The 57,671-nt window shown below is 64.6% G+C and carries 47 protein-coding genes, 1 tRNA gene and 1 riboswitch (2 of these 49 cut by a window edge); of the genes, 19 read left to right on the top strand and 29 right to left on the bottom strand.

Annotated elements, in window-relative coordinates; all coding sequences use genetic code 11:
- The 3 genes from ACBR42_RS00490 to ACBR42_RS00480 form a co-directional block, all read left to right on the top strand.
- Positions 1 to 643, top strand: the 3' portion of a protein-coding gene (locus ACBR42_RS00490) for a class I SAM-dependent methyltransferase (protein ID WP_132305585.1). It extends 2 nt beyond the left edge of the window; only the last 643 of its 645 coding nucleotides appear in the window; only part of the start codon is in view: it crosses the left edge, with 1 base visible at position 1; it ends in the stop codon at positions 641 to 643.
- 164 nt (positions 644 to 807) lie between these two features.
- Positions 808 to 2,667 (top strand): hypothetical protein, encoded by a 1,860-nt coding sequence (locus tag ACBR42_RS00485; protein WP_371207031.1) that lies wholly within the window; start codon positions 808 to 810, stop codon positions 2,665 to 2,667.
- A gap of 137 nt (positions 2,668 to 2,804) precedes the next feature.
- Positions 2,805 to 3,125, top strand: a complete 321-nt coding sequence (locus tag ACBR42_RS00480) for a hypothetical protein (protein ID WP_110546983.1) — start codon at positions 2,805 to 2,807, stop codon at positions 3,123 to 3,125.
- A gap of 30 nt (positions 3,126 to 3,155) precedes the next feature.
- On the opposite strand, the gene ACBR42_RS00475 is transcribed toward ACBR42_RS00480, so the two are convergent.
- The 6 genes from ACBR42_RS00475 to gcvT form a co-directional block, all read right to left on the bottom strand.
- The gene (locus ACBR42_RS00475; RefSeq protein ID WP_371207030.1) at positions 3,156 to 3,902 is read right to left on the bottom strand and encodes an ABC transporter ATP-binding protein; all 747 of its coding nucleotides are present in this window, start codon (positions 3,900 to 3,902) and stop codon (positions 3,156 to 3,158) included.
- The gene (locus tag ACBR42_RS00470; protein WP_371207029.1) at positions 3,899 to 4,915 is read right to left on the bottom strand and encodes a FecCD family ABC transporter permease; all 1,017 of its coding nucleotides are present in this window, start codon (positions 4,913 to 4,915) and stop codon (positions 3,899 to 3,901) included. The genes ACBR42_RS00475 and ACBR42_RS00470 overlap by 4 nt, the downstream gene beginning before the upstream one ends.
- A gap of 8 nt (positions 4,916 to 4,923) precedes the next feature.
- Positions 4,924 to 5,976, bottom strand: coding sequence for an ABC transporter substrate-binding protein (locus tag ACBR42_RS00465; RefSeq protein ID WP_371207028.1), 1,053 nt, complete (start codon positions 5,974 to 5,976; stop codon positions 4,924 to 4,926).
- A gap of 73 nt (positions 5,977 to 6,049) precedes the next feature.
- Positions 6,050 to 8,944, bottom strand: coding sequence for an aminomethyl-transferring glycine dehydrogenase (gene gcvP / locus ACBR42_RS00460; RefSeq protein WP_371207027.1), 2,895 nt, complete (start codon positions 8,942 to 8,944; stop codon positions 6,050 to 6,052).
- 27 nt (positions 8,945 to 8,971) lie between these two features.
- A complete protein-coding gene (gene gcvH / locus ACBR42_RS00455) occupies positions 8,972 to 9,337 on the bottom strand; it encodes a glycine cleavage system protein GcvH (RefSeq protein ID WP_102324702.1) in 366 nt (121 codons plus the stop codon).
- A 48-nt stretch (positions 9,338 to 9,385) separates the two neighbouring features.
- Positions 9,386 to 10,519: a glycine cleavage system aminomethyltransferase GcvT gene (gcvT, locus tag ACBR42_RS00450; protein ID WP_371207026.1), complete on the bottom strand. Its 1,134-nt coding sequence runs from the start codon at positions 10,517 to 10,519 to the stop codon at positions 9,386 to 9,388.
- A 258-nt stretch (positions 10,520 to 10,777) separates the two neighbouring features.
- A riboswitch (glycine riboswitch) is annotated at positions 10,778 to 10,865 on the bottom strand.
- A 104-nt stretch (positions 10,866 to 10,969) separates the two neighbouring features.
- Here gcvT and ACBR42_RS00445 point away from each other — a divergent pair.
- Complete coding sequence (locus ACBR42_RS00445) at positions 10,970 to 11,281, top strand: putative quinol monooxygenase (RefSeq protein ID WP_371207025.1); 312 nt, start codon at positions 10,970 to 10,972, stop codon at positions 11,279 to 11,281.
- Between the two features lie 82 nt (positions 11,282 to 11,363).
- Here ACBR42_RS00445 and speE read toward each other — a convergent pair whose 3' ends face one another.
- The 3 genes from speE to uvrA form a co-directional block, all read right to left on the bottom strand.
- Positions 11,364 to 12,227 carry a polyamine aminopropyltransferase gene (speE, locus tag ACBR42_RS00440; protein ID WP_102324705.1) on the bottom strand — a complete coding sequence of 288 codons (864 nt, stop codon included), beginning with the start codon at positions 12,225 to 12,227 and terminating at the stop codon, positions 11,364 to 11,366.
- Between the two features lie 125 nt (positions 12,228 to 12,352).
- On the bottom strand, positions 12,353 to 12,817 hold the full coding sequence (speD, locus tag ACBR42_RS00435) for an adenosylmethionine decarboxylase (protein ID WP_025437442.1): 465 nt from the start codon (positions 12,815 to 12,817) through the stop codon (positions 12,353 to 12,355).
- A 159-nt stretch (positions 12,818 to 12,976) separates the two neighbouring features.
- Positions 12,977 to 16,006 carry an excinuclease ABC subunit UvrA gene (gene uvrA, locus ACBR42_RS00430; RefSeq protein ID WP_371207024.1) on the bottom strand — a complete coding sequence of 1,010 codons (3,030 nt, stop codon included), beginning with the start codon at positions 16,004 to 16,006 and terminating at the stop codon, positions 12,977 to 12,979.
- A 314-nt stretch (positions 16,007 to 16,320) separates the two neighbouring features.
- Between uvrA and ssb the strand changes: the two genes are divergently transcribed.
- The 7 genes from ssb to eda all read left to right on the top strand — a co-directional run bounded on the left by ssb (position 16,321) and on the right by eda (position 24,405).
- Complete coding sequence (ssb, locus tag ACBR42_RS00425) at positions 16,321 to 16,881, top strand: single-stranded DNA-binding protein (RefSeq protein WP_102324706.1); 561 nt, start codon at positions 16,321 to 16,323, stop codon at positions 16,879 to 16,881.
- Positions 16,882 to 17,031: 150 nt separating this feature from the next.
- A complete protein-coding gene (gyrA, locus tag ACBR42_RS00420; RefSeq protein WP_102324707.1) occupies positions 17,032 to 19,824 on the top strand; it encodes a DNA gyrase subunit A in 2,793 nt (930 codons plus the stop codon).
- Complete coding sequence (gene coaD / locus ACBR42_RS00415; RefSeq protein ID WP_102324851.1) at positions 19,817 to 20,329, top strand: pantetheine-phosphate adenylyltransferase; 513 nt, start codon at positions 19,817 to 19,819, stop codon at positions 20,327 to 20,329. The genes gyrA and coaD overlap by 8 nt, the downstream gene beginning before the upstream one ends.
- A gap of 63 nt (positions 20,330 to 20,392) precedes the next feature.
- Complete coding sequence (locus ACBR42_RS00410) at positions 20,393 to 20,884, top strand: peptidylprolyl isomerase (RefSeq protein ID WP_102324852.1); 492 nt, start codon at positions 20,393 to 20,395, stop codon at positions 20,882 to 20,884.
- Positions 20,885 to 21,114: 230 nt separating this feature from the next.
- A tRNA-Lys gene (locus tag ACBR42_RS00405) sits at positions 21,115 to 21,190 on the top strand.
- 719 nt (positions 21,191 to 21,909) lie between these two features.
- Positions 21,910 to 23,748 (top strand): phosphogluconate dehydratase, encoded by a 1,839-nt coding sequence (gene edd, locus ACBR42_RS00400; protein ID WP_118962497.1) that lies wholly within the window; start codon positions 21,910 to 21,912, stop codon positions 23,746 to 23,748.
- Between the two features lie 42 nt (positions 23,749 to 23,790).
- Positions 23,791 to 24,405: a bifunctional 4-hydroxy-2-oxoglutarate aldolase/2-dehydro-3-deoxy-phosphogluconate aldolase gene (gene eda / locus ACBR42_RS00395; RefSeq protein ID WP_102324709.1), complete on the top strand. Its 615-nt coding sequence runs from the start codon at positions 23,791 to 23,793 to the stop codon at positions 24,403 to 24,405.
- A 47-nt stretch (positions 24,406 to 24,452) separates the two neighbouring features.
- On the opposite strand, the gene alkB is transcribed toward eda, so the two are convergent.
- Positions 24,453 to 25,109 (bottom strand): DNA oxidative demethylase AlkB, encoded by a 657-nt coding sequence (gene alkB, locus ACBR42_RS00390; RefSeq protein ID WP_371207023.1) that lies wholly within the window; start codon positions 25,107 to 25,109, stop codon positions 24,453 to 24,455.
- Between the two features lie 71 nt (positions 25,110 to 25,180).
- A complete protein-coding gene (locus ACBR42_RS00385; protein ID WP_371207022.1) occupies positions 25,181 to 25,930 on the bottom strand; it encodes a DUF2076 domain-containing protein in 750 nt (249 codons plus the stop codon).
- Positions 25,931 to 26,142: 212 nt separating this feature from the next.
- On the opposite strand from ACBR42_RS00385, the gene ACBR42_RS00380 reads away from it, so the two are divergent.
- Positions 26,143 to 27,033, top strand: a complete 891-nt coding sequence (locus tag ACBR42_RS00380; RefSeq protein ID WP_102324853.1) for a glycine--tRNA ligase subunit alpha — start codon at positions 26,143 to 26,145, stop codon at positions 27,031 to 27,033.
- Between the two features lie 7 nt (positions 27,034 to 27,040).
- The gene (gene glyS, locus ACBR42_RS00375) at positions 27,041 to 29,101 is read left to right on the top strand and encodes a glycine--tRNA ligase subunit beta (protein ID WP_371207021.1); all 2,061 of its coding nucleotides are present in this window, start codon (positions 27,041 to 27,043) and stop codon (positions 29,099 to 29,101) included.
- 30 nt (positions 29,102 to 29,131) lie between these two features.
- Here the strand turns inward: glyS and ACBR42_RS00370 are convergent, their stop codons facing one another.
- From ACBR42_RS00370 to ACBR42_RS00345, 6 genes are all read right to left on the bottom strand, one after another.
- The gene (locus tag ACBR42_RS00370) at positions 29,132 to 29,527 is read right to left on the bottom strand and encodes a DUF3293 domain-containing protein (RefSeq protein WP_371207020.1); all 396 of its coding nucleotides are present in this window, start codon (positions 29,525 to 29,527) and stop codon (positions 29,132 to 29,134) included.
- Positions 29,527 to 30,681 carry a rod shape-determining protein RodA gene (rodA, locus tag ACBR42_RS00365; RefSeq protein WP_132305562.1) on the bottom strand — a complete coding sequence of 385 codons (1,155 nt, stop codon included), beginning with the start codon at positions 30,679 to 30,681 and terminating at the stop codon, positions 29,527 to 29,529. The genes ACBR42_RS00370 and rodA overlap by 1 nt, the downstream gene beginning before the upstream one ends.
- A gap of 63 nt (positions 30,682 to 30,744) precedes the next feature.
- On the bottom strand, positions 30,745 to 32,664 hold the full coding sequence (gene mrdA / locus ACBR42_RS00360) for a penicillin-binding protein 2 (protein ID WP_102324714.1): 1,920 nt from the start codon (positions 32,662 to 32,664) through the stop codon (positions 30,745 to 30,747).
- 36 nt (positions 32,665 to 32,700) lie between these two features.
- Positions 32,701 to 33,267, bottom strand: a complete 567-nt coding sequence (locus ACBR42_RS00355) for a rod shape-determining protein (protein ID WP_102324715.1) — start codon at positions 33,265 to 33,267, stop codon at positions 32,701 to 32,703.
- Positions 33,264 to 34,178 (bottom strand): rod shape-determining protein MreC, encoded by a 915-nt coding sequence (gene mreC / locus ACBR42_RS00350; protein WP_102324716.1) that lies wholly within the window; start codon positions 34,176 to 34,178, stop codon positions 33,264 to 33,266. The genes ACBR42_RS00355 and mreC overlap by 4 nt, the downstream gene beginning before the upstream one ends.
- A gap of 143 nt (positions 34,179 to 34,321) precedes the next feature.
- Positions 34,322 to 35,368, bottom strand: a complete 1,047-nt coding sequence (locus tag ACBR42_RS00345; RefSeq protein ID WP_102324717.1) for a rod shape-determining protein — start codon at positions 35,366 to 35,368, stop codon at positions 34,322 to 34,324.
- 304 nt (positions 35,369 to 35,672) lie between these two features.
- Here ACBR42_RS00345 and ACBR42_RS00340 point away from each other — a divergent pair, with 304 nt between their 5' ends.
- On the top strand, positions 35,673 to 36,206 hold the full coding sequence (locus ACBR42_RS00340; protein ID WP_102324718.1) for a hypothetical protein: 534 nt from the start codon (positions 35,673 to 35,675) through the stop codon (positions 36,204 to 36,206).
- A gap of 86 nt (positions 36,207 to 36,292) precedes the next feature.
- On the opposite strand, the gene ACBR42_RS00335 is transcribed toward ACBR42_RS00340, so the two are convergent.
- The 3 genes from ACBR42_RS00335 to ACBR42_RS00325 all read right to left on the bottom strand — a co-directional run bounded on the left by ACBR42_RS00335 (position 36,293) and on the right by ACBR42_RS00325 (position 39,700).
- Positions 36,293 to 37,867, bottom strand: a complete 1,575-nt coding sequence (locus tag ACBR42_RS00335) for a 2-isopropylmalate synthase (protein WP_102324719.1) — start codon at positions 37,865 to 37,867, stop codon at positions 36,293 to 36,295.
- Between the two features lie 325 nt (positions 37,868 to 38,192).
- A complete protein-coding gene (locus tag ACBR42_RS00330; RefSeq protein WP_371207019.1) occupies positions 38,193 to 39,143 on the bottom strand; it encodes an N-acetylmuramoyl-L-alanine amidase in 951 nt (316 codons plus the stop codon).
- A gap of 374 nt (positions 39,144 to 39,517) precedes the next feature.
- Positions 39,518 to 39,700 carry a hypothetical protein gene (locus tag ACBR42_RS00325; RefSeq protein WP_162900392.1) on the bottom strand — a complete coding sequence of 61 codons (183 nt, stop codon included), beginning with the start codon at positions 39,698 to 39,700 and terminating at the stop codon, positions 39,518 to 39,520.
- A 101-nt stretch (positions 39,701 to 39,801) separates the two neighbouring features.
- On the opposite strand from ACBR42_RS00325, the gene ACBR42_RS00320 reads away from it, so the two are divergent.
- On the top strand, positions 39,802 to 42,738 hold the full coding sequence (locus tag ACBR42_RS00320) for an Rne/Rng family ribonuclease (RefSeq protein WP_371207018.1): 2,937 nt from the start codon (positions 39,802 to 39,804) through the stop codon (positions 42,736 to 42,738).
- 232 nt (positions 42,739 to 42,970) lie between these two features.
- Here ACBR42_RS00320 and ACBR42_RS00315 read toward each other — a convergent pair whose 3' ends face one another.
- The 4 genes from ACBR42_RS00315 to ACBR42_RS00300 are packed head-to-tail and all read right to left on the bottom strand — an operon-like array spanning position 42,971 to position 47,878.
- The gene (locus tag ACBR42_RS00315) at positions 42,971 to 44,476 is read right to left on the bottom strand and encodes a helicase HerA domain-containing protein (protein WP_371207017.1); all 1,506 of its coding nucleotides are present in this window, start codon (positions 44,474 to 44,476) and stop codon (positions 42,971 to 42,973) included.
- The gene (locus tag ACBR42_RS00310) at positions 44,473 to 45,729 is read right to left on the bottom strand and encodes a TIGR03862 family flavoprotein (protein WP_371207016.1); all 1,257 of its coding nucleotides are present in this window, start codon (positions 45,727 to 45,729) and stop codon (positions 44,473 to 44,475) included. The genes ACBR42_RS00315 and ACBR42_RS00310 overlap by 4 nt, the downstream gene beginning before the upstream one ends.
- On the bottom strand, positions 45,729 to 46,592 hold the full coding sequence (cysE, locus tag ACBR42_RS00305) for a serine O-acetyltransferase (RefSeq protein WP_102324726.1): 864 nt from the start codon (positions 46,590 to 46,592) through the stop codon (positions 45,729 to 45,731). The genes ACBR42_RS00310 and cysE overlap by 1 nt, the downstream gene beginning before the upstream one ends.
- Positions 46,593 to 46,645: 53 nt before the next feature.
- The gene (locus ACBR42_RS00300) at positions 46,646 to 47,878 is read right to left on the bottom strand and encodes a UbiH/UbiF/VisC/COQ6 family ubiquinone biosynthesis hydroxylase (protein WP_102324727.1); all 1,233 of its coding nucleotides are present in this window, start codon (positions 47,876 to 47,878) and stop codon (positions 46,646 to 46,648) included.
- 203 nt (positions 47,879 to 48,081) lie between these two features.
- On the opposite strand from ACBR42_RS00300, the gene ACBR42_RS00295 reads away from it, so the two are divergent.
- Together ACBR42_RS00295 and ACBR42_RS00290 are read left to right on the top strand one after the other, a co-directional pair.
- A complete protein-coding gene (locus ACBR42_RS00295) occupies positions 48,082 to 48,420 on the top strand; it encodes a P-II family nitrogen regulator (RefSeq protein WP_102324728.1) in 339 nt (112 codons plus the stop codon).
- 41 nt (positions 48,421 to 48,461) lie between these two features.
- Positions 48,462 to 48,950 (top strand): hypothetical protein, encoded by a 489-nt coding sequence (locus ACBR42_RS00290; protein WP_102324729.1) that lies wholly within the window; start codon positions 48,462 to 48,464, stop codon positions 48,948 to 48,950.
- Between the two features lie 25 nt (positions 48,951 to 48,975).
- On the opposite strand, the gene ACBR42_RS00285 is transcribed toward ACBR42_RS00290, so the two are convergent.
- The 3 genes from ACBR42_RS00285 to ACBR42_RS00275 are packed head-to-tail and all read right to left on the bottom strand — an operon-like array spanning position 48,976 to position 51,893.
- Complete coding sequence (locus ACBR42_RS00285) at positions 48,976 to 49,884, bottom strand: aspartyl protease family protein (RefSeq protein WP_110546988.1); 909 nt, start codon at positions 49,882 to 49,884, stop codon at positions 48,976 to 48,978.
- A gap of 50 nt (positions 49,885 to 49,934) precedes the next feature.
- Positions 49,935 to 50,891, bottom strand: a complete 957-nt coding sequence (gene pip / locus ACBR42_RS00280) for a prolyl aminopeptidase (RefSeq protein WP_371207015.1) — start codon at positions 50,889 to 50,891, stop codon at positions 49,935 to 49,937.
- A 12-nt stretch (positions 50,892 to 50,903) separates the two neighbouring features.
- Positions 50,904 to 51,893, bottom strand: coding sequence for a tyrosine recombinase XerC (locus ACBR42_RS00275; protein ID WP_162900516.1), 990 nt, complete (start codon positions 51,891 to 51,893; stop codon positions 50,904 to 50,906).
- Between the two features lie 145 nt (positions 51,894 to 52,038).
- Here ACBR42_RS00275 and ACBR42_RS00270 point away from each other — a divergent pair, with 145 nt between their 5' ends.
- Entirely contained in the window at positions 52,039 to 54,285 is a 2,247-nt protein-coding gene (locus ACBR42_RS00270) for a primosomal protein N' (RefSeq protein ID WP_371207014.1), read from the top strand.
- Between the two features lie 3 nt (positions 54,286 to 54,288).
- Here ACBR42_RS00270 and ACBR42_RS00265 read toward each other — a convergent pair whose 3' ends face one another.
- Both ACBR42_RS00265 and ACBR42_RS00260 read right to left on the bottom strand, forming a co-directional pair.
- A complete protein-coding gene (locus tag ACBR42_RS00265; protein WP_371207013.1) occupies positions 54,289 to 55,716 on the bottom strand; it encodes a DNA methyltransferase in 1,428 nt (475 codons plus the stop codon).
- 11 nt (positions 55,717 to 55,727) lie between these two features.
- A complete protein-coding gene (locus tag ACBR42_RS00260) occupies positions 55,728 to 57,413 on the bottom strand; it encodes an NAD(P)/FAD-dependent oxidoreductase (protein WP_132305546.1) in 1,686 nt (561 codons plus the stop codon).
- 152 nt (positions 57,414 to 57,565) lie between these two features.
- Here ACBR42_RS00260 and ACBR42_RS00255 point away from each other — a divergent pair, with 152 nt between their 5' ends.
- On the top strand, positions 57,566 to 57,671 hold the 5' end (the start) of the coding sequence (locus tag ACBR42_RS00255) for a cation diffusion facilitator family transporter (RefSeq protein WP_102324734.1). It continues 944 nt past the right edge of the window; the window shows 106 of its 1,050 coding nt (coding positions 1-106); the start codon lies at positions 57,566 to 57,568; its stop codon lies off the right edge, out of view.

The raw sequence follows: 57,671 nt of genomic DNA, 5'->3' as shown, positions 1-57,671 counted from the left end.
GAACGACCTGCACGGGTTCCACCCGCAATCCTTTACCGCTGCATCGGCTGAGTCCGACACGGTCTTCTATTCCCGCCGCCCCGCCGGTCCCATGCTGGACGCGGGCGCGCAGACGGCCATCACGGCGCTGTACCGCACCCTTCTGCCCGAAGACGGCAACATCCTTGACCTTATGGCCGGTCCCGACAGCCACCTGCCCACGGACATGGAATTCGACAGCGTGATCGGCATCGGCGTCAACGCGCAGGCGCTGGACAGCAATTCACGGCTGACCGACCGCGTGGTCAGCGACATCAACGAAACCCCCGACCTGCCCCTGGCCGATGAAAGCATGGACGCCGTCCTGCTGTGCGATGTGGTGCCTTACCTGCGCCAGCCGGTACAGGTCTTTCGTGAAGCCGCGCGCGTGCTGCAACCCGGTGGCCTGATCGTCATTACCTTCGGTACGCGTCTGATTCCGCAGAAGGCAACCGCCCTGTGGCAGGCGCTGGATGAAGGGGACCGCCGCCGCATGCTGACCGTCCTGCTCCAGCGCGCCGGATTCGGCCCGGTGGACAATGGCAACGTCACCCCCGCGCCCGAAGACATGTTCTGGCACGACGCCGTCCATGCCATGACCGCGCGTCGTCCTGACGTTGTGTAACATTACGTAAATAATGCCGTAGCAGACTGCCGCGTGCAGGGTGACCAAAACAGCACAGGCGATAAAATCCGTGTATATTAAAAGAAATTATCATTTACCTATGGAATGGGAAATGTTTTGACATAAAATAGAAGAACACCTGTTTGGGGGCCTCCTGACACTAAATGCGGATTCCGTTTTTTTCTACGAACCGGCATGGCCGTTTTGCCGGCATGCTGATGCTGTGTTCAGCACTGGGGCCCATTCCGCTGGCATGGGGTGATGAAGACCCCGAATCGCTGGATATCATGGAACGCCAGATGGAGCATCTGCAGCAGCAGCAGATGTCGCTCCAGAATGAACTCATGGCCATGCGCCAGCAGATCGCCCAGCATCGCGCCCATCTGGGCGGCACGTCGGGGGGAAGCGGCACGCATCCGCTACAGGTAACGGCGTCAGGTGGTCATGTCCACGGCGGCTGGACACCGGTTGAAGGGCGCGGCGCGGCAGCCCATGCCAACGGGGGCGAGCCGGTCGGTCGTCCCTATATCGGCGGGCATTCCGACCCGATGCCGATGCTTGATGACAAGCCGACATATGAATCCGTCGTGGCCCACCGCGAGGAAGACCTGATCGCCCACATGGCCAACAACAATGTCGGCCCTCACAACCGCGAAACGGTGGGCGCGCAGTCCGCAGGCGCGCTGGGTAGCAAGGTGTTCCACCTCGGTCCGGTTTCCATCATCCTCGGCGGTTTCTTCGATGCTGCGGCGCTGGTGGAAAACCGGCAGGTTTCATCAGGCATCTTCAACTACTGGAATGCCATTCCCTTCCGCAACAGCTCGAATTACCACACCACCAATTTCAATGGCGATGCGCGGTATTCGCGCTTCTCGCTCATGGCGCGGGGACAGCTTAACCCGCACCTGACGGTGGCGGGCTTCGTGGAAACGGATTTTGGCGCCAGCGCCGAAACCACCAATCCGTATGAAAGCAATTCCTACGTGCCACGCCTGCGGCAGGCTTACCTGACGCTGGACGATTCACGCGCCAACATGCACTTCCTGATCGGTCAGGCATGGACCATGCTGACACCAGACCGCGTGGGCATCGTCCCCCGACAGGAAAGCCTGCCCGAAACGATCGAATCCTCCATTCTCGCGGGGCAGACATGGTCGCGGCAGTGGCAGGTGCGCGCGGTCAAGGATTTCATGCAGCATCGCCTGTGGGCGGGCATCTCGATCGAAAACCCGGCGACGATCTACGATACGACCGGATTTTCCGCCGCGGATGACAATGGGGAATACACCCTTGCCAACGGTGGCTACGCCAAGGTCGGCTCCAATGGCGTGGGGCTGAGCAGCGCGACCACCAACTACTCCAACGAAATCGCGCCCGACGTGATCGGCAAGCTGGCATGGGACCCGAAATGGGGCCATTACGAAGTCGAGGGCGTCGTCCACTTCCCGCATGACCGCTCCGTCATCAATGGCGTGGGCGAGAACCATACCGCCATTGCGTGGGGCGCGGGTGGATCAATGATCCTGCCGGTCATCCCGCACCGGCTGGAAGTGCGGCTGACGGGGCTGGCGGGCCGGGGTATCGGCCGTTATGGCTCCGTTCTGCTGCCGGACGCCACATTGCAGCCCAATGGCGCGCCCGCCCTGCTGTCAAGCGCCCAGACCACGGCTGGCGTTATCGCGCACCCGAACAAGCTGATTGATGTTTACGGGTATTTCGGCATGCAGCGTTCGGGCCGCAGCTACTTTGATGAAGGCGGACAGGCTTATGGTTATGGCAACCCCATGTCGTCCAACATGGGCTGCTGGACCGAAGGCTCGACCGACTGTACCGCCAACATCCGCTCGGTGGAGGAGTTCACCATCGGTGCGTGGTACCGCTTCATCCATGGCCAGTATGGCACCGTGCAGGCAGGGACCCAGCTTGCCTATTCCCGCGTCAATACATGGGCGGGCATGGGGGGCGCGCCCACCACGAGCCTGAGCGAGATCTTCTTCGATTTCCGTTACCTTCCCTTCCAGTAATCCCGGCCCGCGCACCGGATATTGCGCCCCGCAGGGAAAAGGAGGATGGTGGGCCGCGATTGGGAATGATGGAGAGGTCGGCGCTTATGTCAGTCAGGTTACGTCACGTGATGCTGTCCGCGTGGCTTTGCGCCGCTATGGTACCAGGTGTAGCGCGGGCTGATGCCGGCCATGCCGATGCCGGTAACGAAGACCCCGGCGAGGCCTCGCAGCGCCAGTCAACCATGCACCAGCTTTCCAAACGCCCGCCGCTGCCGCGTCTGCATATGGATTACGGACAGTACCGCTATATTCCCAAGGGCGACGTCATCAAGGAACAGCCGGACCTGAACCGCCTGCTGTTCTGGACCAAATCCGGCGAACCGGACGGCTATGCCGAAAAACGCGGTAACGCCGTGCTGTATTACGACCGCACGGGCAAGGCCGTGCGGGTGGATATGAACCCGTCCAGCCGGTAAGGGGCGCTTTCCCAAAAGCAGAATCAGGGATTAAATCGCCGTCTGGCCGTGGGGCGCGTAAAGCCTGTCCACCATGTCGGCGCATAATACCGTTTCTGCCGGGCCATCGCCCACAATCCGGCCATCGCGCAGCAGCACGGCGCGGTCAAATACCCGTGCCGCCTGAAACGGGTCATGTGTTGTCGCCACCACGGCATGGCCCTGTTCCGCCAGCCTGCGCAGCAGAGCGTACAGGCGCTGTTTCTGCCCATGGTCCAGCCCGGTTTCCGGTTCATCCAGAATAAGGGTCCGCGCCCCCTGCGCCAGCGCACGCGCCAGCAGCACGGCCTGCCGTTCCCCGCCTGACAGATCGGTATAGGGCCGCCCGGCCAGCCGGGTTATGGCCAGTTCCGCCATGGCATGTTCGACCGCACTGCAATCTGTCGCCCGCAGCGATGGGGCAAACGGTGTTTCCGCCAGTCGGCCCATGCCGACAATATCACGCACGGTATAAGGAAAAAGCGGCACATGCCCCTGCGGCACATAGGCGATGCGCCGCGCGACCTCGCGCCGTGACCAGTCGGCCATGGGCCGTCCATCCAGCCAGACCTGCCCCGTGTCGGGCTGCACAAGGCCCAGCATCAGGCGTAGCAGCGTGGTCTTGCCGGCACCGTTCGGCCCCAGCAGCGCGGTCAGTTCACCCGCATGGATTGCAAAGGACAGGTCATGCAGCACCGTACGCCTGCCATGGCGGAACCTCACATGATCCAGACGCAGCACAGGCGTATCAATCTTCATGCCCGCCATCCACGCCGCAGCAGCGGCAGGACCGATACGAACACCACAACCCCCAGCAGATCGGCAATCAGGCCCACTGGTATTTCCTCCGCCGACAGGCTGCGCGCCAGATCATCGCATACCAGAAGGAAGATCGCCCCGATACACGCACTGACCGGCAGTACGCGCATATTGCATGGCCCCACCAGCAGCCGCGCCACATGCGGCACCACCAGCCCCACCCAGCCGATCATGCCCGCGACCGACACCGTCAGCGCCGCCAGCACCGTAGCCCCGCCGATCACCCCGTAACGCAGCGCCATGACGGGAATGCCAAGGGTACGGGCCTCCTCGTCCCCCATGGCCAGCCCGTCCAGCATCCGCCCGCAGGCCGACAGCAGCATGGTCCCCGCCAGCACCGGCAGCACCAGCACGGACAGCGCGCGCGGCGTCACCTGCGTCAGGCTGCCCAGCAGCCAGAATACGATATCGGGCAACTGGTTCTGCGGGTCCGCCACGTATTTGAGCAATGACAGCAATGCGGTGAACAGCGCCGAACTGATCAGCCCGCCAAAGACCAGCATCAGCATGGAAGCCGCATCGAACATATGCGCAACCCCCACCCCGAACGCCACGGCCGCCAGCCCCCCTACAAAGGACAGGCCCGCCACCCCCGCAGGCCCCGCACCCCATACGATCCCCAGTGCGGCACCGGTTCCGGACCCCGCCAGCACGCCCAGCAGACCGGGGGAGACCAGCGGGTTACGGAACACGGCCTGATACGCCGCCCCCGCCACCGACAGCGCCGCGCCCACACAGATCGCCCCCCCGATACGGGGCAGGCGCGCGCCGAACAGGATGGTATGCACCATGTCCGCATCCGGTGGCGGCGGGCCGGGATTCATGCCTGCCGCCGCAAGCATCGCGTGCAGCACCTGCCCCGCGTGCAGCGGAAAACGCCCCACGCAGGCTGATACCATCGCCACCACGATCAATCCCGCAAAACACAGGCATCCGACCACTGACGCACGCATGCGCAGGATCACCGGCTCCCGTCCGGGGCTGCCTGCGGGGGCTGGGCTGCGAGAATGCGCGCGGCATCCCCCGCATTCAGGTCGTAATGGAAATAGGTGCGGTAGAAATCACGTGTTACGGCCACCATGTCCACATCCGCGAAACGGTCAGGGTGAAGGGTTCTGGCCGCCCAGCGGATCTGTAGCGGCAGTTCGCTGCCGTAACGGTCCCATGGGAAAACACCCGATGGATTCTGGTAAACCCGTCCGGCCCGGACGGCGGTCATGCGCTGCCACACGCCACCATCGGCATTCTGGTCCAGCGTGCCACTATCGGGGCCAAGAATTATGACATCGGGATTCCATGCCGCCACCTGTTCGGCAGAAACCGGTTTCATGTTCCCGCTGATCCCCGTCGCCGCGTTCACGCCACCGGCAAGGGTAATCCATTCATCCACGATACTGTCCGTCCCATCCACCCGAAGCGGATGCAGCGACTGGATATGCACGACGCGCGGACGCGCCGTAGCGGGCAGGTCCGCAAGCCGGGTGCGGATACTGTCCACCGTATCGTGCATCATGGCACGGTAGGCCGCCGCCGTGGCGCGGGCGGTATCCGTGCCCAGCGCGGTGGCGGTCATATCCACGACACGCAGCAGTCCGTCGCTGTCATGGAAGGATGAGACAAGGACCGGCACCCCCACCGCGCGAAAGGCCGCGATGGTGGCGGAGGCTTCGGGCACGAATACAAGGTCCACCCTGTCACGCAGCAGGGTTTCGGCATTGACCTGTGGGCCGTTGACCGCATGGGCCTGATACAGAACGGGAAAGACCTGATACATCCATGGCCTTGCCTGCGGGCGGTCAACGGTCATGACGATCTGGGGCGCGCCACCCAGCATCAGCACCAGTTCATTATGGGCGAACCACAGATCGGCAATGCGGGCGGGATGATCCGGCACGGATGAGGGCGTGCCCGCCATGTCGGTAATGTCGCGCGCGCTGGCGGCAGGGGCGGCGGCGCCGGTCATCAGGCCCCATGCCAGCGCCCCCATGGCTACACTCCATCTGCCCCAGTTCATGGTAGTCCCCGCTCCGGTCGTGTTGTTATATCCTTGCAGATATATACACGAACCGGAGGGACGCAATCAGTTCCTAGCTGGCATAGGTGCTGATGTCGGGGCATGAACAGACAAGGTTGCGGTCCCCATATGCGTTATCCAGCCGGTTGACGGGCGACCAGTATTTGCTGGCGGCCACAACCGCGCCGGGCAGGCAGGCGGCGGCGCGGTCATATGCCCGCGTCCAGTCGGGATCGGTCAGGTCGCGCACCGTATGCGGGGCGTGCCGCAGGGGGCTCTGCTCCACCGTCAGATCCCCCTTCTCCACCGCGTTGATTTCCGCGCGGATGGCGATCATCGCATCACAGAAACGGTCCAGTTCGGCCCGGCTTTCGGATTCGGTCGGTTCGATCATGAACGTGCCCGCAACCGGAAAGCTGACCGTCGGTGCATGGAAGCCATGGTCGATCAGACGCTTGGCGATATCGTCCACCGTGACCCCGGTCTCGTCCTTGATGGGACGCAGGTCGATGATGCATTCATGCGCAACACGCCCGTTCGCACCCTGATACAGCACCGGATAATGCCCGGACAGGCGGGCCGCGATGTAGTTGGAGTTCAGGATCGCGACCTCGGTAGCCCGCTTCAGCCCCGCATCGCCCATCATGACCATGTACATCCACGAAATGGGCAGCACGTCCGCCGAACCGAACGGCGCGGACGAGATCGCATTCGCCCCGCCCTGCTGCGGCACGCCGGGCAGGTAGGGTGCCAGATGCGCCCCCACCCCGATCGGCCCCATGCCGGGACCACCGCCGCCATGGGGAATGCAGAAAGTCTTGTGCAGGTTGAAATGGCTGACATCGCCACCGTAGCGCCCCGGCTGCGCCAGCCCCACCTGCGCATTCAGGTTCGCGCCATCCACATAGACCTGTCCGCCTGCGGCATGCACCAGATCGCAGATCTCGCGCACGTTTTCCTCAAACACGCCATGGGTGGAAGGATAGGTGATCATGATGGCGGCAAGCTGGTCGGCATGTTTCGCGATCCGGGCTTTCAGATCGTCGATATCAACATTGCCCTGCGCATCACACGCCACCACCACGACCCGCATGCCCGCCATCTGCGCGGAAGCGGGGTTCGTGCCATGGGCGGAAGCCGGGATCAGGCATACGTCACGCCCCATATCCCCCCGCGCGCGATGATAGCCCCGAATGGCCATAAGCCCGGCGAATTCGCCCTGCGCGCCGGAATTGGGCTGGAGGGAGACGGCGTCATACCCGCTGATCTGGCACAGCATGCGCTGCAGGTCCATGAACAGGCGGGCATAGCCGCGCATCTGGTCAGCGGGCGCGAAGGGATGGATGTTGCAGAATTCCGGCCATGTGATCGGCAGCATTTCCGCCGTGGCGTTCAGCTTCATCGTGCATGACCCCAGCGGGATCATGGAACGGTCCAGCGCAAGGTCACGATCGGCCAGACGGCGCAGGTAGCGCAGCATGTCGGTTTCGGACCGGCAGGCGGAAAAGATCGGCTGCGTCAGCAGGTCGCCCCTGCGCGCAAGCTCCGCCGGGATGGAGGGGGCGATATCGCCAAGGCCGGATTCGATTTCAGAAACCGATACCCCTTCCCCACCGACACTGGCCCAGATGGCGTGCACGGTATCGGGGGTCGATGTCTCGTCAAGGCTTATGCCGATATGCGCATCATCAACACGACGCAGGTTCATGCCCGCATCCAGCGCGCGCGCCATGATCGCATCCGTCTGCGCGCCGGTTTGCAGTGTCAGCGTATCAAAGAACGCCTGCGTGACCACCGTGCCACCCAGCGCCCGCAGCCCTGCCGCAAGGATGGCTGTCAGGCGGTGGATGCGTCCGGCAATCGCCTTCAGCCCCTGCGGTCCATGATACAGCGCGTACATGGACGATACGATGGCGGGCAGCGCCTGCGCGGTGCAGATATTGGATGTCGCCTTTTCCCGGCGGATATGCTGCTCACGCGTCTGCAACGCCAGACGGTATGCCGGTTCCCCGCGCGAATCGATGGACACGCCGACAATACGCCCCGGAATGTTGCGCCGGAACGCATCGCGCACCGCCATATAGGCCGCATGCGGACCGCCAGCCCCCATCGGCATGCCATAACGCTGCATGGACCCCACGGCGATGTCGGCCCCCAGCGCACCGGGGCTTTCCACCAGCAGGAGCGCCAGCGGGTCCGCGCACATGCTGGCAATCGCGCCAGCCGCATGCAGCCCCTCAATCCATGCACGCGGATCACGCAGCGCGCCCGACGTGCCGGGATACTGGAACAGCGCGCCGAATACCGCCTGCGGGTCCAGATCGGTTGCCGGATCGCCCACCACCAGTTCCCAGCCCATCGGCTCGGCACGGGTGCGCAGGACCGCAATAGTCTGCGGATGGCAGTCGGAATCGACAAAAAAGGCCGTGGTTTTGTTTTTCGCCACACGGCGGGCCATGGCCATGGCTTCGGCCGCGGCCGTTCCCTCATCCAGCAGGGACGCATTGGCCACATCCAGCCCGGTCAGTTCCATGACGAGGGTCTGGAAATTGAGCAGTGCTTCAAGCCGCCCCTGGCTGATTTCAGGCTGGTACGGAGTATAGGCCGTGTACCATGCCGGGTTTTCCAGCACGTTGCGCTGGATCACGCCGGGCAGGATCGTATCGTAATATCCCTGCCCGATCAGTGATGTCAGGACGCGGTTTTCACCCGCGATCGCGCGCAGGCGCGCCAGCGCCACATGCTCGGGCACGCCCGCGCCCAGGCCCATCGCACCATCGAGGCGGATGCTGCCCGGCACGGTCTGCGCCATCAGGGCATCAAGCGTGTCGGCTCCCACCACACGCAGCATGCCCGCCACGTCATGTGCATCCGGCCCGACATGGCGGGCGCAGAACGCACCGGCATCATCACCCAGATCGTGCCACAGGGAAGAAGAACCGCAGGAGGAAGACGTCACGGCCAGCATACTCCGTAAGGGTAGGAAAGTGGAAAATCAGCCAACCAGCGCGGTATAGGTCGCGTGGTCCATCAGCCCCTCAAGCTGCGAGGCATCGGCCACGGTCATGCGCACGATCCAGCCTTCGCCTTCCGGGTCACGGTTAACCAGAGCCGCGTCATCGCCCAGCGCGTCGTTGAACGCCAGCACATCGCCCGTTACCGGCGCGTAGATGTCCGATGCCGCCTTGACCGATTCCACCACGGCCACGCTGTCGCCCTGCTCCACCGTGGTACCGGGGTCGCGTGCCTCGGCAAAGACCAGCTCGCCCAGTTCATTGGCCGCATGGGCGGTGATGCCGACAACCGCGACATCGCCTTCGACCCGCAGCCATTCATGTTCTTTTGTGTAATAGACGGTCATGTCCGTGCTCCATAAATTACAATGGTCTGTGAAAAATCCGCGGAGGGTTCAGCGGCGGAATGTCGGTGCGACGAAAGGCAGCGCCGCCACCTGAACCGGCAGGAACCGCCCGCGCACGCCAGCGAACAGCCGCGTGCCGAGGGTTGCAAGATGGGTGGGTACATAGCCCATGGCGACGGGACCGCCCGCGCTGGGCCCGAATGCGCCGGAGGTCACGCGCCCTGCCGGGATCTGGCCTGCTTCATCGGCAAACAGTTCGGCACCACCACGCACCGGCGCGCGCCCTTCCGCCCGCAGGCCCACCCGGCGGCGTGTCGCGCCATCCGCAAGCTGGTCCGCCACGATCCGGGCACCGGGATAGCCGCCTGCACGGGCGCCACCGGGCTTGCGGCTTTTCTGGATGGACCATTCCAGCGCGCCTTCGACGGGCGTTGTGGTCAGGTCGATATCGGAACCATACAGGCACAGACCGGCCTCAAGCCGCAGGCTGTCACGCGCGCCCAGACCGGCGGGGGTAACGCCCGGCTGCGCCAGCAGGGCGCGGGCAACGGTGGATGCGGCGGCATTATCCATGCCGATTTCATAACCGTCCTCACCCGTGTAGCCCGAGCGCGAAACGATGCAGGGCACACCGGCCAGATCAAGCCCGGCCACGTCCATGAAGCGCATCGCCGCCGCTTTCGGGTTCAGGCTGGCCACGGCTGCTTCCGCCGCCGGTCCCTGCACCGCGATCAGCGCGCGGTCAGACAGCATTTCCACCGTGCAGCTATCAGCCAGTGCGGCATTTACATGGGCGAAATCCGCATCCTTGCACGCCGCATTGACCACCAGCAGCAGCCAGTCGCCCATATTGGCCACCATCAGATCATCGCTGATGCCGCCATCTTCCGTGGTGAACAGGGCGTAACGCTGGCGGCCCGGCTTCAGGGCGACGATATCGGCGGGGACAAGCGCCTCAAGCGCGCGGGCGGCGTCGGCAACCTGTCCCGAACGGGCACGGACGCGCACCTGCCCCATATGGGACACGTCAAACAGCCCCGCGCTGGCGCGCGTATGCAGGTGTTCGGCCATGACGCCCGCAGGATACTGCACGGGCATGTCATAACCCGCGAACGGCACCATACGGGCGCCAAGTTCAAGGTGAAGGTCGTAAAGCGGGGTGCGCAGCAGGGGCTGGTTCATGCGGGCTGGGCCTTGTGCAGGTCCGCGTGCGCGCATGCGTTCGCGCACGCAGGGCATGCGGGTGCAGTGGCACGGTACGCGCCAGCGGAACAGGAAATGGGAAACGAAGAACAGACGGAAAAATAGGCAGGTAGCGTTGTGGACATGCGGCACTCCTGTCGAACCCGGATAGGTTCCAAGTGCCCCTTCTGTCGCATGTGCCTGAGATCGCTATCCCGTCGGCGGGCGCCCGTTGCCGGACGCCTCTTTCCAGAAGTCTTGGCCGACCGGTCCTTTGGCCTGAGAGTTTCCGGGGCGGTTGCTCCTTCGGCGCTGGCGCTGGGCCAGTCTCTCCCGTGTCGACAGGCCTGACTTGACATGACCGGATATGCCAAGTCAATCCATGAAAGGCGCTCAGTGTGACAGGTCGTTGCCCCGTGCGCCCGGAACAGAAATAAGGATCATCCAGCCATGACCACCGCCCCGCTGACCATCGTGGCCGAATTTCGCGTATCTGCCGAAAACCGGGCGCGTTTTCTTGAACTCTGCGCCTATGACAGCGAACGCTCGGTCGCGGATGAAAAAGGCTGCCAGCGCTTCGAGGCCGTAAGCCCGATCGACGATCCGCAGACCATCATCCTGGTGGAAGTGTATGACGATGAAGCCGCATTCGACACGCATCTCGCCACGCCGCACTTCAAGGTCTTTGCCGATGGGGTAAAGGAACTGGGGGTAAAGGAAATCAGTGTGCGCAAGACGGCCCGCCACGCGCCCAAGGCCTGATCCTGCCTGCGGTCCAGACGGCAAAAAGGCCGGGGAACTGCTGTTCCCCGGCCTTTTTCATACCCGCAGACCGTAGCGCCTGTCAGCGCGGCAGGTTCTTTGCGATATAGGGCGGCAGGACAAAGGACGCGCCATGGATTTCCGGCGTCCAGTACCGGCAGCCTTCGCCAATGCCCGCGCGCTGCGCGCGCTCGCGGATCACCTCAACGCTGTTGCGGCCCGGCACGCCACCCTTGGCGGCCACACCCAGCGTCATGAATCCGCCGACATAGGTCGGCACGGCGGCGACATAGGCCGAAACATGCGCGAAAAACTGCGCACGGCGCGCACTGGTGTCACGCAGTTCGTCCGCCTGCATGAACGGCACGCCACACTGGTTCACGATAATGCCGTTGGCGCTGAGAATACGCGCGCAGTGCCGGTAGAACGAATCGGTAAACAGCACTTCACCCACACCGATCGGGTCGGTGCTGTCCACGATGATGACATCGAACGAGCCATCGGCGGCATTGGACACGTATTCGATGCCGTCGCCCACGATCACGTCAGCGCGCGGGTCGTTCCATGCGTCACCGGCGATGGAGGGCAGGAATTTCTTGGACAGTTCGATGACCTCGCCATCGATCTCGACCATCACCGCCTTTTCCACCGTGCCGTGTTCCAGCACGCGCCGCAGCACACCGCCGTCGCCCGCGCCGATGATCAGCACGCGCTTCGCATCGCCATGCTCCAGCAGCGGCACATGGGTCAGCATTTCCTGATAGACGAATTCGTCCCGTTCGGTGATCTGGACCACGCCATCAAGCATCAGGACCCGGCCAAGATCGACATTCTCGAACACGGCGATATCCTGAAACGCGCTTTTGGTACGCGCCAGCATCCGGTCCACACGCAGTTCCTGCCGCCAGCCCTCGTACAGGCCTTCGCTGATCCACTCACGGGACATTGCGGTTCCCCTTCCGTCTAATCAATGCACATGAAAAAGCACGGGCCGGAAATCAATCCGGCCCGACACTTCGTTATTTAAGGAGGGCATGCCGGTCTGGTCATCACCAGCCCGGCGAAGGCAGGCTAGAGCTGCACGCGCCCGCGACGCTGTTCGTCCACTTCGATCCGGCCGGCCTGAAACAGGCGCTGCATGACCGGAATCGCAAGGTGCGGATCGCACGCGCCACACATGAAAATATCCACGGCGGCAAAATTCCGCTCGGGCCATGTGTGGATCGAGATATGGCTTTCAGCCAGCACGACCACACCCGACACGCCGCCATTGGGCGTGAAATGATGGAAATGGCTGTGCAGGATGGTGGCCCCGGCCGTCACTGCGGCTTCGCACAGGGTACGGTCGATCTGTTCCGGATCATCAAGATTCCGGGCATCCCAAAGATCGACGAGGAGATGCGTTCCCGCAAATTTCATTCCGTCTTTTTCGACGAAATAGTCCTTCCGGTCGTCCTCGGACGAAAACGGCGCTGAAGAGATCTGGTTATCGCTCGGGTGTTCCGAGACCATCCCCAGTTGAGCAAGTGCGTTCATCACGTACCCCAAAACCAGTAGATAGCCTGTTGGGCATTATTGCCCCCTTGGGCCAAGAGAGGCGCTGATAGGGCCTGCCGACGGTACGATGCAAGTATTTTCCGCATCACCACGCCAGTTTTTTTCAGGCCCCACCATCCGGCACCGGTGGCAGCGCGCCTATTTTACGCTTTTGCGACGGGTTTTTGCCGGTTTTTCCTGCTTTTTCACCACTTTCGGCTCCGCCGCCACTGTGGCTTTTTTGCCGCGCCCCTTTCGCCCCGCCACCGGCGCGGGCGCAGGCGGCACCAGCGGCTGCCTGTCCAGCAGGGGCTTGAGGAATCGCCCCGTATGGCTTTCGGCGCAGGCCGCGACCTGCTCGGGCGTGCCACAGGCGACGATCTGGCCACCGCCATCACCACCCTCCGGCCCCATGTCGATCACCCAGTCCGCCGTCTTGATGACTTCGAGGTTATGCTCGATCACCACCACGGTATTGCCCTGCTCCACCAGCGCATGCAGCACTTCGAGCAGCTTGCGCACGTCTTCGGTATGCAGTCCGGTGGTTGGCTCATCAAGGATATAGAGCGTGCGCCCCGTGGCCCTGCGCGCCAGTTCCTTGGACAGTTTCACGCGCTGCGCCTCGCCACCTGACAGCGTGGTCGCCTGCTGGCCAAGGGCGACATAGCCCAGCCCCACCTTCTGCAATATGGCCAGCCGGTCGCGGATGCGCGGCACGGCGGAGAAGTAGGGCAGCGCCTCATCCACCGACATGGCCAGCACATCGGCAATGGACTTGCCCCGGAACTTCACGTCCAGCGTCTCGCGGTTGTAACGCGCGCCCTTGCAGGTATCGCAGGTGACGAACACGTCGGGCAGGAAGTGCATCTCGATCTTGAGCACCCCGTCCCCCTGGCATGCCTCGCACCGGCCACCCTTCACATTGAAGGAAAAGCGCCCCGGCTTGTAGCCGCGCGCCTTGCTTTCGGGCAGTTCGGCAAACCAGTCACGGATGGGGCCGAACAGGTCGGTATAGGTGGCCGGGTTGGAACGCGGCGTGCGCCCGATGGGGGACTGGTCGATGTCGATGATCTTGTCGAGCTGATCCAGCCCATCGATGGCCGTATAGGGTGCCGGGTTCTGCCCCGATCCCATAAGCCTGCGCGACAGGGCCTTGTACAGCGTGTCGATCACCAGCGTAGACTTGCCGCCACCCGAAACCCCGGTAACACAGGTAAAGGTGCCCAGCGGGAATCTGGCCGTAACATCCTTCAGGTTGTTGCCCGTGGCCCCGCGCAGCACCAGCTCCCGTTTGGGATCGATTTTCCTGCGTTTCGCGGGGACAGGGATACATTTGCGCCCCGACAGGTAAGCGCCCGTCAGGCTGGCGGGATTTGCCGCGACCTCCGCCGGGGTGCCTGCGGCGACGATATTGCCGCCATTGATGCCCGCACCCGGCCCCATGTCGATCAGCCAGTCCGCGGCGCGGATGGCGTCCTCATCATGCTCGACCACGATCAGGGTATTGCCCAGCTTCTTGAGCCGGTCCAGCGTGCCCAGCAGGCGTTCGTTATCGCGCTGGTGCAACCCGATGGAGGGTTCATCCAGCACGTACAGCACGCCGGTCAGGCCGGAACCGATCTGGCTGGCCAGCCGGATACGCTGGCTTTCGCCCCCCGACAGGGTGGCCGAACCGCGCGAAAGCGTCAGGTAATCCAGTCCCACGTCATCCAGAAAGCGCAGGCGATCGAGGATTTCACGCAATATGCGTCGCGCAATCTCGGCGCGCTGGGGTGTCAGGGTTTCCTCCACCGTGCCGAACCAGTCCAGCGCCTTGCGGATGGGCATGTCGGATGCCTGCGCGATGTTCAGCCCCGCCACCTTGACCGACAGGGCCTCGGGCCGCAGCCGCGCGCCATCGCACACATGGCATGGCTTTTCGGACTGGTAGCGCGACAGTTCCTCGCGCACCCATACGCTGTCGGTTTCCGCCATGCGACGGCGCAGGTTCTTGACCACGCCCTCGAACGGCTTGGTCAGGCTGTAGCTGCGGCGGTCATCGCGGTATGTGAACTCGATCGGGTCTTTTCCCCCCTCAAGAATCACATCGCGCACGTTTTCGGGCAGGTCTTCCCATGGCGTATCCATCGATACGCCATAATGCTTCGCGATGGCGGCCAGCGTCTGGGTGTAATACGGGCTCTGGCTGTTGCGCCACGGGGCGATCGCCCCTGCCGCGAGCGAGAGCGAATCGTCCGGCACGATCAGGCGCGGATCGAAAAATGTTTCCTGACCAATCCCGTCACAGGCCGGACACGCACCCTGCGGCGCGTTGAAGGAGAACAGGCGGGGTTCGACCTCCTCCAGCGTAAAACCGCTGACCGGGCATGCGAAGCGTGAGGAAAAGACGGTGCGCGGGGCTTCCTCGCCTTCCGGGGCGTTCTTCACCACCTCTTCCGCATAGACCAGACCATCGGACAGGCCGAGCGCTGTCTCGAAACTGTCAGCCAGACGGCTTTCGATGCCTTCCTTGACCACGATGCGATCCACCACGGCCTCGACCGTATGGCGCAGGCGACGGTTGAGTTCCGGCACTTCGTCAATTGTATGGAGCGTGCCGTCCACCTTGGCGCGGGTGAAGCCCTTGCGCTGGAGTTCGGCCAGTTCCTTTTTACACTCACCCTTGCGGTCGCGCAGCACCGGGGCCAGCAGCATGAGGCGCGTGCCCTCGGGCATGGCCATCACGCGGTCAACCATCTGGCTGATCGTCTGCGCCTCGATCGGCAGGCCGGTGGCGGGCGAATAGGGCACGCCCGCGCGCGCCCACAGAAGACGCATGTAATCATGCACTTCCGTCACCGTGCCAACGGTGGAACGGGGGTTTTTGGATGTGGTTTTCTGTTCGATGGAAATGGCGGGCGACAGCCCTTCTATCGAATCGACATCCGGCTTTCCCATCAGTTCAAGGAACTGGCGCGCGTAGGCGGACAGACTTTCCACGTACCGGCGCTGGCCTTCGGCGTAGATGGTGTCGAACGCCAGTGACGACTTGCCTGAACCCGACAGGCCGGTCATGACCGTCAGCGCATCGCGCGGGACATCCACATCGACGTTCTTGAGATTATGCGCACGCGCCCCACGCACGCGAATGGACTGCTGGCTGACATGCTGTGCCGCCGGAACCTGTTCCGGACGCGAAGAAACGCTCATGAACTCTCCCTGTTCCGCTCCCGTGCGGGAAAGCGGATACCGGCCACCATTGCGGACCCACATCTAATCTGGGCCTGCCGGTCCATCACGACAAGGGCCGTGACTGACCGGCCACGACAGCGCCCGTTACATGCCTGCTGCCACGCCCCATGCCGGCGTTGATCGCGGTATCGTCCTCACACTCGCATTTTAAGGGACGATCCGGTAAGATCGCCGCATATATCCGCCACGGCCGCCATCGGGCTGCCTGTGGCGGCAGTCGGCAGCGGTTCAGCCACTGCCGGTCCCATACTCGAACTGCAGCAGGACAGCATATGGCGGGCAGCGTCAACAAGGTCATTCTCGTGGGCAATCTGGGCAAGGACCCGGAAGTACGGAACAGCCAGAGCGGGGCGAAAATCGTCTCGCTGACACTGGCGACAAGCGATACATGGAATGACCGCGCATCGGGCGAACGGCGCGAGCGGACGGAATGGCACCGGGTTGTCATTTTCAACGACCGGATAGCCGACGTGGCCGAGCGTTTCCTGCGCAAGGGCCGCAAGGTCTATCTGGAAGGCTCGCTCCAGACACGCAAATGGACCGACCAGAGCGGTCAGGACCGCTACACGACCGAAGTGGTGGTCGACCGCTTCCGTGGCGATCTGGTGCTGCTGGACAGCAATCGCGGTGGCGACAGCGGCGGTGACGACGCAGGCGGCGGTTATGGTGGCGGCTACGGTGGTGGCAGCGGCGGCGGTGGCTACAGCGCCCCGGCCCGCCAGCAGCCGCAGCGCAACGACCGCCCCGCCAGTGGCGGCGGTAGTGGCGGCAGCGGCGGCGGCTGGGACGCCCCGGCTGGCGGCAGCGATCTGGATGATGAAATCCCGTTCTGAACCCCGCTGGCGCTTCGCGCCGGGCCGCTGACCGTGCTATGGTACACATGGACCTGATGGCGGCCCCAACGCGCCATTCCTGCCTACCGTCCCGCCCCTGCGCCGTTATGGTCGCCCGGGGTGGGATAACCCTGACATGACGGAACTGCCTTGACCGAGATACCCGACGATCCCCTGCCCCCGTCCGACATGCTGCCGGTCACGATCGAGGAGGAAATGCGCTCCTCCTACCTGGCTTACGCCATGTCCGTCATTGTCAGCCGCGCCCTGCCGGACGTGCGTGACGGGCTGAAGCCGGTTCATCGCCGCATCCTGTATTCAATGCGCGAAAGCGGGTTCACCCACGACAAGCCCTATCGCAAATCGGCCCGTGCGGTCGGTGACGTGATGGGTAAATACCATCCGCATGGCGACTCCTCCATCTACGACGCCATGGTGCGCATGGCGCAGTCGTGGTCGATGCGGGTGAAGCTGATCGACGGGCAGGGCAATTTCGGGTCGGTCGATGGCGATTCCCCCGCCGCCATGCGTTATACCGAAGCCCGTCTGGCCAAGGCGGCTTCCTTCCTGCTGGACGACATCGACCGCGATACCGTCGATTTCCAGCCCAACTACGATGAAAGCGAGCAGGAACCCCAGATCCTGCCCGCCGCCTTCCCCAACCTGCTGATCAATGGCGCGTCCGGCATCGCCGTGGGCATGGCGACCAACATTCCCCCGCACAACCCCGGCGAGATAATCGACGCGACCCTGGCGCTGATCGAGCGCCCGGACATGACGCTCGATGACCTGCTGGAATACGTGCCGGGACCTGATTTCCCCACGGGCGGCACCATTCTGGGCCGTGCGGGCATCCGCAGCGCGTTCGAGACGGGACGTGGTTCGGTCATCATCCGCGCCAAGGCCGAGATCGAGGAAATCCGCAAGGACCGCAAGGCCATCATCGTGACCGAGATCCCCTATCAGGTGAACAAGGCCACGTTGCAGGAACGCATTGCCGATCTGGTGCGCACCAAGCAGGTCGAAGGCATTTCCGACATTCGGGACGAAAGCGACCGTTCGGGCATGCGCATCGTCATCGAGACCAAGCGCGAGGCGACGCCGGAAGTGGTGCTGAACCAGCTTTACCGCTTCACGCAGCTACAGACCTCGTTTGGCGTGAACATGCTGGCGCTGGATGGCGGGCAGCCGCGTCTCATGGGGCTCAAGGACGTGCTGGAAGCGTTCATCCGCTTCCGCGAGGACGTGATCCTGCGCCGCGCGCGCTTTGACCTGAACAAGGCGCGTGACCGGGCCCACCTGCTGGTCGGTCTGGTCATCGCGGTTGCCAATATCGACGCGGTCATCGCCCTGATCCGCGCAGCGCCCGATACGGGGGCCGCGCGTGCCGCGCTGATGGCGCAGGCATGGGATGCCGCCGATGTGGCGCCCCTGCTGCAACTGATCCATGACGAAGGCAATGTCATCGTCGATGGTCGGGTCCATCTGACGGAAGCACAGGCTCGCGGCATCCTTGAACTGCGCCTGCAGCGCCTGACCGGGCTGGAACGCGACAAGATCCAGCAGGAACTGTCCGAAGTGGCGGTGCGCATCAACAGCCTGCTGGAAATCATCGCCAGCCGGCCGCGCCGCATGGAGGTCATGCGTACCGAACTGGCCACCATCCGCGCCGAACTGGCTACCCCGCGCGCCACCGACATTGCCGATTACGCGGGCGACCAGACCGATGAAAGCCTGATCGAGCCGGGACAGATGGTTGTCACCATCACCCGCGAAGGCTTCATCAAGCGCACGCCGCTGGACGTATTCCGCGCCCAGAACCGTGGCGGCCGTGGCCGCACGGCGGCGGGACGCCGGGGCGACGACATCATCGTGCGTTCGTTCAACGCGCATACGCATCAGTGGGTTCTGTTCTTCTCCTCGGGCGGGAAGGCATACCGCGAAAAGGTCTGGCGTCTGCCCGAAGCCAGCCCCACCGCGAAGGGGCGCGCGCTGGTCAACCTGCTGCCCGATCTTGGCAGCGACACGATCACCGCCGTCCTGCCGCTGCCGCAGGATGAGGATCTGTGGGAAAACCTGCACCTTGTCTTCGCCACGGCATCGGGCAGCGTGCGCCGTAACCGGCTGAGCGATTTCCGCAACATCCGCTCATCCGGCCTGATCGCGATGAAGCTGGATGACGAGGACCGCCTGATCGGCGTCGCCACGTGCCGCGAAGGGCAGGATGTATTCCTTGGCACCCGCAACGCGCGGTGCATCCGCTTCCAGATCACGGACGACACGCTGCGTGTCTTTGCCGGGCGCGGCAGTTCGGGCGTGCGGGGCATCAAACTGGCTGAAGGCGACAGCGTGAACAGCCTGTGCGTGCTCAACCACGTCGAGGCCACGGTAGAGGAACGCGCCGCCTATCTGCGCATGGCCAATGCCCGCCGCCGCGCCGAAGCAGCGCAGGAAGGCGAGGAAGCGGAAGAAACCGTCGTAACGGACGATGCCGAAATCGTGGCAGACGACCTGCCACTGTCCCCCGAACGGTTCGCGGAACTGGAAGCGGCGGAAGAAGTGCTGCTGATCGTCAGCAATGCGGGTTTCGGCCGCCGTTCGTCGGCTTATGACTACCGCGTCAGCGGGCGTGGTGGACAGGGCATCAACAACATGACCTTCTCCGCCAACAAGCGCGGCAATGCGGTCGTGGCGACACTGCCGGTGCTGGAAGGCACGGATGTCATGCTGGTAACCGATGCGGGCCGCCTGATCCGCCTGCCGATCGGGCAGGTGCGCATCATGTCGCGTCAGGCCAGCGGCGTAACCCTGTTCCGCCTGAACGACACCGAGGAAGTGACCAGCGTGTTCCCCGTCATGGATGAAGATGACGACGGGGAAGAAGCCGAAATCGCCGATACGGAAGCCGATACCCCCGCCACCGATGCGGGGCAGGATGACTGAACCCGCCCCATCCCGTACCGGCTTCTATCCGGGCACGTTCGATCCCGTGACCAGCGGGCATATGGATATCATCGAACGTGCGGCGGGCGTGATGGACCGGCTGGTGATCGGCGTGGCCGAAAACCGGGACAAGCAGCCCCTTCTCCCGCTGGAGGAACGGCTGTTATGCCTGCGGACCGATATCGCCCCCCTGAATGAAGGGCGGGCGAACCCGATCACGGTCATCGGTTTTACGGGACTTGCGGTGCATGCGGCGCGTACGCATGGGGCGCATGCAATCATTCGCGGACTGCGGGCGGTTGCAGATTTCGAATACGAGAACCAGATGTTTGGTATGAACCAGCATCTGGCGCCCGACATTGACACCCTGTTCCTTATGGCACGGGAAGGGCACCAGTACATTTCTTCCCGGCTGGTAAAGGAAATAGCCCGGCTGGATGGGGATATTTCCGGTTTTGTCCCACCTTTTACCCGCGGGCACATCCTAAAACGCCTGCGTGGCTGACAGGCTGGCGGTCGCGTCCCGCGCTGCCGGTTCCTTCACACCCCAATCACGAAACGGATCATGATGTCTGCTACAGAAAACAAATCCGACCTGATCAACGTCGACCTCAAGACAGGACGGGTGGTGATCCGCCTGCGTCCCGACATTGCGCCACTGGCGGCCGAGCGTATCCGCACGCTGGCAGCCGAAGGGTTTTATGACAACACGCCCTTCCACCGCGTGATCCAGGGCTTCATGGCGCAGGGCGGCGACCCGACGGGCACCGGCACGTCCGGCAGCAAGCTGCCCGACCTGAAGGCGGAATTCACCCGCGCGGCCAAGTTCGAGCGTGGCACGGTGGGCATGGCCCGCACCATGAACCCGGACAGCGCGAACAGCCAGTTTTTCATCATGTTCGAGCCCTCTCCCCACCTTGACGGCCAGTACACCATCGTGGGCCAGGTGATCGAAGGCATGGACCACATCGACCAGATCAAGCGTGGCGCGGGCCAGAGCGGCATGGTTCAGGACCCTGACCGCATCATCAAGATGCGTCCCGCCGACGCCGAAGCCTGATTGATCCATCCCGCCGGACAGCGTGCGCCACCTGCGCACCTATCCGGCGGCCTGTTTCCGGTCGGAGCCAGACAGCCGTTTACGGCCCATGGCACCGGCCGGTTTTTCCATCCCGGCGACCTGCGGCCCCACGCACAGGTTGACACCCCCGCCGAGGATGTTTAGAGACCTGCGCAAGGCGGCGGATCACGGGTTTTTCCTGTGCTTTAGCCCCTTCATACAGGCGATGTGAGCCGGTAGCTCAGTCGGTAGAGCATTCGACTTTTAATCGAATGGTCGTGGGTTCGAATCCCACCCGGCTCACCATCCCCTGTTCCCCCCATAAAATACTCCCCTGAAGGGTTGGCCGCGTTTCTGAACGGCCCCTGAATCTGTTGCACAGTCCCGCCAGGGCTTAACGGTCATGGTGCGGTAACGGACAGAACCTTCGACCGGGAAATGTTCGCTAAATCCTCCTGCGAACCGCGATGCGCGCATCAACAGGCACGCGCATGCCCTGCCGTGTTCGCGCGACGGCAGTCTTCTGGCTGAAACGCCCACAAAAACCGAACACCGTACCGCCATCCCTGCCCGATCAGGCCGGAAATCCCGCTTAATGATCCCCGGCGGAAGGGTATTGTCAGGCAGGCGCCAAATAGATGGACGTGTTCGCCAGCAGGGGCGGGAACCAGTGACCTGAATTCCTGTTAGGGGAATGAAATATGGTGTTTTTATAGGCTCTGCCCCACCTTTCAGGAAAAAGGAAGAACCATCCCGCGCATGCCCCTGTAGCCGCTGACAGGTGATGGCTGTTCGTTTCTTGATCGAAAATCATTCGCTTTCATAATTTAGTTATAATTTTGTGATTATTTTTATAATTTTATGTCTTGATCTATGGGTGTTTTTTCAAATAGATGTCCACAAGCCTTGCGGTCATACGACATTCGCACATTCCGACCGCTTTCAAACCCGCCTTCATCGCCCGTGCGATGACTGCGAACCGGCCCCCTCCCATAGGTCGGGTCTAGAAAAGTCTGTGAGATTCCATGAGTCTGCATCCCGTCCTGACCGCCGTGACCGAACGGGTCATCACACGTTCGGCTGGCAGTCGCCGCGCCTATCTGGACCTGATCGCGCGCGAAGGTGAAAACGGCATCAGCCGCCCCCGTCTGGCCTGCGGCAACCTGGCCCACGCCATCGCGGCGTCGGAAGGGGACAAGCAGGGCCTGCGCGCAGCGCGCGGCATGAACGTGGGCATCATCACGTCCTATAACGACATGCTGTCCGCCCATCAGCCCTATGGCCGCTACCCGGACCAGATCAAGCTTTACGCGCGTGAAGTCGGCGGGACGGCACAGGTGGCCGGTGGCACGCCCGCCATGTGCGATGGCGTGACGCAGGGGCAGCCGGGCATGGAAATCTCGCTGTTCAGCCGCGATGTCATCGCCCTGTCCACCGCCGTCGGGCTGAGCCATGGCATGTATGAAGGCGTGGCCATGCTGGGCATCTGCGACAAGATCGTGCCGGGCCTGCTGATCGGCGCGCTGCGCTTTGGCCACCTGCCTGCGCTGCTGATCCCCTCCGGCCCCATGCCATCGGGCCTGCCCAACAGCGAAAAGCAGCGCATCCGCCAGCTTTACGCCGAAGGCAAGGTGGGCAAGGACAGGCTGATGGATGCGGAATCCGAATCCTACCACGCTGCGGGCACCTGCACGTTCTACGGCACGGCGAATACGAACCAGATGCTGATGGAAGTGATGGGGCTGCACCTGCCCGGTTCCTCCTTCGTCCCGCCGAACACGAAGCTGCGCCAGGAACTGACCCGTGCCGCCATCCACCGCCTGAGCGAGATTGGCGCACGGGGCGATGACTACCGTCCGCTGGGCCTGTGCGTGGATGAACGCGCCATCGTCAACGCAGCCGTGGGCCTGCTGGCGACGGGCGGGTCCACCAATCTTGCCATCCACCTGCCCGCCATAGCGCGCGCGGCGGGCATCGTGATCGACTGGAGCGATCTGGACCGGCTTTCCTCCGTCGTGCCGCAACTGACGCGCGTATATCCCAACGGGTCGGAAGACGTGAACGCCTTCCACGCCGTGGGTGGCATGCCCAGCCTGATCGGCTCCCTGCTGGATGCGGGGCTGCTGCATCCCGATATCCTGACCGTGGCGCGTGGTGGCTTTGCCGCCTATCGCAACCGCCCGGTCATGCGTGACGATGCGCTGGTATGGGAAGAGGCAGGCCCGTCCACCGATGAAAGCATCCTGCGCGCGCCCGCCAATCCCTTCCGCGCCGATGGCGGCATGAAGGTGATGGAAGGCAATCTGGGGCGGGGCATCTACAAGACCAGCGCCGTCGCCTCCGAACGCTGGACAATCGAAGCCCCGGCGGCAGTGTTCGACGATCAGGAGGACGTGCTGCGCGCCTTCCGCGATGGAAAGCTGGATCGTGACGTGGTGGTGGTCGTGCGCTTTCAGGGACCGGCCGCCAACGGCATGCCCGAACTGCACAAACTCACCCCCACGCTGGCCGTGCTGCAGGACCGGGGACACAAGGTGGCCCTTGTCACCGACGGCCGCATGTCGGGGGCCAGCGGCAAGGTGCCCGCCGCCATCCATATCGGCCCGGAAGCCTATGTCGGCGGCCCGCTTTCCCTGCTGCGCGATGGGGACATGGTGCGTGTGTGCGCCCATACGGGCCGGATCGAGGCCATGGTGGACGCGGCGCAGTGGACCGACCGCACCCCGGCCCGTCCGCCCGCACCACAGTTCGGCACCGGGCGGGAACTGTTCGCGCTCATGCGCGGCGGCGTGGACAGCCCCGAACGCGGGGCATCAGCCATCCTTGCCTCCATGGACCGTATGGCCGCACAAGAGAACGCGTAAGGCGGCCAGGCGCCGCAAACAGTTGTGAAAGGGAGCCAGCCCATGGCCCAGATTGAAGACATCATGACCATCGCGCCGGTTATTCCGGTACTGGTCATCCATGATCCCGCCCATGCCCGCCCCGTGGCGGAAGCACTGGTTGCAGGGGGCCTGCGCGCGCTGGAAGTCACCCTGCGCACCGAATGCGCGCTGGAAGTGATTGCGGAAATGGCGAAGGTTGAAGGGGCCGTTGTCGGTGCCGGAACCGTGCTGAACGGCGATGACCTGAAAAGTTCGGTCGATGCGGGCGCGCGCTTCATCGTAAGCCCCGGCCTGACCACGGACGTCGCCAGGGCGGCCACCGCTGCCGATGTGCCGCTGCTGCCCGGCACGGCCAATGCCAGCGACATCATGCGCGGCCTCGACCTCGGGCTGACGCATTTCAAGTTTTTCCCCGCCACGGCAGCGGGCGGCATTCCGGCGCTCAAGGCGCTTTCCGCTCCCTTTGGCCGCGCACGCTTCTGCCCCACCGGCGGCATCCGTCAGGATACGGCTTCGGAATGGCTGGGCCTGCCTTCGGTTCTGTGCGTGGGCGGATCGTGGCTGGTTCCCGCCGGAACACCGGATGTGGCCGCCATTACCCAGCGGGCACGCGAAGCCGCTGCCCTTACGGCCTGATCCACAACGCTCGGCGGTCCGTAATGGGCCGCTGACCACCACCCCCGCTATGCGGTACGGCGGAAGGTCAGGTTATACCGGCACGGCCCGGTCAGGGGATGGTCCCCCTTACGCAATGGCGCGATGCCATGAAATGCCAGCCGTGTCGTCCCGCCCCATACGACCACATCCCCATGCAGCAGGGGAATGCGCCGTAACGGGTCCGTACGCAGCAACCCACCCCACAGGAAGATGGCGGGCAAGCCGAAGGACAGGGACACGACCGGTGCGTCTGCGCGTTCGTCACGATCCTGATGCAGGCCCATGCGTGCGCCAACCCGATAACCGTTAATCAGGCACGAATCGGGCGCAAAACCCTCATATCCCGCCATTGCGGCAGCCGCGACCGCCATCTGCCGCCACCCCTCCGGCATGGCGGGCCATGGCTGGCCCGTCAGGGGATCGCGTACCTCATACCGGTAACCATACGCATCACTGCACCAGCCCCGTAACCCGCAACAGGTCATGGCAACGGACATGCTGCCCCCGCCCGGAGTCGTCATGCGCCGGAACGGAGACTGACGGGCCATCCGCCGGATCTGCGCAATCATGTCCGCCGCATGGGATGACGCATGGCCACGCAGGATCAGCGCGCCATCATCCAGTGGTTCGGGCCCTAATCCGGCGGATTGGGGAAGATCAAGGGGAAATTCCCGCTGGGTCATCGCCCCTCCCCCTGAAATGAAAAAGGGCATCCATAACGGATGCCCCCTTCCCTGTTTCAGCCGCCAGCGGATCAGAAGCTGTTATCGTCACCCGCATCGAAGCCACCGCTGTCATCAAACCCGCCGGACGCATCGCCGCCTGCGTCGAACCCGGAATCGGCAGCCGTGCCGCCACCTGCGAACGGATCGCCGCCGCCCGCGCCATCACCGTAATTGTTGTTGATGATGGTCTCGCCCGGCTGGGACATGCCGCCTGCGAAGCCACCCGCGTCATGATGGCCGCTGAACAGGTCCGTCAGCGCGTTACCCACCATCATACCGCCCGCCACACCGGCGGCGGTGGTCAGGGCCGAACCCAGAAAGCCCGAGCCGCGGGCGGGGAACATGCCCGGCTGCATGCCCTGCGGATAGACCGGCTGCGGCGGCGGGGATGTGGGGGCGGCACCACCACCCCACCCCGGAGGGGGCGCTGCCTGCGCACGCTGGCCACCACCGAACATGCCACTGAAGAATCCGCCACCGCCGCTGGGCTGCTGGGGGGCGGCCTGCTGCTGCTGGAGCTGCTGCTGCGCCTGCTGAAGCTGCCACTGAAGCTGGCGAATCCGGTTCTGCGCTTCAGCCAGGGCGGCTTCCTGCACCACCGCCATCTGGGTGACGCGATAACCGGCTTCAGGATATTTCTGGAACATCTGCCCGATATACTGATTGGCCTGCGGGTCAATCGGCGGAAGCTGGGAGGTCGTCTGCGGCACGCTGCCCGATGCAGTCCCCCCCACCCGCGCGAAAAACTGTGTGATCAGATCACGTTCCTGGTCGTTCATCCTGTCTGTCCTGCCTTGGGCTGGGAAAAGCGTATCCCCGCAGATGTGGTCCGTGCAATGGCGATGCGCAAGGCCAAATACCGCCAGATCATGACAGGTTTGGCCTTATGCCATGCCCCGCCTTTCGGTCGCGGCGGCATAACGGTATGCTGGCGCGCGATTTTGCGCCAGATGGTGCATACCCTGTCCCCGTTTACCGGAGCATCTTGTTCATGGACCCGGCCCCCGTGCCCCGATCACCCACATCCCCACGCCCGCTGTCGTTCCAGGGGCTTATCCTGAAACTGCACCAGTTCTGGTCCGATCAGGGCTGCGCCATTCTCCAGCCCTACGATACGGAAGTGGGGGCGGGTACGCTGTCGCCGCATACCACGCTGCGCGCGCTGGGATCGCGCCCGTGGAAGGCCGCCTATGTCCAGCCCTGCCGCCGCCCGTCCGACGGGCGGTATGGCGAAAACCCGAATCGCCTGCAGCACTATTACCAGTATCAGGTCCTCCTCAAGCCCACGCCGGAGGAAAGCCAGAAACTGCTGCTGGACAGCTACCGCGCCATCGGGATCGATCCGCTGGAACACGACATCCGCTTTGTCGAGGATGACTGGGAAAACCCGACCATCGGCGCATGGGGTCTGGGCTGGGAAGTCTGGTGCGACGGGATGGAGGTGACGCAGTTCACCTATTTCCAGCAGGTCGGCGGCATTCCCACCGTCATGCCTTCGACCGAACTGACCTATGGTCTGGAACGCCTTGCGATGTACGTGCAGGGAATCGAGAATGTCTATGACCTCGATTTCAACGGGCAGGGGCTGAAATATGGCGACGTGTTCCTGCGCGCGGAACAGGATTACTCCCGCCATAATTTCGAACTGGCGGATGTGGAAATGCTGCACCGCCACTTCATCGATGCCGAAAACGAATCCACGGCCCTTGCAAAGGCCGGTCTGGCGCAGCCCGCCTATGACCAGTGCCTGAAGGCCAGTCACCTGTTCAACCTGCTCGATGCGCGCGGCGTGATTAGCGTCAGCGAACGCGCATCCTATATCGGCCGCGTACGCGCGCTGGCGAAACGCTGCTGCGAAGCGTGGCTGGCGGGCGAGGAATAAGACCATCATGCCCGAACTTCTTATCGAACTCTTCTCCGAGGAAATTCCCGCCCGCATGCAGGCGCGCGGGGCAAGCGACCTCGAACGCCTTGTGTGCGAGGCGCTGGCCCCGCTGAACCCGCGCGACGCCACGACCTTTGCCGGTCCGCGCCGCATTGCCCTGTCCGTTACGGTGGACGCCACCGTGCCGGGTGCGACGGTTGAAGAACGCGGCCCGCGTGAAAGCGCACCCGAGAAGGCGCTGGCCGGTTTCATGCGCAAACATGGCGTGGAACGTGATGCGCTGGCGCTGGAAAACGGCTTCTGGGTCCTGCGCCGCACCATCGCGCCCGTGGCCGCCGGCCAGCAGATCGCGGATGTCATGCCCGGCCTGCTGAGGCGTTTCCCGTGGCCCAAATCCATGCGCTGGGGCGTTGGCAGCGCCTTTACATGGGTGCGCCCGCTGCGCAGGATCGTCTGTATCCTTGATGGTGAGGTCGTCGATTTCACGCTGGCGGAAGGCGAGGATAACGGCCATGGCCTGCGTTCGGGCAACCTGACGGAAGGCCACCGCTTCACCGCGCCGGGGGCATTTGCCGTCAGCAGCACGAAAGACTGGCTGGATGGCCTGCGCACGCGACAGGTGGAACCGGATGCCGCCGCGCGCCGCACCCTTGTTGCCGAAGGCGTCGCCCGTCTTGCCGGTGAGGAAGGTCTGAATGTCGCCGCCGATCCCGGCCTGATTGACGAGGTCGCGGGCCTGACGGAATGGCCGGTCCCCTTCCTTGGCCGGATTGACGACGAATTCATGAGCCTGCCGCCCGAAGTCATGCAGGTGTCCATGCGGGTGAACCAGCGTTACTTCGCGCTGCGCAATTCGGATGGATCGGCGGCACCGCGTTTTGCCTTTGTCGCCAACCTGCTGCCCAGCGATGGCGGCAGCCTGACCATTGCGGGCAATGAGCGCGTGCTGCGCGCCCGTTTTGCCGATGCCCGTCATTTCTGGGATCTGGACCGCGCCACCCGTCTGGCTGAGCGCGTACCCGCGCTGGACCGGATCGTGTTCCATGCCGCACTGGGCAGTCAGGGTGCGCGCGTGCAGCGCATCGAACGTCTGGCGGGCATACTGGCCCGGATGACCGGCGCGGATGAAACGCAGGCCAGACGCGCGGCCCTGCTGTGCAAGGCGGACCTGACCACCGGCATGGTGGGCGAATTCCCGGAACTGCAGGGCATCATGGGGGCCTATTACGCCCGCCATGACCGGGAAGACGATGCGGTGGCCGATGCCATCGGCGCACATTACATGCCACGCGGCCCACACGATGACGTGCCGACCGCGCCGGTTTCGGTCGCGGTCGCGCTGGCGGACAAGATCGACATGCTGGTGGCCTTCTTCGCCGTGGGTGAAAAGCCCGGCGGGTCGGGCGATCCGTATGCCCTGCGTCGGGCGGCGCTGGGGGTTATCCGCATCATCCGCGAAAACGGGCTGCGGCTTGATCTGGCGCGCGTCTTCTGGGAAGCAGCACAGGGCCTGCCCGAGGAACTGCGCCTTGCGCCTGATCTGGATGTTCTGCCGGAATTCGTGGCCGACCGCCTGCGGGTGCAGTTGCGTGGCGAAGGCGCGCGGCACGACATCCTTGCCGCCGTGTCGGTGGGCAATACCGATACCGACATCGTGCGCCTGCTGGCCCGCGCCAGCGCCATTGCCGACATGCTGGCCACCGAGGACGGGCGCAACATGCTGGCCGCCACCAAGCGCGCGGCCAACATCCTGCGCATCGAGGACCGCAAGGACGGCCCGCATGAGGGCGCGCCCAACCCCGCGCTCTACACCCAGCCTGAAGAGCGGGAACTGGCCGGGGAACTGGAAAAAACCATTCCCGCCGTGGAACAGGCCATCGCGCAGGAACGCTATGCCGACGCCATGCGCGACGTGGCGGCGCTGCGCCCGGCCCTCGACCGGTTTTTCGAGGTGGTGACGGTCAATGACAACGATCCCGCCGTGCGCGCCAACCGCCTGCGCCTGCTGTCGGAACTGCGCCGGATGACGGTGCTGATCGCCGATTTCAGCCAGATCGAAGGCTGACCCGGCTCTGGCCTGACGCCCCGAGCGGTGTCAGGCCAGATAGACCAGTCGCGCCGGTCGGTTACCATTCAGCACGACCACCGCATTCTGCCGGAACAGGCGCGCCAGACGCAGCCCCTGCGCCAAGGGCACGCGCACCGCATAAAGCGGTTCGGACCAGCGGCCCAGACGCCCTTCCCCCAGTTCATGCTTCACCCCGCGCAGATGCTGCGACAGCGCCTGCATCATCCGGTGATTCCAGCCATCGGGACGCAACCTGCCGCCGGGATTGCACGCGCTCAGCAGCACGATATCCCCCTGCGGCACCACGCAACGCCGCCACTGCGGCCTGCGCCCGATACGGATCACCGGCAGGCCCGGCACATGATAGGTGCTGAGCCGGTAGGAACGGCTGACGCCGGGCGTTGGGGGCAGGATGCCCGCCATCAGCTGTCTTCCCCCGTGGTTTCCCCGAACGTGGCGTTCCGATGGACCCATGCGGACATAAGCAGCCCGAACCCGAACATCACCATGAGCATGGCCGACCCCCCATAGGAAATCAGCGGCAGCGGCACGCCCCCCACCGGGATCGCCCCCATCACCATGGACAGGTTGACCGCACAGTACAGGAAGAAGTTCATGGAAATGCCCAGCCCCAGCAGCCGCCCGAACTGGTTGCGGCTGCGCATGGCGATCAGCATGCCACCAAAAATCAGCAGCAGCAGCATGCCGATTATGGCGATGCCACCGACAAAGCCCCACTCCTCCGCAATCATGGTGAAGATGAAATCTGTCTGCTTTTCAGGCAGGAAGTTCAGTTGCCCCTGCGTGCCCTGAAGATAGCCCTGCCCCCACATCCCGCCTGAACCCAGCGCAATCTTGGACTGGATGATATTATAGCCCGCCCCCAGCGGATCGCTTTCGGGGTGCAGGAAGGTGGTGACGCGGGCCTTCTGGTAATCATGCAGGTGGCTGTATGCAATCCTGGCCAGAAACGGCACGGGCAGCACCACAAGGGCGATCTGCCACAGCCGCATGCCCGCGCCGAAAAACATGCTGGCCCCAACGGTACCGATAATGACGGCGGTGCCAAGATTGGGTTCCTTCAGCACAAGGGCGACCGGCACCAGCACCATGAGTGCCGGGGGAATGAGGCGTAGGGGATTGCCCATCCTGCGATAGCTGATTTTGTGGAACCATGTCGCCAGCATCAGCACCAGAGCGATCTTGGCCAGTTCCGATGGCTGGACCTGCATGCCACCCAGCATCAGCCATCGCTCGGCCCCCTTGCCCACATGGCCCATCCGAAGCACCGCCACCAGCAGGACCAGCGAAAAGATGTAGATGGGCCATGCCATGCGTACCAGAATGGCGGGACTCATCAGCGCCATACACAGCATCATGACCAGCCCGAAACAGAACCGGATGGATTGCGGCCCGGCAAACGGGCGCGACGTGCCGCCACCCGCCGAATACAGCGCCCCGTACCCCACCACCGCCAGCGCGCAGATCAGCAGCACATACAGCCAGTTGATCTGCCACAGCTTGGTCAGGATCTGGAAATTGGGCTCGGCGCGCAGCAGGCGCTTCTGGAATTTCATTCCATTCTCCACAACAGGCACGGACGCGGCCATAGCCCCATACGGGGCCTGCGGGCGGGTGGTTTAGTCCACTTCCGCCTGCGCCACTTCCTGCCCCGGCGGCTCACGGTGATTGACCGGATCGCGGCGCAGGACATCGGTCATGATATCACGCGCAAGGGGGGCGGCCACATCCGCTCCCGCATTGCCGTGTTCGATCACCACCGCCGTGGCATAGCGCGGCGCGTCATAGGGCGCAAAGCAGATGAACAGCGCATGGGGCCGGTATTCCCATGGCAGGTTGGCGGAATTGAAATGCCCGCTTTCACGCAGCGCACGCGACACGCGCCGCACCTGCGCCGATCCGGTCTTGCCCGCCATCTGTACGCCGGGAATATCCAGCCGCGCCTTGGGGGCGGTTCCCCCTTCCTCGTTCACCACGGCGAACATGCCCGCGCGGATGTCCGCAAAGAAATGATCCGGCATGCTCATGCCCGGCGCATGACCAAGGTCGGTCAGGTCGGCCATATGCCCGGCCACCGAGCGGATGAGATGCGGCTGGACATTGCGCCCCGTGGCAATGCGCGATGCGTAGGTGGCCAGTTGCAGTGGCGTCACCTGCACAAATCCCTGTCCGATGCCGCTGACGATCGTATCCCCCCCGTTCCAGTGCCGGCCATGCGCGCGCCGCCATGCCGGGGTGGGGATCAGCCCCTGCCGCACATGCGGCAGTTCGATTTCAGGCAGTTTTGTGCCCAGACCGAACAGTTCGGCTGTCGCGGCGATGGCATCCATGCCGGTGCGCCGCGCGACTTCGTAGAAGAACACGTCGCAGGAATATTTCAGCCCCTGACGCAGGTTGATCGACCCGTGCCCCCAACGCGACCAGCAGTGAAAGCGCGTGCCGCCCACATCGATATAGCCGGGACAACTGATCCGGTCACTGGGCGACAGCGTCCCCGCGCGCAGCGCCGCCATGGCCACGGCAGGCTTGAAGGTGGAACCGGGCGGATACAGTCCCGACACGGCCTTGTTGATAAGGGGCGTCTGGCTGTTATTGGTCCATTCGATCCACTGCGCCTGACTGACACCACTATCGAACAGGGAGGGATCGAAGGACGGATTGCTGACCATGGCCAGCACTTCGCCGTTGCGGCAGTCCATCACCACCGCGCTGGCCGACTGTTCCCCGATGCGGCCGAGCACCTGCTGCTGGAGGCCGCTGTCGATGGTCAGCGCGATCTCGTCGCCCGCCTGTCCTTCATCACGGTCCAGTTCGGCCATCACGCGGCCTACCGCGTTGACTTCCATTTCCACGGACCCGACCTGCCCGCGCAGGTTCGTGTCCTGTGTCTGTTCGATGCCCGAACGCCCCACCCGCATGCCGGGCAGCGCCAGTTCGGCATCATGCACCACGTCCTTTTCGGCCGGGGGCGCCACGTAACCGACCACATGCGCCATGAGCGGCCCGAAGGGGTAGACGCGCGTGGTCCCGACATCGATCAGCACGCCGGGCAGCGACGGCATGTTGAGCTCCAGCCGCGCCATGTCATCCCATGACAGGAAATCACGCAGCATGATCGGGATGAACCGCCGCTTGTGACGCAGTTCATGTTCGATGCGGGTGGTGTCGCGCTGTTCCAGCGGCACGATCTGGGCAAAGCGTTCCAGCGTGCCGGGAATATCGCTGGTTTCTTCCGCCAGCAGGAGCGCGCGCCAGTTGATGCGGTTGGCCGCGACCGAAATGCCGAAACGGTCCGTAATGCGCCCGCGCGGCGGCGCGAAGAAGCGTTTGCTCAGGCGGTTGTTTTCCGCAAGCCTGGCGTAATGGCTGCCGTCACGAACCTGAAGCCCGTACAGACGTTCCCCCAACGCGCCCAGCACGGCCCCCTGTGCCGCCATAAGCAGCAGGGCGCGGCGGGTGAACACGCCCCGCGAAGGGTTCTTGCCTTCGTCGGGACGCGACATCAGCCGGTTGCCAGACTTCTTTTTACGAAACGTCATTCACTCATCCGGCACGGAGAGGCCATTCCACCCGCTTCAGGAGTGGTCCGCGTTATTGATGACAAAACGGTAGGTCCACGCGAATCCTGCATACAGGACAGGAAAACTGCCAACGGACAGAACTGTCTCGAAAACAAAAGGCAGAAACTCCACAACATGCAATGCCAGCGCGGAACACAGCACCCATTGTAGCGCCGTAACCCCTACCATCACCATGGCAAACACAAGCCACAGAACAAAAAAATTGACCCGTGCCAGCGTGTACCGTCCCGACAGCGCAACGCCATGTACGATCAGCATCATGAGCAGCATGACACCCGCCGGACCGAAGCTGAGGATGTCCGCCCATATTCCCAGCACGAACACCGCCACGGACGGCATGAGGGCCGGTGCAAAGACCGACCACAGGAACACCATCGCCATGATGATGGCGGGCATCAGTTCCACCTGCCCGGGCAGGTTCAGTGGCGCCGACAGCACCAGTGTCACGAAAAACACCACCAGACACGGCACACTGTTGCGCATGCCATGATCGATCCGGTTACCCAGCCCCGCACGGGGATGGATGCCCGGACGGATGGGCGGGGGCGAGAAGGTTTTCATCCATGCAGCCCCTTGTCCTGATTGATCTGGAACTGCGAGGGCAGCACCATCGTCCGCCCGACAGGCGGCAGCGGCACGCGACCGGGGGCGTCTGGCGGGGCGACGCTGTCCTCATAATCAAAGATACGCACGATATCGATATGGTCCAGCGCCGCCGCCGGCACCACCACCGGCATGCCGGGACGCAGGTAATGCACATGCCCCACCGGCAGGCCGGCGGGCAGGCTTTCGATTTCCCCGTTGGTGACGACACGCTCGCCTTCAACGGGCAGGTTGTCCTGCGGGTAGAAGATGATGCGCGGCATGGGGGAATTGTCACCCGCCATGATGGCCGCCGCATGGCTGGCTTCCAGCGTTACGGGCAGGCGGCTGGACGAATCGGTAATCAGCAGCACGCGGGCCGAACGCCTGCCCACTTCGGTCACACGCCCGACCAGTCCCGCGCCATCAAGGGCGATGCCCCCCTTGTGGACGGACGTATCGGGATTGATCGCAAGAAGGACGGCGCGCGCATAAAGCCCGCTGGTGTCACGCACCACCCGACCACTGACGAAAGTGGGTGCGTTATCGGGAATCCAGTGCAGGTTGGCCTTCAGCGTTGCGTTTTCGTCCGCCAGGGCCGCCGCCACGTCGTACCAGTGCCGCAGGGACGTGTTCTCGGCACGCAGGCGGATATTCTCCGCCTCCAGATTACGGATGTCCTGCAGGTTGCCCGAAAGCCAGCGCAGCTTTTCCTGCGGCCATTCCACCATCCGGTAGGCTGGGGCCAGCAGGTCGGCCGTCTGCATGCGCAGTTTTTCGACAAGCGTGCGATCCGCCTTGCCCAGCAGGATCACCCCGAAGGCCACAAGGATCAGCGCAGGCAGGACCAGCTTGCCAAGCGCCTGACGGAACTGGATGGAAACAGGCATCACGCCATCCCTTCACGCGGGACAGATACGTCCAGCCTGCCGGGTTGTCCAATACTGCCTGATCGCCGGACCTGCATCGTCCTGCGTCTCCTCCATCAGCGTGCCGCCCCTGCCTGTTCCGGGCGGCCCGCCTGTCCCGTTCGTCAGTACATGCTTGTCAGTACATTGCGCAGGCGCTTCATTTCCTCAAGCGCGCGCCCCGTCCCCATCGCCACGCAGGACAGCGCATCCTCCGCCACCGTGACCGGCAGGCCGGTCTCGCGCCGCAGGACTTCATCCAGACGGTAAAGCAGCGCGCCACCACCGGTCAGGACAATCCCCTTGTCCACGATGTCGGCCGCGAGTTCCGGCGGCGTGTTTTCCAGCGCCGTGGTCACCGCATCAAGGATCTGGCTGACCGGTTCGGCAAGGCTTTCGGCGATCTGCCCCTGCGAGACAACGACTTCGCGCGGGACGCCGTTGATCAGGTCACGGCCCTTGACCTCCCGCCAGGGCCCCGGATCGTCGGGATCATCAGGCGGCATGGCGGAACCGAGGTTGATCTTGATCTGTTCGGCCGAGCTTTCGCCAATCAGCAGGTTATGGTTGCGACGGATGTAGGAAATGATCGCCTCATCCATCTTGTCGCCGCCCACGCGCACGGAGCGGGCATACACGATCCCGCCCAGCGAGATCACGGCCACTTCCGTCGTGCCGCCGCCGATATCGACAATCATGCTGCCCGAAGGCTCGGTCACCGGCAGGCCCGCGCCGATCGCCGCCGCCATCGGTTCCTCGATCAGGAAGACCTTGCGCGCGCCCGCACTTTCCGCACTTTCCTGAATCGCACGGCGTTCAACGGCGGTGGAGCCGGAGGGCACGCATACGATGATAAGCGGGCTTGCGAACATGCGGCGGTTGTGAACCTTGCGGATGAAATGCTTGATCATTTCTTCCGCAACTTCAAAATCAGCGATCACGCCATCACGCAGCGGGCGGATGGCAGTGATGTTGCCGGGGGTGCGGCCAACCATCTGCTTGGCTTCCTCACCCACCGCAAGGACCTGTTTCTTGCCCCGTACTTCCGCCAGCGCGACGACCGAAGGTTCATTCAGGACGATCCCGCGCCCCTTGACGTAAACCAGCGTATTCGCCGTGCCGAGGTCGATCGCCATGTCAGCGGAAAGCAGACCCAGTACACGAGCAAACATCCAGAACCCCCAACATCAAAACCAGACAGGACTGTCCCACATCCCGACTGGCAACCCATGTCATCATGACATGCCTGCGTTACGTCGAAAACCGTCTGGATAAGTTCGAGGGATTACCGACGCGGACAGGCAGGGGCAAGGGGCCAGACGATTTTAATTTGTTAAAATCTTCATGCCCGAAGCGATTATTACAAAATGTCCCGCTTTCGTCATGGTCAGACCATCATGGCCGCACCATCTTGTATCATGAACGCGGCAGGGGTGTCATCGTGCCACCCCGTCCGCGCTACCGGGAAAGACCCATATGAAGACTTCATCTCCCTCAACCACCTTTCGCCCGGCATTGCTGCTTGCCGCCGGGCTGTGCCTTGGACTGGGGGCGTGCGAGAACACCCGCGACCCCGGCGAACGCGCCATTGGCGGCGGGCTGATCGGCGCGGGTGGCGGGGCGCTGATCGGTGGCCTGGCGGGCGGCGGAACGGGCGCTGCGATAGGCGCACTGGCCGGTGCGGGTGGCGGTGCGGCCATCGGGGCGGCCACGACCCCGTCGCGACGCCCGCGCAATGCCCCGCCTTCCACCATCTGCCCCGACGGGCGCGTGCTCCCGCCCGGCTACCCGCCACAGAGCTGCCCGCCCCCCGCGGGCGCCGCGCCCGCAGGTTACGCAGCCCCACAGGGCTATGCCCAGCCCAGCTATCCCGCGCAGCAGCAGGGCTATTACGGCCAGCAGGGCAGCAGTTACTACGGACAGCAGGGCGGCTATTCCCAGCAGCCGGACGGCTACAGCCAGCCGGGCTATCCGCAGGGCGCCTATCCTGACGGATATGGCGGCTACTGATCCCGCGAAAATGACAACGCCCCGGCACGCAATACCGTGCCGGGGCGCTGCATGCATGAACGGGTCATGCCGCAAGGAACGCGGGATCAGGCATCCAGCGCAGCAGGTTCCGCCCGGTCGCGCTTGACCAGCAGCTTGTTCAGCGCATGGACATAGGCCCGCACGGCGGAAACCAGCGTGTCCGCATCCGCGCCCTGACCGTCAACCAGCTTGCCGCCTTCTTCCAGACGGACCGAGGTACGGGCCTGCGCGTCGCTGCCCTCGGTCACGGCACCGACGGAATACAGTTGCAGGGTCGCATCATGGGCAACGATGGCGCGGATGGCGTTGAAGGCGGCATCGACCGGCCCCTGCCCTTCCGCATGGCCTTCCTCACGCCTGCCATCGACTTCCAGCACCAGATCAGCGGTGGCGGGACGGCGTGATCCGGCGGTTACATCCAGCGCCACGAAGCGGATGCGGGCATGGTCGCGCACTTCATCGTCAACCAGTGCGACCAGATCCTCGTCATAGATGACCTTCTTGCGGTCGGCCAGATCCTTGAAGCGGCTGAACGCCTCGTTGAACTGGGCTTCTTCCAGATTGTCGTACCCCATCGCCCTGAGCTTGTCGCGGAAGGCCGCACGGCCCGAATGCTTGCCCAGAACCAGTGACGAGCGGGTCCAGCCCACGCTTTCGGGTGTCATGATTTCGTAAGTGGCGGCATTTTTCAGGATGCCGTCCTGATGGATGCCGCTTTCATGCGCGAAGGCGTTGCGACCGACAATGGCCTTGTTGGGCTGTACGTCAAAACCGGTAATGGTGGACAGCATGCGCGATGTGCGCAGCAGGCGTTCGGTGTGGATGCCCGTGGTGTAGGGCAACACGTCGTGGCGCGTGCGCAGCACCATGATGATTTCTTCCAGCGCCGCGTTGCCCGCGCGCTCGCCAATGCCATTGATGGTACATTCCACCTGTCGCGCACCCGCGTCGAGTGCCGCGATCGTGTTGGCGACCGCCAGCCCCAGATCGTTATGGTTATGGGTGGAGAAAATCACCTTATCCGCCCCCGGCACGCGGGTACGCAGGTCGTTGAAGATGCGGGCCATGTCCTCGGGCGTGGAATAGCCTACGGTATCGGGGATATTGATGGTGGTCGCACCCGCGCGGATGGCGGTTTCCACACAGCGGCACAGGAAATCGGGATCGGTGCGCGAACCGTCCTCGGCGGACCATTCCACGTCATCGGTGAACTGCCGGGCCGCACGGTTGCCGGCTTCGATCACTTCCAGAACCGTTTCCGGCTCCATGCGCAGCTTGTACTTCATGTGCAGCGGCGAAGTGGAGATGAAGTTGTGGATACGCCCACGCTTCGCGGGCCTGATCGCCTCGCCCGCGCTGGCGATGTCGTTCTTGCCGCCACTGCGCGCCAGTGCGCATACGACGGTGTTCTTCACTTTCTGCGCGATCTGGTGGACGCTGTCGAAATCCCCCTTCGATGCGACGGGAAAGCCCGCCTCCATCACGTCCACGCCCAGTTCCTCCAGCGCTTCGGCCATGCGCAGCTTTTCAGCCAGATTCATGGAAAAGCCGGGCGACTGCTCACCATCACGCAGGGTGGTGTCGAAAATGATGACGCGGCTGGCGTCAATACGGCCAAAGGAGGGATGATCGATGCTCATGGTAATACCTCGGACATATCCGGATGTGGGACGGGTGGCACGGCTGCGTGCCCCCTCTGTCAATTCGTGTTCGCGGACCGCATGACCGGCCCGATCAATCCCCTGGGCGCACCGGCACGGGCCGGCCCTGCTCGCTCAGGGGCGGATAAGTCGAAGACGAAGAAGCCCGGCACCGGCACATGCGCGCGCGGACAGGTGCGCATGTGCGCCCGATCCAGCCCCAGCGATGTGCGCTATCGTTACCATGCCGCGCACAATACAGGCAGGCGGGCTGATTGCAACCGCTAAAAACAGGCCTGGCCACAGGCTGTGGTGGTGGCGCGGCCTACCCCGTGGCATGCGTTACCATGCTGTCGGTCGCGAAATAACGGTCGATCGCCTGCACCATGGCGCTGGCCACGACCATGCGGTGCGCGGCCTGACGCAGGGCGGCTTCGTCCATATGATTCGACATGAAGCCCATCTCCACCAGCACGGAGGGGATATCGGCCGATTTCAGCACCACGAAGGAGGCATGGCGGGAAGGATGCTGCAACAGCCCGACACGCGGGCGGAAGGCGGTTACGATGCTGCTGGCCATATGGGCCGCGCCGTGGCGCGTTTCCTCGGTCACCAGACTGGCGAGGATTTCCTGCACTTCGGGGGATGTCGCATGCACCTGCGGGCCGCCATAGCGGTCGGCGCTGTTTTCGGTCTGGGCCAGCATGGCCGTCTGCCGGTCCGATGCCCTGGCGGCAAGGGTGTAGACACTGGCGCCGCGCACGGCGGGGTCATGCAGCGCGTCGGCATGCATGGAAATGAACAGCGCCGCCTTGTGGGTATGCGCAATATCCACCCGCCCTTCCAGCGGGATGAAACGGTCATCGGCCCGGGTCATGGCCACGCGGTAGCGTCCGCTGGCCTCAAGCTGGCGCTGGAGTTCACTGGCGGCGGCCTCCGCCACATGTTTTTCATACGTGCCGGAAATGCCGATGGCACCGGGGTCCTTCCCGCCATGGCCGGGGTCAAGCATCACCAGCGGCTTCGGGGCGGCAGCTTTCCCGATAATGGCCGGGGCATGCAGGGGGTGGGTGGCATGGTGCGCGGCGGCGGCCGCATGGACATGCGCAGGCACGGGGGCCGCCACCCGCGCCACGGCGACGGAGGGCACCAGAACGCCCAGACCGGCCACCACCGCGCGCCGTCCCGGCTGGATAATGGCGCCCTTTGCTGCCAGGGCGTCATCGTGCGGCCTGCGCGGCTGCGCGTCCTGTCCATCGGGCCGGCCTGTGGTCATGCGTGGGGTTCCGGGCAAAACGGTTGCGGGCGAATCCCTTTCCATTATCATCATACGGGCCGTCCGTCAGCGGGATAAACGCGCAGCCCCCTTGCGGAAAGGGAAACATTGCGTCATGCTGCCCAGCCGTGATGGACCACGCCAAGTCCGAACTGCCGCAGGGCATGTCCGAAACGGCTGGATGCCCCAAGGCATGATTGACTCCATCCGGCATGCCTCATGCATGCGCGGCAGATGCTTACCGGCCTTACATCCGGCCACGCCACGGCGTGGGGGCCTATGCGGCGCACGACCTGATGCAGCCGCGCCGGTGTTCCCGATCGACAGGAAACCGGATGACAGACCTGTCGATACGGAAGGCCCCGCCCCGGCAATCAGGCCGGGCAGCGCCCTCCCCAGATCATGACCGAGGATGGATTGGACACCACGCGGGCTTTTTCCGCACCGACGATGACACCATGCCCGAACACGGGCGGCAGCATGCCGCCAGTGGTCCATGGGCATGCGCTGTCCGTCCGCCTGCCACGCGCGAGCGCCCGATCCGAATCCGGTCCCATTATTTTTAATGTTTCTGTCCGTTCCCCCGCTCCCCTCTGCCGCCACGGATCGCGCGCGCAGCCCGGATGCCGGAACGTGACATACCGGAGTGCGCCTATTTATGAGCAAACGCATGCTGATCGACACGACACACGCGGAAGAAACCCGCGTGGTCGTGATGGATGGTAACCACCTTGAAGATTACGATGTCGAGGCTGCATCAAAAAAGCAGCTGAAGGGCAACATCTATCTTGCCAAGGTTATCCGCGTGGAACCCAGCCTTCAGGCCGCGTTCGTGGATTATGGCGGCAACCGCCACGGTTTCCTCGCCTTTAGCGAAATTCACCCCGATTATTACCAGATCCCCGTAGCCGACCGCGAAAAGCTGCTCGCGCTGCAGGAGGAGGAACGCCGCGCGGAAGAAGAACGCCGCGCCCGCGATGACGAGGAAGAAGACGCGCCCGCCCCCACGGCGGAAGAAGGCGAAACCACCACCGACGCCGAAGGCGACGAGCCCGAGACGGTTGGCGGCGAGAACGACACCGGTGATGAGGCACAGGCCCAGCGCCGCATCGCGCGCTTCCTGCGCAACTACAAGATTCAGGAAGTCATCCGCCGCCGTCAGGTCCTGCTGGTGCAGGTGGTCAAGGAAGAACGCGGCAACAAGGGCGCGGCGCTGACCACCTATGTCTCGCTGGCGGGCCGTTACTGCGTGCTGATGCCCAACTCGCTGCGCGGCGGCGGGGTTTCGCGCAAGATCACGTCGGTGGCCGACCGCCGCCGCCTGCGTGACATCATTACCGAACTGCAGATTCCCCGTGGCATGGCCATGATCGTACGCACCGCCGGCGCCCAGCGCCCGCGCGCCGAAGTCATGCGCGACTGCGAATACCTGCTGCGCCTGTGGGACGACATCCGCCAGCACACGCTGGAATCTGTGGCCCCTGCCCTGATCTATGAGGAAGCCAGCCTCATCAAGCGCGCGATCCGCGACATCTATACGCGCGAAGTAGGCGAAATCCTGATCGATGGCGAGCCGGGCTGGAAGTCCGCGCGTGAGTTCATGCGCATGCTCATGCCGCAGAACGCGCAGAAGGTCCGCCTGTGGCAGGATCACGAGCAGAGCCTGTTCTCCCACTACAAGGTGGAGGGACTGCTGGATTCCATGCTGTCGCCGTCCGTGCAGCTCAAGTCCGGTGGCTATCTGGTCATCAACCAGACCGAAGCGCTGGTGGCGATCGACGTGAACTCGGGCCGCGCCACGCGTGAGCGCAATATCGAGGAAACGGCCCTGCGCACCAACCTTGAAGCGGCCGAGGAAGTCGCCCGCCAGCTTCGCCTGCGCGATCTGGCCGGTCTGATCGTCATCGACTTCATCGACATGGAAAGCCGCAAGCATAACGGCATGGTCGAACGCAAGCTGAAGGACGCCCTGCGCACTGACCGCGCCCGCATTCAGGTTGGCCAGATCTCGCATTTTGGCCTGCTGGAAATGTCGCGTCAGCGCCTGCGCCCCTCCATTGCCGAATCCGCGTTCATGCCCTGCCCGCACTGTCAGGGCACCGGCATCGTGCGCGGGATCGAAAGCTCGGCACTGCATGTGCTGCGCGCGATCGAGGAAGAAGGCATGCAGCGCAAGGCCGCCGAGATTTCGGTTCAGGTCGCGCCGGAAATCGCGTTCTATATCCTCAACAACAAGCGTACCTGGCTTTCGGAAATCGAAATGCGGCACAAGATGCATGTCGCCTTCGCCCCCGACGCCAGCCTGCAGCCGCAGGAATGCAAGATCGAGCGCGTAAGCCAGCAGACGGCCCGCTTCGAGGCGCCCGCCGCCATCGAACACGCCCCTGCCGAAAACAGCCATGTGCGTGAAATCCAGATCCAGACCGAACCGCCCGTGGCCGAAGCGACACCGGAAGCCCCCCGCGCAACGGAAGAGGACGAGGATATCGCATCAGGCACCGACCACCGTCGCCGCCGTCGTCGCCGTCGCCGTCGTGGTGGCAGCGCCGCAGCCACGACCACGCAGCCCGAACAGGCGACCCAGAGCGTGGAAGCCGAAGCCGCACCGGTCCCCGCGCAGGAAACGCCTGCCGCAACCCCGGCCTATCGTGGCCCCACCCCGGCCGATCCGTATGGCGATGCCATCATCGACATCTTCGATGTGATCGAGCAGACCACGGCCCCCGTGGAAACCGTGGTGGAAGAAGTGGTGGACCTGCCGCAGGCCGAGCCGGTGGTGATCGTGGAAGCCGAAGCAACCCCGGTTGCTGAGGAAGAAACCACCAAGCCGCGCCGCCGCCGTCGCACGCGCCGCAGCCGCACGCCAGCGGAAGGCACTACACCGGTGGAAGCCGAAGCAGCCCCTGCTGTCGAAGCCGCCGCACCGGAAGCCGAACCGCAGCCTGAGCCGGAAGCCGCCCCTGCGGAAGCCGAACAGGTGGAGGAAGCACCCAAGCCGCGCCGCCGCCGTGCCGCAACCACCACGCGCCGCACGACAACGCGCCGCAAGGTAGCCGAGACGCCGGAAGAAGCCGCACCGGCGCAGGCCGAGGCCACACCGGCGGAAGAACCGGCAGCCGAGGAAGCGGCCCCGGCCAAACCCGCACGCAAGCGGGCGGCAAGCCGCGCGACCGGCACCACGGCAACCACCCGTCGCCGCGCCACCACGCGCAAGACGGCCAAGGCGGACGAGCCGGTCGAAGCCGCAACCCCGGCAGCCGAACCCGCAGCCGAGGCCCCTGCCGCGGAGGAGGCACCCAAGCCGCGCCGCACTACGCGCCGCAAGAAGGTGGAACCGGCTGAAGCCGCACCGGAAGGGGAAGCCGTAGCGGAAAAGGCGACACCGGAAGCCGAGGCAAAGCCCGCGCCGAAAAAGCGGACCACGACCCGCAAGGCGACCACCACCACCACTGCAACGGCCACCCGCGCCCGCCGCACCCGTAAGACAACGGAAGCGGCGGCTGCGGAAGCCACACCGGAAACCCCGGTGGTCGCACCGGTGGACGTGGACGAAAGTCCCGCCCCACGCCGCCGCACCGGCTGGTGGAAGCGCTGATAGCGCGGCCAGCAGGCTGAAAGTAAAAAACCTGCCTTCGCAAGAAGGCAGGTTTTTTATTGTCTGCGACAGAAGCTCCGCCCCTGAAACCGGGATGGTGCCTGTTCAGACGAACCTGACGCCAGTCATCATTTTTCCATAGCTTGAAGGCGATCGGCACCCTTCGCAATCACGCTGCACTTTCGGCTTCGGTGGCATACCTCCCCCGTCCCGAAAATATATGTGCTGGCCCCTAACCCTCGCTCCCGTCCGGCATGGCCGGAGCGGTCTGCCAGCCTGCACCGATGATGGCGGCGCTGCGTCGGCCCAGCCCGTCATGGCGCAGCACGATCATGTTCTGCTCCTCCAGATAGGCAAGCTGACGCCGGGCGCGACCAAGCGAATGGGTGCCATAGGTGCGGGCGATCACGCTGTCCGACGGGCAGGGCTGGTTATGAAGGGCCGCACGGGCGATCAGCAGGAATATCCCCTGCACATCATCGGGCAGGGCGGCGGCCATCTGTTCGGCGTCCCGCCACTGCTCGCTTTCCGCCGTGGTGCTGTCCACCCCGGCTTTGGCCACGGCCAGCAGGCGACGGAAACGGGGCATGTCCAGCGCATCGCGCCCCATCCCCTCGATCCGGCAGCGGACCAGAAAATCCTGATACAGCACATGGGCGGGGCGGAAGCCCGCATCCTCATCGCGCAGTATGTCGGTCAGGATTTCGATAAAACGCAGCCGCTGGGCAGCCGCATCCACGGGCGGGGCTTCTGCTACCGCATCCTCTTCCGTTTCAACCGTCGCAGTTTCGGCATGGGCGGCAAGCTGGGCCAGGATATCCGGCGGCGGGCTGAAATTACGCGCAGGCCGCTGCGGCATTTCACGCTCGGGCACCGGGGTCAGGATCAGCTCGCGGATTTCATCGCCCGCCGCAACAGGCTCGAATGGCATGAGACTGGGTCCGGCGGAGCGGCTTTCGGTCTCGACCGGGCCGATCCTGACAGCCAGCGGCCTGCGGCACACCGCCGGGCCGAGGGCCACGAAATAACCGCGTTCAAGATCGCGGAAATTTTCCGCCTGCCGCCGTTCCATCCCCAGCAGGTCAGCCGCGCGCATCATGTCGATATCGAGAAACGTGCGCCCCATGAGGAAATTCGACGCTTCCGCCGCCACGTTCTTCGCCAGCTTGGCCAGACGCTGGGTTGCGATCACGCCCGCCAGTCCCCGCTTGCGCCCACGGCACATAAGGTTGGTCATGGCCCCGAGCGAGGCACGGCGGGCTTCGTCCGATACCTCACCCGCTGCCGCCGGGGCGAAAAGCTGGGCTTCATCCACCACGACCAGCACCGGATACCAGTAATCACGCGGTACTTCGAACATCCCGCCCAGAAAGGCCGCTGCACGGCGCATCTGCACGTCGGCGTCCACGCCCTCCAGATTCAGCACGACAGAGGCCCGGTGCATGCGCATCCGCTCCCCCGCTGCCTGCAGGGCGGCTTCGGTATGTTCGGCGGCGTCGATGACCAGATGGCCGTACCGCTCGGCAATGCTGACGAAATCGCCTTCCGGGTCGATGATCGCCTGCTGCACCATGCGCGCCGACTGTTCCAGCAGGCGGCGCAGCAGGTGGGACTTGCCCGAACCGGAATTACCCTGCACCAGCAGGCGTGTGGACAGCAGTTCGGCAAGGTCCATGGTCACCGGGGCATCCCCGGCGGTGGCCCCGCGCCGGTCCCCGATCGTGATTGCAACACTCATGGCGGTGACGGATACCGCCCGCGTTGCGAGTCACGCAACCACTCCCATGCCCCTTCGCCCGCCATGCGGCCCGTCGCCATGCAGCCCTGAAGCAGATAACCGCCGGTTGGCGCTTCCCAGTCCAGCATTTCACCGGCGGCGAAAACACCCGGCAACGCCCGCAGCATGAAATGTGAATCCAGTTGCGGCCACGCGATGCCACCCGCCACCGAAATGGCGCGGTCCAGCGCCGTGGCGGCACTCAGTTCAACCGGCACCCCCTTGACCAGCAGGGCAAGCGACGTGGGATCGCGCGGCGGCGGCCCGTTGCGATCCTCATACAGAAGCGCCATGGCGACCGGGGACAGCCGCAGGGCCTTGCGCAATGTGTTGGACAGGCTTTCGCGCGCCCGCACGCGGGCAAGGCGGGTTCCAATCTCGCCCACGCCCAGCGCCGGACGCAGGTCGAGCCTGACGCGGGCACTGCCGCTTTGGGCAATACGGTCACGGATGGCGGCCGAAAGCGCATATACCGCACCGCCTTCGATGCCGGTTTCCGTTACGACGGCCTCGCCACGCACCGTTTCCCCGTTTTCGAGCGCGATGCCGATGCCACGCAGGGGGGTGCCCGCAAAACGCGTGCGAAAGGCGTCGCTCCACCGGGTAGAAAACCCGCAATTGGCAGGGGCGAAGGGGGTAACATCAATCCCCAGCGCCTGTAATCGCGCGCGCCAGGCACCGTCCGAACCCAGCCGCGCCCAGCTTGCGCCACCCAGCGCCAGCACGGTCGCATCCACCCGCCAGGTCACTTCGCCGCCGGGACCCGATACCTTCAGCCGACCGGCCGCGTCCCAGCCTTCCCACCGATGCCGGGTCAGGAGCCGCACACCTTTTGCCGCCAGTCGGGCAAGCCATGCCCGCAGCAGGGGCGACGCCTTCATGCCGCGGGGAAATACACGCCCGCTACTGCCGACAAAACAGGGCTGGCCCAGCCCTTCGGCCCACGCCACCATGTCCTGTGGCGTAAAGGCGGACAGGGCCGCTTCCATCATGGGTCGCGAGGCGCCATAGCGGGAAGCGAACAGGTCGGCATTTTCGGAATGGGTCAGGTTAAGCCCGCCACGGCCCGCCATCAGCAGCTTGCGGCCCATGGTGGGCATCTGCTCCACCACGCTTACGGCACATCCCCGGGCGGACAGTATTTCGGCAGCCGCCAGTCCTGCCGGGCCGCCGCCAATAACAGCGACATGCGGCCTGAAAACGAATTCGGTCATCAGATAATATAATCAATCGGCGGCAGCATCTGGTCCATGGTGAAGGCGGGCAGGCCGGAATGCCGGGTCCCCACGATACGCGCGGGATTTCCGACCACGGTGGTATAGGGCGGCACGGATTCCAGCACGATGGACCCCGCGCCAACCTTCGCCCCCTCCCCGATTTCGATATTGCCCAGAATCTTCGCTCCGGCCCCGATCAGCACGCCGCGCCGCACCTTGGGGTGGCGGTCGCCCACATTCTTGCCCGTGCCACCAAGGGTCACGCCCTGCAGCAGGGAGACATCATCTTCCAGAACCGAAGTTTCCCCGATCACGATGCCCGTGCCATGGTCGAGCAGGATGCGCCGCCCCAGCCGGGCAGCGGGGTGGATATCCACCGCAAACAGTTCCGAACACCGGCTCTGCAGATGCAGCGCCAGATAACTGCGGTCGTTGTGCCACAGCCAGTGCGCCACGCGGTGGCTCTGCACGGCGTGATAACCCTTGAAGAACAGGAAAGGCGTCACGTAATCCGCCGTGGCCGGGTCGCGTTCGCGTATGGCCACCAGATCCGCCGCCGCCGCATGCACGATGTCCGGATCGGCTTCGAATACTTCCGTCACCAGTTCGGCCAGCGCATCATCCGCCACGGAGCGATCACCCAGCTTGCGTCCGATCAGCGCGGCCAGCGCGCCACGGAAGGACGCATGGTTGCGGATGCCCGTCGCCACCAGCCCCTTGACCAGCGGGTCGCAGCAGCCGCAGGCGCCGCTCAGGATTTCCTGCCACAGCACGTCGGGATCAACATGCCCCAGCGTGGGTGGCCATACGCGGCTGACGCGCGGGTTTGCGGGAATGACGGCAGACTGCTTTTCTGACATGACATATCCGTTCCGGCCTGACGGCCGCGTTAACATGCAAGAGCGCGCCCTGTTTACAGCCCCATCGCGTGCCGGGCAAAACTGCGCCGCAGGGGGGTGATGCGATTGACCGCCGCAAGCCCCACGTCGCGGGCCAGACGCAGCGCGGGATTGTCATTGCCAAAAAGCCGCTCCAGCACGTCGGTTGCCGCCAGCATGAGCATATTGGCCGGGCGCGTGCGCGCCTGATAGCTGCGCAGCACCTCCGGCGCGCCCACATCGCCGCCACGGCCATGCACGCCCACCAGAACCTCCGTCAGTGCGATCACATCGCGAAATCCCAGATTGAGCCCCTGCCCCGCGATGGGATGGACGCCATGCGCCGCGTCCCCCACCAGCGCCAGCCGCGTATCGACATAACGCTGCGCGTACTGGGCGGAAAGCGGGTACACCCACCGCCGCCCGACCGGGGTCACGGCTCCCAGCCACTCATCGCCCATGCGGCGGCGGATTTCATGGGTGAAGGCTTCATGTGGCAGTTCGGCCTGCCGGTAGGCCACTTTCTCGCTTTCGGTCCAGACCAGCGCGGACAGGTTGGGATATTCGGCGGTCGGGGCCATGGGAAGCTGCGCGAAGGGACCGGCGGGCAGGAAATGCTCCAGCGCACGTCCTTCATGCGGGCGTTCATGGGCCACGGCGCACACGATACCGCACTGGTTGTACGGCAGGCGGGTGACGGGAATACGAGCCTGTTCGCGCAGCGGGCTGCGACGCCCCTCCGCCGCGATGACAAGGCGGGCATTGATGACGCGCCCGCTGGTGGTGCGGATTACCGCCCCTTCCGCCGTGCGGGTGACGCGCGCTTCATCGGGGGCGAAAACCTGTATGCCCGGCGTTGCGTATAATGTCGCATTCAGGGCGACACGCAGGGCACGGGCCTCGATCATCGCGCCGAAGGGCTGGTCCGCATCTTCACGCCCGAATTCCAGAAACAGGCGCGAGGGCGGCTGACCCGGCCGCCCGTCCGTAACACGGATTTCGCGGATGTCGCACGAATCCATGGGCAGGCGCGCCCATACCCCCGCCTGTTCCAGCAGGCGGCGCGAACCGGCGGCGATGGCATAGGCGCGCCCGTCAAAGGCGGGATGTTCCATGGGCGGCAGTTCGGCACGGTCGATGATGGCGACCCGCATGCCGCCCTGCGCCAGACGGCAGGCCAGCGTGACACCGACAGGCCCGGCCCCCACGATGCAGACATCGGCCGCAATGGCGTCGGGCGTGGTGCTGGATGTCATGGTGGCGGTCATCGTGTTTCCTGTTCTGGACCCTGCGGGCGGGGCAAGCCCACCGGATTTACTCCCCACACGGGGGAACGCACAAGCGCGCTTACCATATCGGCCATACGAAGGCGGATGACATGTATCATCCAATCGGGGTATAGGACGGGTGGTTACCTTATCCTTCACACACGGTCAGCCCGGCCGGACAGCAGAAATGGAGACATGGTGAGATGAAGCTTGTCACAGCCATCATCAAGCCTTTCAAGCTCGACGATGTGCGTGAGGCCCTGACCCCGCTGGGAATTCAGGGCCTGACCGTATCGGAAGTCAAGGGCTTCGGCCGCCAGAAGGGGCAGACGGAAATCTATCGTGGGGCGGAATATCACGTAAGCTTCCTGCCCAAGATCAAGATCGAGGTCGCCGTTGCGGACGAACTGGTCGATCAGGCGGTGGAAACCATTCTGGAAGCCGCCCATACCGGCAAGATCGGGGACGGCAAGATTTTCATTTCCCCGCTTGAAGGCGTAATCCGCATCCGCACGCGCGAAACGGGTGACAGCGCGCTCTGACGCCTTATTTCCACTATATTATTTCAGGACTGACCACGCTCATGGCCACATCATTCCGTTTCAAGATTGCAACCGTTTCGCTGCTGGCGCTCACCCTGTCCACCGGTGCGGCACAGGCACGTGAAACCGCCAAGGCATGCCACCAGAAATTTACCGCCGCCCGCACTGCCGGCACCCTGAACGGCCAGTCCTACAAGGCATTCAAGGCCGCGCAGTGTGACACCGACACGGCGGAAGCAACAACCGCTACCCGCCCCGCAACGGAAAGCGCACCGGCTGCGGCACCCGTGGCGACCACGCCTGCCCCGCATGCCACGGCTCCGGCCACGACCGCCGCCGCATCGACCACGGCGACGATGCCCGACGCCATTTCCCCCAAATACAGCAAGGAATCGGCAGGCAAGGCCCGCATGCACACCTGCCTTGACCAGTACAATGCCAACAAGGCTGCCAACGCCAATGGCGGACTGCGCTGGATCCAGCGCGGCGGCGGCTATTACAGCACCTGCAACGCCAAACTGAAGGGCTGAGCGCCCGCCTGCTTCCGGGACGACCTTACGGTCGCTCCGGCCGCCCGGGCGCGGGACGGACAAAGGCCTGATTGACGGCATACGAAATCCACACGCGGTGCGTGGCGAACCAGTCCGATCCCAGCAGCATTTCCAGATGTTCGCGCAGCGGAGCCACGGTCAGCGTGACATTGCGTTCCAGTTCATGGCCGACCTGCAGACTGTCAAAACGGTGCCAGTGGTAGATATCCCTGTGCCCGTCCACGCTTGCGGTCACACCGCCGGGGTCACGTTCCAGCCGGGACTGGCTGACACCGGCGCGATGGGCCACTTCGGGCGAGACGATGCGCGAACGCGCGCCACTGTCCAGCAATGCCGTAACCGGCCTGCCATCCAGCCCCACCGTCAGCAGGAAGCGGTTGTCCTGCCGGGTCAGTGGCAGGGTTTCATAGGGTCCGTCCCATGCCGGTGGCGGGGCGCATACCAGTGAGGCATGCTGGATATTCCACAGGGTCAGCGTGCCGCCGGGCACGTTCACGTCCAGATCGAAACGCGACAGGATATCGCCCCCCAGCAGGCCCGCGACGGGCGGCTGGATCATCGGCTTGCCCGGCAGTTCGCCCACCGGTACGGAACGCGGCCCGAAATCCACATTCCCCACCCGCAGGTCCGGCACCATGGCATTGGGGGTCGCCTGCGCCACACCCCCCGTACCGTGAACGATGGTTTCATGGTCGGGATCAAGCCGCAGGCGCAGATAACCCACCATATCGGGCGTAAGCAGGCCCCCGTCGGACCCGGTATCGACCAGCGCGCTCAGTTCATGGCCCGCGATACTGACAACGATGGAAAGGTAGCCGCCATCATCACGCAGGGGCACCTGGGCTACGCGTTCATGATTGCACAGCCGCGCGGTATCCTGTGCGCGGCTGCTGCCCTGTCCCATGCCGGTCATGGCAATGGCAGCCAGCAGGCAGGCCGCCAGGCACGAACGCGCGCGCGCCACTAGCCCAGCCGTTCCGCCATGGCATCGGTCGCATCGAGCAGGGCGGACTGGATGCCGGGCTCGGTCATGGCATGACCTGCCGTATCGATCACATGGAATGCCGCCTCGGGCCATGCGCGGTGCAGGTCCCATGCCGTGCGCATGGGGGTCGCCACGTCATACCGTCCCTGCACGATCACGGCGGGGATATGCCGTATCCTGTCAACGTCGCGGATCAACTGGCCTTCATCCAGCCATCCGGCATTGACGAAATAATGGTTTTCGATGCGGGAGAAGGCCAGCGCGTAACGCGGATCGGCATGCTGCACGGCACTTTCCGCGGCAGGGCGCAAGGTGATGGTGCGCCCTTCCCACACGCTCCACGCAATGGCGGCTTCCATCCGCGCCTTCTCGTCCGAACCCGTCAGGCGACGGTTATAGGCGGCCATCAGATCCCCGCGTTCCTGCGCCGGAATGGGGGCCACAAACTGTTCCCACTGATCGGGAAACAGCCATGATGCCCCTTCCTGATAGTACCATAGCAGTTCCGCCCGGCGCAGGGTGAAGATGCCGCGCAGCACCAGCGCGCTGACACGCTGCGGATGCGCCTGCGCATAGGCCAGCGCCAGCGACGACCCCCATGAACCACCAAAGACCATCCATTCCTGCGCACCGGTCATGATACGCAGGCGTTCAATATCGGCAACCAGATGCCAGGTGGTGTTGTTTTCCAGCGCCGCATGCGGCGTCGAACGCCCGCAGCCCCGCTGGTCGAACAGCAGGATACGGTAACGCCGGGGATCGAACATGCGCCGCTGGAAAGCCGAGCACCCGCCACCGGGACCACCATGCAGGAACACGACGGGAATCCCTTCGGGATTGCCGCACAGTTCCCAGTAGACGCGGTGTCCCTCGCCCGTATCAAGCCAGCCGTGATCGTACGGATCGATCGGAGGGTAGGCAAACCGCTCTGGCATGGGCAATCCTGTTCATCGTGCAGTATCGGGCGGAGTATCGGTGGCATGCGGATGGGCGCGTGTCCAGACATCCAGAAGCCGGGCCTCATCGGCAAGGGTATAGCGCTGGGTCGTGGACAGGCTGGCATGGCCCAGCAGGTCCTGTATCACGCGCAGGTCGGCCCCGCCTTCCATAAGGTGGGTTGCAAAGGAATGTCGTAAGGCATGGGGCGTTGCATGGTCGGGCAGCCCCGCCATGTGCCGCCATGTGCGCATGGCGCGCTGGGCAATTCCGGCCTGAAGCCGGCCACCACGCACGCCCACGAACAGTGGCGCATCCGCGTGCGGCAGCGGATGCACGCCCCGCCAGTGTTCCAGTGCTTCCATTACCCGGGGCAGGACGGGAACCATGCGTTCCCGATCACCCTTGCCGCGCACGCGCAGCACGCCATCACCTTTCGTGGCATCGCCCAGCGCGCGTGCCTGATCCAGATCGCGTATATCCAGTCCCAGCGCTTCGGAAATACGCAGCCCGCACCCGTAAAGCAGCATGAACAGGGCGCCGTCGCGTATCTGCGCCATCGGGGTATGGGCAAGGTCGGACACGCCTTCCGGCACGTCGAGCGCCTGCGTCCGGGCCAGCGGGCGCGGCAGCGGGCGGCGCGTGCGCGGCGTGGCCAGCAGGGCCGGAGCAGGATTGTCCACCCCGTGATACCGGGCAAGGTAGCGGAAAAATGACCGCAGCGCCGAGACCCGCCGCGCGCGCGTGCGGGCCGCACGGTCCTGCGTGGTGGCGCGCCTGCCACTCAGGGCCGCAGCATGTTCATGGGCAAGCCAGGCGCGCAGATCGGCAAGGGACAGGCCAGCAAGCGTCCCCATATCCGGCTCCGCCCCGATATGTCCGGTCACGAACGCAATGAAACGGTCCAGATCGCCACGATAGGCCGTAAGCGTAAGGGGGGAGGCACGGCGTTCGGTCTCCATCCACTGCAGAAAGGCATCGCGTGCCCCGGTCGCCATCATGCCGCCAGCCCTTTTCATCCGGTTCCTGCCCGCCTTATACCGCGCCGGGCATCCATGCCAGCCATACGCATGCATGACTGGCATGGAACTGCCCGCACATGACGGATAGACAAGACACAGGCGCTGCCTGACGGTAGAAAAACACATGCCGCATCGCAATCCCATGCAGACAGACCTGCTTCCCCCCCCCGCCGACGGGCGCGTGCGAGTCATGCTGACGCTGCCTTTCGCGGGGCCGCTGGACTACCTTGTGCCACCCGCGCTGGGCACGGCGCGACCGGGTGATATCGTAACCGTGCCGCTGGGCCGCCGCACGGAAACCGGCGTGATATGGGATGCGACATCCAGCCTGCCGCCGGAATTCATGCCCCCCCCGCAAAAGGAAGTGCCCGCCAGCCGCCTCAAGCCCATCGCAACCCGCCTTGATCTGCCGCCGCTACCCGCGCAGTTACGCCAGTTCGTGGACTGGGTTGCCGCCTACACCCTGTCGCCGCCGGGCATGGTTCTGGCCATGGCGTTGCGGGCCAACGCGCTGGCCGCCCCGCCCCGGCCCGCCAGCGGCTGGGTTGCGGCCAGCCCGCTGCCGACCGGCCTGCGGCTTACGCCCCCGCGCCAGAAGGTTCTGGACGCGGCCAGCGCATCCCCCCTTTCCACCGGCGATCTTGCGCGGCAGGCCGGGGTCAGCACGGCGGTCATACGCGGGCTTGCGCAGGCGGGCGCGCTCAACGCGGTTGAAATCACCCCGCCACCACCCTTCGCCACACCCGATCCCGCACACTGCCCCCCGCAACTGGGCGGTGAACAGGCGCAGGTCGCCGCCGAACTACGCGCCAGGGTAACGGAGGACGCATTTTCCATCACCTTGCTGGAAGGGGTGACGGGATCGGGCAAGACCGAAATCTACATGGAAGCCATCGCCGCCTGTCTGGACGCGGGCAGGCAGGCGCTGGTGCTGCTGCCCGAAATCGCCCTGTCGGCCCAGTGGACGGGACGCTTTGGCCGCCGGTTCGGCGCGGAACCGGCATTATGGCATTCCGAACTGGGGTCGCGCCTGCGCCGCCTGACATGGCGGGCGGTGGCCGATGGCACGGCCCGCGTGGTGGTGGGGGCACGCTCGGCGCTGTTCCTGCCGTTCGAGCAGCTCGGGCTGATCATCGTGGACGAGGAACACGAAACCGCCTTCAAGCAGGAAGACGGCGTCACCTATCATGCCCGCGACATGGCGGTGGTGCGCGCGCGCATGAGCCGGGCACCCGTCATTCTGGTCTCCGCAACCCCCAGCCTTGAAAGCCTTGCCAATGTCGGGGCCGGTCGCTACCGCCACCTGCGCCTGACCGCGCGGCATGGCAACGCCACCATGCCCGAAGTGCAGACGCTGGACATGCGCGCCGACCCGCCCGAACGCGGGCTGTTCCTGTCGCCGGTGCTGACGGGTGCGATCAATGACGCCATCGGCCGGGGCGAACAGGCGATGCTGTTCCTCAACCGCCGGGGGTATGCACCGCTTACGCTGTGCCGTACCTGTGGCCACCGCATGCAGTGCCCCAACTGCACGGCATGGCTGGTGGAACATCGCGCGCGCCATATCCTGACCTGCCACCATTGCGGATATGACGAACCCATTCCGCAGACCTGCCCCAAATGCGCCGATACCGACAGCCTGACCCCCATCGGCCCCGGCGTGGAGCGGATAACGGAGGAAGCGCGCGCCACCTTCCCCGATGCGCGGATACTGGTCATGGCCAGCGATACGCTGAACGGTCCCGCCGCCACCGCCGCTGCCGTGGAGCGCATATCCCGGCGCGAGGTCGATCTGGTGATCGGCACGCAGATCGTGGCCAAGGGCTGGCATTTCGCCCATCTGACCCTTGTGGGCATCGTCGATGCGGATCTTGGCCTGGGGGGTGGCGACCTGCGGGCATCCGAGCGCACTGTCCAGCTCCTGCATCAGGTCGCGGGCCGCGCCGGTCGCGCGGAAGCACCGGGGCGCGTGCTGTTACAGAGCTACGTGCCCGACCACCCGGTCATGCAGGCGCTGGTATCGGGCGATTTCGCAAGCTTCATGCAGCAGGAAGCCGAACAGCGCCGCCCCGGCTTCTGGCCGCCCTATGGCCGTCTGGCCGCCCTGATCGTCAGCGCCGATACGCCCGACGCCGCCGACATGACCGCCCGTGCGCTGGGCCAGAACGCCCCGCAGCTTGACGGCGTGCAGGTGCTAGGCCCCGCCCCCGCGCCACTGGCCATCCTGCGGGGGCGCCATCGCCACCGGCTGCTGCTGCGCGCGCGGCGCAACATCGCAGTGCAGCCGATCGTGCGCGAATGGCTTTCCCGCGTACGACCGGAACGCGGTGCGCGAATTGACGTGGATATCGACCCGGTTTCCTTCCTGTAATCCCTATCCGGCGGCCTGAAGCTGCGCCAGATCAGACCGCCAGCCGGGCAGTGCGCGTAACGCCGCATGGCGGTCCACATCGACCGGCGCGCGGGCATGGACCACCACATAATCCCCCCGTAGCGCGCCCCTGCGCATGTCCTGCGCCAGTGATCCCGCGGAATAGGCAAGCGGCACGGCACCCAGCAGCGTCATGCCCGGCTGGCTGTCGAGTGCCCCAAGGCCACTCCAGTCGCCCCGGCGGGCGGAATTGAACACCGTCACCACAAAGCCACCCGGCCTGACCCGCGTGGCGCACCCCGCCAGAACGGCCCCCAGCGCACGATCATAAACCGCCGTGTTCTTGTCCCGTCCCCGCGCGTTGGACACCACGATTTCCCGCGCCATCGCCACATCCAGCCCCAGCATGGCGTTCCACATCTCGCTCAGTTCAAGATAGGGCACACGGTCCCCATGCGGCGGGTCGGTCAGGAACAGTTGCACGCCCCCGACAGGCAAGGCCGCAATCAGGTCGCCCGCATCCATGCAGGCCAGCACCGCCGCCGGACCGCCATTCATGACATGCCCCAGATCAGTCATGGGAACGGGACGGGCATCCTCCCCTGCCACCAGTCCCCGGCGCAGGCGACCGGCACGCTGGGCGAAGCCGTTCCACACATTGCATTCAAAATGCCGCGCAGGCCGCCAGTAGCCCATGGTCCAGCTACCCGGATCGACCCGCCCGTCGCGTTTCAGCGCGCAGACCATGCGCGACATCTGGCCGATGCCCGCACTCAGGGTCAGTTCAAGCGCGCGTCGCACCGCCGCATCATCCACCTGCCGTATGGCGTGCAGCAGCAGGTCGATATTATGCAGCGCGCGCCCGGTAAACAGATCCGGCCAGTCCAGTGCCGCGCTGGCGTTGATGCGCCCGTTATCGAACAGCGCCAGCCGCCGCCAGCCATGGGGATAATAGGCGGCGAAGCGTGCCATCATGGCGTAATCCGGGGCCTGTGCCACGCGCGACGCCCGCCTGCGCCCGGTTGCGGGGCGATGCCATACCGCCTCGATCTCCGGGCCGTTCCACAGCAGGTGGGTGGCGATACGCCCGTCCCCGCCGCAGTAGGTCCGTTCTATTTCCGGCCGCGTCACCCGCGCCAGATGGTCAAGGGCCGCGTGGATATGCCCTTTCCTGCCCGGATCGAGCTGGAAGCGGGCAAGCTGTACCGCCAGCGGGTTAAGGTCGCCCCCCACGAAACGCCGCCCGCCGCGCACGACATCCCCCGCGATCGCACCTGTTCCCATGAACGGATCAGCCACCACATCTCCAGGCTGGCTGAGGAGCGCGACCAGCCCGCGCAATGGCTCCAGCGGTTTCTTGCCCCAGTAACGATGGAAACCGTGCAGCCCGGCATAGCGGGCTGGCGGGCCCCAGTCCGCTGTCTCACCCATGGGGCGTTGCGTCACTGCGCCTCGGTCGCGTGGGTCATGCCACGCTGCGCACCCGCTTCCGGCGCACGACCGGCCAGTGACAGGGCAACCGCTTCGGCAATGCGGATGCCATCGATCCCGGCGGACAGGATGCCGCCCGCATAACCGGCCCCTTCGCCAGCAGGGAACAGCCCGCGCAGGTTCACGCCCTGTCCATCCGCCCCGCGCGGAATGCGCAGCGGCGAGGAAGTGCGTGTCTCCACCCCCGTCATGACGGCGTCACGCATGGAAAAGCCGGTCAGCTTGCGCTCGAACGCGGGCAGCGCCTCCCGAATGGCCGTAACCGCGAAATCGGGCAGGCAGGCGGACAGGTCGCACGGGGTCACGCCGGGCCTGTAGGATGGGACCACGTCACCCAGCGTGGTGGATGCCCGGCCATCCAGAAAATCGCCCACCGTCTGCGCGGGTGCGAAATAGCGCCCGCCACCGGCCTCATACGCCTTACGTTCCCATTCACGCTGGAAGGCGATGCCCGCCAGCGGACCGCCCGGATAATCGCGTTCGGGTGTCACACCCACCACGATGCCCGCATTGGCGTTGCGTTCGGCGCGGGAATACTGGCTCATGCCGTTAGTCACCACCTGTCCTACCTCCGACGTGGCGGCGACGACCGTGCCACCGGGGCACATGCAGAACGAATAGACCGACCGCCCGTTCGTTGCATGGTGGACCAGCCGGTAATCGGCGGCTCCCAGCAGGGATGGCGTTTCGGGCTGACCGTAACGGGCGGTATTGATGACCGATTGCGGATGTTCGATCCGCACCCCTATGGAAAACGGCTTGGCCACCATCTCCACCCCTGCCGCATGCAGGGCCGTAAACGTGTCGCGCGCGCTGTGCCCGATGGCCAGCACGACGTGGTTTGCGGCTATCTCCTCCCCATCGGCCAGACGCAGCGCGGTCAGGCGCTGGCCGCCCGCGCCGTCATCATCCGTAATAAAATCAGTGACATGCGCGCCGAACCGGTATTCCCCGCCCAGTGCGCCGATCTCCGCACGGATATGCTCCACCATCGAAACCAGCCGGAACGTGCCGATATGCGGATGCGAAAGGTGGAGGATTTCCTCCGGCGCGCCAGCCCGCACGAAGGCGTCCAGCACCTTGCGCCCGTAATGACGGGGATCGCTGACCTGACTGTACAGCTTGCCATCGGAAAACGTGCCCGCCCCCCCTTCGCCAAACTGCACGTTGCTTTCGGGGGTCAGGATGGATTTGCGCCACAGGGCGAAGGTATCGACCGTGCGCTCACGCACCGCCTTGCCGCGTTCAAGCACCAGTGGCCGCAGCCCCATCTGCGCCAGCACCAGTGCGGCCATAAGCCCGCATGGACCCGCCCCGATCACGACAGGGCGCATGAAGCCGGGGCGGGCGGCAAGCTGTGCCCCGTCATTCAGGACAAAACGGTACGACGTATCCGGCGTCGGCATGATGTCACGGGCATCGGCATGGGCGGCCAGAACGGCGGCTTCGTCACGCACGGCGCAGTCCAGCGTGTAGACCAGAACGATCCGCCCGCGCCTGCGCGCGTCATGCCCGCGACGGAATACGGTGATCTGCCCGATATCCGCCTCCGCCACGCCCATCCGCGCGGCCGCGGCCTGTTTCAGCTCGGCCTGTGTATGGTCGATCGGCAGGCGCAGTTGGGTCAGTCTGATCATCGGGTCACGTTTCCATGGCAGGTTGGGGCCGTACGGGTGCCATATCATGCCGGGTGGCCGTACAAAATGTGCTAAGTGCTGGTGACGCGACGCAACCTTCTGCTAGAAGGCGGCGACAGTTCCGGTTCTCCCTGACAAATGGATGCGGCCCCATGGGCGAATGCCAGCACAACCATGGCGAACACAGCCATTCCCATGACCACGACCATACCGATCATGCTGGCCACGCCGGTCATGCGGAGCATGGAGATCATGGTC

It is taken from the genome of Komagataeibacter sp. SM21 (genome assembly GCF_041402665.1).
GTDB lineage: Bacteria > Pseudomonadota > Alphaproteobacteria > Acetobacterales > Acetobacteraceae > Komagataeibacter > Komagataeibacter saccharivorans.
Note: the sequence above shows the minus strand (reverse complement) of the source record. Positions and strands in the feature narration are given on the sequence as shown.

Bases quoted from the DNA above. Each gene is read 5' to 3' on its own strand.
- ACBR42_RS00285 (WP_110546988.1), bottom strand. From the start codon at position 49,884: ATGACCGGCATGGGACAGGGCAGCAGCCGCGCACAGGATACCGCGCGG.
- mrdA (WP_102324714.1), bottom strand. From the start codon at position 32,664: ATGACGTTTCGTAAAAAGAAGTCTGGCAACCGGCTGATGTCGCGTCCC.
- gcvH (WP_102324702.1), bottom strand. From the start codon at position 9,337: ATGACCGTCTATTACACAAAAGAACATGAATGGCTGCGGGTCGAAGGC.
- ACBR42_RS00380 (WP_102324853.1), top strand. From the start codon at position 26,143: ATGGACCCGGCCCCCGTGCCCCGATCACCCACATCCCCACGCCCGCTG.
- ACBR42_RS00370 (WP_371207020.1), bottom strand. From the start codon at position 29,527: ATGGCGGGCATCCTGCCCCCAACGCCCGGCGTCAGCCGTTCCTACCGG.
- ACBR42_RS00410 (WP_102324852.1), top strand. From the start codon at position 20,393: ATGTCTGCTACAGAAAACAAATCCGACCTGATCAACGTCGACCTCAAG.
- glyS (WP_371207021.1), top strand. From the start codon at position 27,041: ATGCCCGAACTTCTTATCGAACTCTTCTCCGAGGAAATTCCCGCCCGC.
- edd (WP_118962497.1), top strand. From the start codon at position 21,910: ATGAGTCTGCATCCCGTCCTGACCGCCGTGACCGAACGGGTCATCACA.
- cysE (WP_102324726.1), bottom strand. From the start codon at position 46,592: ATGTCAGAAAAGCAGTCTGCCGTCATTCCCGCAAACCCGCGCGTCAGC.
- ACBR42_RS00270 (WP_371207014.1), top strand. From the start codon at position 52,039: ATGCCGCATCGCAATCCCATGCAGACAGACCTGCTTCCCCCCCCCGCC.
- ACBR42_RS00485 (WP_371207031.1), top strand. From the start codon at position 808: ATGCGGATTCCGTTTTTTTCTACGAACCGGCATGGCCGTTTTGCCGGC.
- ACBR42_RS00295 (WP_102324728.1), top strand. From the start codon at position 48,082: ATGAAGCTTGTCACAGCCATCATCAAGCCTTTCAAGCTCGACGATGTG.
- ACBR42_RS00275 (WP_162900516.1), bottom strand. From the start codon at position 51,893: ATGATGGCGACCGGGGCACGCGATGCCTTTCTGCAGTGGATGGAGACC.
- uvrA (WP_371207024.1), bottom strand. From the start codon at position 16,006: ATGAGCGTTTCTTCGCGTCCGGAACAGGTTCCGGCGGCACAGCATGTC.
- ssb (WP_102324706.1), top strand. From the start codon at position 16,321: ATGGCGGGCAGCGTCAACAAGGTCATTCTCGTGGGCAATCTGGGCAAG.
- ACBR42_RS00315 (WP_371207017.1), bottom strand. From the start codon at position 44,476: ATGAGTGTTGCAATCACGATCGGGGACCGGCGCGGGGCCACCGCCGGG.
- eda (WP_102324709.1), top strand. From the start codon at position 23,791: ATGGCCCAGATTGAAGACATCATGACCATCGCGCCGGTTATTCCGGTA.
- speE (WP_102324705.1), bottom strand. From the start codon at position 12,227: ATGTCCCGTGAGTGGATCAGCGAAGGCCTGTACGAGGGCTGGCGGCAG.
- ACBR42_RS00445 (WP_371207025.1), top strand. From the start codon at position 10,970: ATGACCACCGCCCCGCTGACCATCGTGGCCGAATTTCGCGTATCTGCC.
- ACBR42_RS00330 (WP_371207019.1), bottom strand. From the start codon at position 39,143: ATGACCACAGGCCGGCCCGATGGACAGGACGCGCAGCCGCGCAGGCCG.
- rodA (WP_132305562.1), bottom strand. From the start codon at position 30,681: ATGAAATTCCAGAAGCGCCTGCTGCGCGCCGAGCCCAATTTCCAGATC.
- ACBR42_RS00300 (WP_102324727.1), bottom strand. From the start codon at position 47,878: ATGACCGCCACCATGACATCCAGCACCACGCCCGACGCCATTGCGGCC.
- mreC (WP_102324716.1), bottom strand. From the start codon at position 34,178: ATGCCTGTTTCCATCCAGTTCCGTCAGGCGCTTGGCAAGCTGGTCCTG.
- ACBR42_RS00385 (WP_371207022.1), bottom strand. From the start codon at position 25,930: ATGAACGACCAGGAACGTGATCTGATCACACAGTTTTTCGCGCGGGTG.
- ACBR42_RS00335 (WP_102324719.1), bottom strand. From the start codon at position 37,867: ATGAGCATCGATCATCCCTCCTTTGGCCGTATTGACGCCAGCCGCGTC.
- ACBR42_RS00260 (WP_132305546.1), bottom strand. From the start codon at position 57,413: ATGATCAGACTGACCCAACTGCGCCTGCCGATCGACCATACACAGGCC.
- ACBR42_RS00310 (WP_371207016.1), bottom strand. From the start codon at position 45,729: ATGACCGAATTCGTTTTCAGGCCGCATGTCGCTGTTATTGGCGGCGGC.
- ACBR42_RS00355 (WP_102324715.1), bottom strand. From the start codon at position 33,267: ATGAAAACCTTCTCGCCCCCGCCCATCCGTCCGGGCATCCATCCCCGT.
- ACBR42_RS00480 (WP_110546983.1), top strand. From the start codon at position 2,805: ATGGTACCAGGTGTAGCGCGGGCTGATGCCGGCCATGCCGATGCCGGT.
- ACBR42_RS00290 (WP_102324729.1), top strand. From the start codon at position 48,462: ATGGCCACATCATTCCGTTTCAAGATTGCAACCGTTTCGCTGCTGGCG.
- ACBR42_RS00470 (WP_371207029.1), bottom strand. From the start codon at position 4,915: ATGCGTGCGTCAGTGGTCGGATGCCTGTGTTTTGCGGGATTGATCGTG.
- ACBR42_RS00265 (WP_371207013.1), bottom strand. From the start codon at position 55,716: ATGGGTGAGACAGCGGACTGGGGCCCGCCAGCCCGCTATGCCGGGCTG.
- coaD (WP_102324851.1), top strand. From the start codon at position 19,817: ATGACTGAACCCGCCCCATCCCGTACCGGCTTCTATCCGGGCACGTTC.
- speD (WP_025437442.1), bottom strand. From the start codon at position 12,817: ATGAACGCACTTGCTCAACTGGGGATGGTCTCGGAACACCCGAGCGAT.
- gcvT (WP_371207026.1), bottom strand. From the start codon at position 10,519: ATGAACCAGCCCCTGCTGCGCACCCCGCTTTACGACCTTCACCTTGAA.
- ACBR42_RS00465 (WP_371207028.1), bottom strand. From the start codon at position 5,976: ATGAACTGGGGCAGATGGAGTGTAGCCATGGGGGCGCTGGCATGGGGC.
- gcvP (WP_371207027.1), bottom strand. From the start codon at position 8,944: ATGCTGGCCGTGACGTCTTCCTCCTGCGGTTCTTCTTCCCTGTGGCAC.
- ACBR42_RS00345 (WP_102324717.1), bottom strand. From the start codon at position 35,368: ATGTTTGCTCGTGTACTGGGTCTGCTTTCCGCTGACATGGCGATCGAC.
- ACBR42_RS00325 (WP_162900392.1), bottom strand. From the start codon at position 39,700: ATGGGACCGGATTCGGATCGGGCGCTCGCGCGTGGCAGGCGGACGGAC.
- ACBR42_RS00340 (WP_102324718.1), top strand. From the start codon at position 35,673: ATGAAGACTTCATCTCCCTCAACCACCTTTCGCCCGGCATTGCTGCTT.
- pip (WP_371207015.1), bottom strand. From the start codon at position 50,891: ATGCCAGAGCGGTTTGCCTACCCTCCGATCGATCCGTACGATCACGGC.
- ACBR42_RS00320 (WP_371207018.1), top strand. From the start codon at position 39,802: ATGAGCAAACGCATGCTGATCGACACGACACACGCGGAAGAAACCCGC.
- ACBR42_RS00475 (WP_371207030.1), bottom strand. From the start codon at position 3,902: ATGAAGATTGATACGCCTGTGCTGCGTCTGGATCATGTGAGGTTCCGC.
- alkB (WP_371207023.1), bottom strand. From the start codon at position 25,109: ATGACCCAGCGGGAATTTCCCCTTGATCTTCCCCAATCCGCCGGATTA.